38 protein-coding genes and 7 pseudogenes (1 of these 45 running past the window's edge) are annotated in these 40,623 nt (G+C 58.9%); 12 read left to right on the forward strand and 33 right to left on the reverse strand.

Annotated elements, in window-relative coordinates; all coding sequences use genetic code 11:
• A protein-coding gene (locus shn_RS30650; RefSeq protein ID WP_064334308.1) for an arginine deiminase crosses the window boundary here: on the reverse strand, nucleotides 1–508 show its start. The gene continues 725 nt to the left of window position 1, outside the view; the window shows 508 of its 1,233 coding nt (coding positions 1–508); its start codon is at nucleotides 506–508; the stop codon falls past the left edge of the window.
• A gap of 25 nt (nucleotides 509–533) precedes the next feature.
• Nucleotides 534–2,003, reverse strand: coding sequence for an arginine-ornithine antiporter (arcD, locus tag shn_RS30655; protein ID WP_064334309.1), 1,470 nt, complete (start codon nucleotides 2,001–2,003; stop codon nucleotides 534–536).
• Between the two features lie 161 nt (nucleotides 2,004–2,164).
• Between arcD and shn_RS36085 the strand changes: the two genes are divergently transcribed.
• Nucleotides 2,165–2,467 (forward strand): hypothetical protein, encoded by a 303-nt coding sequence (locus tag shn_RS36085; protein WP_145926114.1) that lies wholly within the window; start codon nucleotides 2,165–2,167, stop codon nucleotides 2,465–2,467.
• 760 nt (nucleotides 2,468–3,227) lie between these two features.
• On the opposite strand, the gene shn_RS30665 is transcribed toward shn_RS36085, so the two are convergent.
• The 4 genes from shn_RS30665 to shn_RS30680 all read right to left on the reverse strand — a co-directional run bounded on the left by shn_RS30665 (nucleotide 3,228) and on the right by shn_RS30680 (nucleotide 6,862).
• On the reverse strand, nucleotides 3,228–3,479 hold the full coding sequence (locus shn_RS30665) for a hypothetical protein (RefSeq protein ID WP_064334311.1): 252 nt from the start codon (nucleotides 3,477–3,479) through the stop codon (nucleotides 3,228–3,230).
• A gap of 97 nt (nucleotides 3,480–3,576) precedes the next feature.
• Nucleotides 3,577–3,774 carry a hypothetical protein gene (locus tag shn_RS36665; protein WP_064334312.1) on the reverse strand — a complete coding sequence of 66 codons (198 nt, stop codon included), beginning with the start codon at nucleotides 3,772–3,774 and terminating at the stop codon, nucleotides 3,577–3,579.
• A gap of 459 nt (nucleotides 3,775–4,233) precedes the next feature.
• The gene (locus shn_RS30675) at nucleotides 4,234–5,256 is read right to left on the reverse strand and encodes an RcgR family putative quorum lactone hydrolase (RefSeq protein ID WP_064334313.1); all 1,023 of its coding nucleotides are present in this window, start codon (nucleotides 5,254–5,256) and stop codon (nucleotides 4,234–4,236) included.
• On the reverse strand, nucleotides 5,246–6,862 hold the full coding sequence (locus shn_RS30680) for an RcgA family putative transporter (RefSeq protein ID WP_064334314.1): 1,617 nt from the start codon (nucleotides 6,860–6,862) through the stop codon (nucleotides 5,246–5,248). The genes shn_RS30675 and shn_RS30680 overlap by 11 nt, the downstream gene beginning before the upstream one ends.
• Nucleotides 6,863–7,063: 201 nt before the next feature.
• On the opposite strand from shn_RS30680, the gene shn_RS36090 reads away from it, so the two are divergent.
• Complete coding sequence (locus shn_RS36090) at nucleotides 7,064–7,327, forward strand: hypothetical protein (protein WP_145926115.1); 264 nt, start codon at nucleotides 7,064–7,066, stop codon at nucleotides 7,325–7,327.
• 180 nt (nucleotides 7,328–7,507) lie between these two features.
• On the opposite strand, the gene shn_RS30685 is transcribed toward shn_RS36090, so the two are convergent.
• From shn_RS30685 to shn_RS30705, 5 genes are read right to left on the reverse strand one after another with little or no spacing between them, the layout of a single operon-like run.
• Nucleotides 7,508–7,735, reverse strand: a complete 228-nt coding sequence (locus tag shn_RS30685) for a hypothetical protein (protein WP_064334315.1) — start codon at nucleotides 7,733–7,735, stop codon at nucleotides 7,508–7,510.
• 45 nt (nucleotides 7,736–7,780) lie between these two features.
• Nucleotides 7,781–8,017, reverse strand: a complete 237-nt coding sequence (locus tag shn_RS30690) for a hypothetical protein (RefSeq protein ID WP_064334316.1) — start codon at nucleotides 8,015–8,017, stop codon at nucleotides 7,781–7,783.
• 10 nt (nucleotides 8,018–8,027) lie between these two features.
• The gene (locus shn_RS30695; RefSeq protein WP_064334317.1) at nucleotides 8,028–8,474 is read right to left on the reverse strand and encodes a hypothetical protein; all 447 of its coding nucleotides are present in this window, start codon (nucleotides 8,472–8,474) and stop codon (nucleotides 8,028–8,030) included.
• A gap of 28 nt (nucleotides 8,475–8,502) precedes the next feature.
• Nucleotides 8,503–9,501, reverse strand: coding sequence for a hypothetical protein (locus shn_RS30700; protein WP_064334318.1), 999 nt, complete (start codon nucleotides 9,499–9,501; stop codon nucleotides 8,503–8,505).
• Nucleotides 9,498–9,953: a DUF3846 domain-containing protein gene (locus shn_RS30705; RefSeq protein ID WP_064334319.1), complete on the reverse strand. Its 456-nt coding sequence runs from the start codon at nucleotides 9,951–9,953 to the stop codon at nucleotides 9,498–9,500. Before shn_RS30705 ends, shn_RS30700 begins: the two co-directional genes overlap by 4 nt.
• A gap of 726 nt (nucleotides 9,954–10,679) precedes the next feature.
• Here shn_RS30705 and shn_RS30710 point away from each other — a divergent pair.
• Together shn_RS30710 and shn_RS30715 are read left to right on the forward strand one after the other, a co-directional pair.
• Nucleotides 10,680–11,198, forward strand: coding sequence for a helix-turn-helix domain-containing protein (locus shn_RS30710; RefSeq protein ID WP_064334320.1), 519 nt, complete (start codon nucleotides 10,680–10,682; stop codon nucleotides 11,196–11,198).
• Between the two features lie 342 nt (nucleotides 11,199–11,540).
• Entirely contained in the window at nucleotides 11,541–11,882 is a 342-nt protein-coding gene (locus shn_RS30715) for a hypothetical protein (RefSeq protein WP_064334321.1), read from the forward strand.
• Here shn_RS30715 and shn_RS30720 read toward each other — a convergent pair.
• Nucleotides 11,876–12,223, reverse strand: coding sequence for a hypothetical protein (locus shn_RS30720; protein WP_064334341.1), 348 nt, complete (start codon nucleotides 12,221–12,223; stop codon nucleotides 11,876–11,878). The genes shn_RS30715 and shn_RS30720 overlap by 7 nt on opposite strands.
• Before the next feature lie 177 nt (nucleotides 12,224–12,400).
• On the opposite strand from shn_RS30720, the gene shn_RS30725 reads away from it, so the two are divergent.
• Both shn_RS30725 and shn_RS30730 read left to right on the forward strand, forming a co-directional pair.
• Nucleotides 12,401–12,832: a LexA family transcriptional regulator gene (locus shn_RS30725; RefSeq protein WP_064334322.1), complete on the forward strand. Its 432-nt coding sequence runs from the start codon at nucleotides 12,401–12,403 to the stop codon at nucleotides 12,830–12,832.
• On the forward strand, nucleotides 12,829–14,100 hold the full coding sequence (locus shn_RS30730) for a Y-family DNA polymerase (RefSeq protein ID WP_064334323.1): 1,272 nt from the start codon (nucleotides 12,829–12,831) through the stop codon (nucleotides 14,098–14,100). The genes shn_RS30725 and shn_RS30730 overlap by 4 nt, the downstream gene beginning before the upstream one ends.
• Before the next feature lie 27 nt (nucleotides 14,101–14,127).
• Here shn_RS30730 and shn_RS36670 read toward each other — a convergent pair whose 3' ends face one another.
• On the reverse strand, nucleotides 14,128–14,292 hold the full coding sequence (locus tag shn_RS36670) for a hypothetical protein (protein WP_168169003.1): 165 nt from the start codon (nucleotides 14,290–14,292) through the stop codon (nucleotides 14,128–14,130).
• A 289-nt stretch (nucleotides 14,293–14,581) separates the two neighbouring features.
• Between shn_RS36670 and shn_RS30735 the strand changes: the two genes are divergently transcribed.
• Nucleotides 14,582–15,382: an NYN domain-containing protein gene (locus shn_RS30735; RefSeq protein WP_064334324.1), complete on the forward strand. Its 801-nt coding sequence runs from the start codon at nucleotides 14,582–14,584 to the stop codon at nucleotides 15,380–15,382.
• Between the two features lie 370 nt (nucleotides 15,383–15,752).
• Here the strand turns inward: shn_RS30735 and shn_RS30740 are convergent, their stop codons facing one another.
• The 4 genes and pseudogenes from shn_RS30740 to shn_RS36100 form a co-directional block, all read right to left on the reverse strand.
• Nucleotides 15,753–16,154 (reverse strand): hypothetical protein, encoded by a 402-nt coding sequence (locus shn_RS30740; RefSeq protein WP_064334325.1) that lies wholly within the window; start codon nucleotides 16,152–16,154, stop codon nucleotides 15,753–15,755.
• Between the two features lie 719 nt (nucleotides 16,155–16,873).
• Entirely contained in the window at nucleotides 16,874–17,557 is a 684-nt protein-coding gene (locus shn_RS30745) for a LysR substrate-binding domain-containing protein (protein ID WP_245337522.1), read from the reverse strand.
• Between the two features lie 18 nt (nucleotides 17,558–17,575).
• A pseudogene (locus tag shn_RS37670) lies at nucleotides 17,576–17,764 on the reverse strand (LysR family transcriptional regulator); the annotation flags it as partial.
• Between the two features lie 192 nt (nucleotides 17,765–17,956).
• Complete coding sequence (locus shn_RS36100) at nucleotides 17,957–18,283, reverse strand: hypothetical protein (RefSeq protein ID WP_064334327.1); 327 nt, start codon at nucleotides 18,281–18,283, stop codon at nucleotides 17,957–17,959.
• Nucleotides 18,284–19,458: 1,175 nt separating this feature from the next.
• Here shn_RS36100 and shn_RS36105 point away from each other — a divergent pair.
• Complete coding sequence (locus shn_RS36105; protein ID WP_145926117.1) at nucleotides 19,459–19,785, forward strand: hypothetical protein; 327 nt, start codon at nucleotides 19,459–19,461, stop codon at nucleotides 19,783–19,785.
• Between the two features lie 450 nt (nucleotides 19,786–20,235).
• The gene (locus shn_RS30760; RefSeq protein WP_256388541.1) at nucleotides 20,236–21,486 is read left to right on the forward strand and encodes an MgtC/SapB family protein; all 1,251 of its coding nucleotides are present in this window, start codon (nucleotides 20,236–20,238) and stop codon (nucleotides 21,484–21,486) included.
• Nucleotides 21,487–21,644: 158 nt separating this feature from the next.
• Here the strand turns inward: shn_RS30760 and shn_RS30765 are convergent, their stop codons facing one another.
• The 7 genes and pseudogenes from shn_RS30765 to shn_RS35380 all read right to left on the reverse strand — a co-directional run.
• The gene (locus tag shn_RS30765; protein ID WP_023513018.1) at nucleotides 21,645–21,884 is read right to left on the reverse strand and encodes a YdcH family protein; all 240 of its coding nucleotides are present in this window, start codon (nucleotides 21,882–21,884) and stop codon (nucleotides 21,645–21,647) included.
• Nucleotides 21,885–21,919: 35 nt separating this feature from the next.
• Nucleotides 21,920–22,321, reverse strand: a complete 402-nt coding sequence (locus shn_RS30770; RefSeq protein WP_023513019.1) for a hypothetical protein — start codon at nucleotides 22,319–22,321, stop codon at nucleotides 21,920–21,922.
• A gap of 316 nt (nucleotides 22,322–22,637) precedes the next feature.
• On the reverse strand, nucleotides 22,638–24,617 hold the full coding sequence (locus shn_RS30775) for a cation-translocating P-type ATPase (protein WP_023513020.1): 1,980 nt from the start codon (nucleotides 24,615–24,617) through the stop codon (nucleotides 22,638–22,640).
• Between the two features lie 2 nt (nucleotides 24,618–24,619).
• Entirely contained in the window at nucleotides 24,620–25,315 is a 696-nt protein-coding gene (locus shn_RS30780; RefSeq protein WP_023513021.1) for a VIT family protein, read from the reverse strand.
• A gap of 306 nt (nucleotides 25,316–25,621) precedes the next feature.
• Entirely contained in the window at nucleotides 25,622–25,939 is a 318-nt protein-coding gene (locus shn_RS30785) for a PepSY domain-containing protein (RefSeq protein ID WP_023513022.1), read from the reverse strand.
• A gap of 139 nt (nucleotides 25,940–26,078) precedes the next feature.
• Entirely contained in the window at nucleotides 26,079–26,795 is a 717-nt protein-coding gene (locus shn_RS30790) for an ABC transporter ATP-binding protein (RefSeq protein ID WP_024271190.1), read from the reverse strand.
• A 1-nt stretch (nucleotide 26,796) separates the two neighbouring features.
• Nucleotides 26,797–27,015 (reverse strand): annotated as a pseudogene (locus shn_RS35380) (FtsX-like permease family protein); the annotation flags it as partial.
• Between shn_RS35380 and shn_RS35385 the strand changes: the two are divergent.
• Nucleotides 27,016–27,237 (forward strand): annotated as a pseudogene (locus shn_RS35385) (transposase); the annotation flags it as partial.
• Here the strand turns inward: shn_RS35385 and shn_RS30800 are convergent.
• Entirely contained in the window at nucleotides 27,180–28,367 is a 1,188-nt protein-coding gene (locus shn_RS30800; protein WP_084438688.1) for an IS110 family transposase, read from the reverse strand. The pseudogene shn_RS35385 and the gene shn_RS30800 sit on opposite strands and share 58 nt — an antisense overlap.
• Before the next feature lie 256 nt (nucleotides 28,368–28,623).
• Between shn_RS30800 and shn_RS30805 the strand changes: the two are divergent.
• Nucleotides 28,624–28,861: pseudogene (locus shn_RS30805) on the forward strand (transposase domain-containing protein); the annotation flags it as partial.
• Between the two features lie 205 nt (nucleotides 28,862–29,066).
• On the opposite strand, the gene shn_RS30810 reads toward shn_RS30805, so the two are convergent.
• The 5 genes and pseudogenes from shn_RS30810 to shn_RS30830 form a co-directional block, all read right to left on the reverse strand.
• Entirely contained in the window at nucleotides 29,067–29,780 is a 714-nt protein-coding gene (locus shn_RS30810) for an IS6 family transposase (protein ID WP_037095196.1), read from the reverse strand.
• A gap of 157 nt (nucleotides 29,781–29,937) precedes the next feature.
• Nucleotides 29,938–31,014, reverse strand: a complete 1,077-nt coding sequence (locus shn_RS30815) for an NAD(P)-dependent alcohol dehydrogenase (protein ID WP_037093318.1) — start codon at nucleotides 31,012–31,014, stop codon at nucleotides 29,938–29,940.
• Between the two features lie 32 nt (nucleotides 31,015–31,046).
• Nucleotides 31,047–32,159 carry an ABC transporter permease gene (locus shn_RS30820; RefSeq protein WP_037093317.1) on the reverse strand — a complete coding sequence of 371 codons (1,113 nt, stop codon included), beginning with the start codon at nucleotides 32,157–32,159 and terminating at the stop codon, nucleotides 31,047–31,049.
• A 2-nt stretch (nucleotides 32,160–32,161) separates the two neighbouring features.
• A pseudogene (rbbA, locus tag shn_RS30825) lies at nucleotides 32,162–34,929 on the reverse strand (ribosome-associated ATPase/putative transporter RbbA).
• Nucleotides 34,926–35,996: an HlyD family efflux transporter periplasmic adaptor subunit gene (locus shn_RS30830; protein ID WP_081950720.1), complete on the reverse strand. Its 1,071-nt coding sequence runs from the start codon at nucleotides 35,994–35,996 to the stop codon at nucleotides 34,926–34,928. The pseudogene rbbA and the gene shn_RS30830 overlap by 4 nt, the downstream one beginning before the upstream one ends.
• Nucleotides 35,997–36,168: 172 nt before the next feature.
• On the opposite strand from shn_RS30830, the gene shn_RS30835 reads away from it, so the two are divergent.
• Nucleotides 36,169–36,723: a TetR/AcrR family transcriptional regulator gene (locus tag shn_RS30835; protein ID WP_245337523.1), complete on the forward strand. Its 555-nt coding sequence runs from the start codon at nucleotides 36,169–36,171 to the stop codon at nucleotides 36,721–36,723.
• 549 nt (nucleotides 36,724–37,272) lie between these two features.
• Here the strand turns inward: shn_RS30835 and shn_RS30840 are convergent.
• From shn_RS30840 to shn_RS30850, 3 genes and pseudogenes are all read right to left on the reverse strand, one after another.
• Nucleotides 37,273–38,001, reverse strand: coding sequence for an FUSC family protein (locus tag shn_RS30840; RefSeq protein ID WP_145926118.1), 729 nt, complete (start codon nucleotides 37,999–38,001; stop codon nucleotides 37,273–37,275).
• Nucleotides 37,943–38,696, reverse strand: a pseudogene (locus shn_RS30845) (IS6 family transposase). The gene shn_RS30840 and the pseudogene shn_RS30845 overlap by 59 nt, the downstream one beginning before the upstream one ends.
• Before the next feature lie 548 nt (nucleotides 38,697–39,244).
• Nucleotides 39,245–40,551 (reverse strand): annotated as a pseudogene (locus shn_RS30850) (IS701 family transposase).
• Nucleotides 40,552–40,623 lie beyond the last annotated feature (72 nt).

The raw sequence follows: 40,623 nt of genomic DNA on the forward strand, positions 1-40,623 counted from the left end.
CGCCGCCGTAGATCCAGCACGAGTTGTCGCGGGTGAAGAGCGCGTTGGGCAAGGGCGGCAGGATCAGGCCGTGATGGCCGAGATAGCTACCGAACAGGCCGGTCGGCTTGAACGGAAGATCATCCGCCGCCAGCCCGCCGATTAGATATTCGGCCAGTTTGGCGCTGGGCAACTCGTCCATCCAGGCCCGCAGTTCCTCCATCATGCCCACGCCGACCTGATCCGCGTTGACGCGTTGGTCCAGTACCCAGGCCCGGCCGTCTTTCAGATCCAGCGTTTCAGCCAAGAGCACGTTGACGTCGAGCACCTCGACGCCATCGTCGCGCATCAGGCCGGAAAAGACGTCGTGGTCCTTCTGGGCCTGCTTGACCCAGAACACGTCGTCGAACAGCAGTTCCTGGCAATTGGAGGGCGTGAGGCGTCGATGGGCGAGCCCGGGGCGGCAGACGATCACCTGCCGCAGCTTGCCGGTTTCGGAATGGACGCCAAGTTGGGGAGTAGCGTTCATCTTAGTGTTCCTGTGCTCGAGACGGTTACAGGGCGCTGATCGCGCCGGTCCACATCAGATAGCCGGCAATGGCCGCCGCAACCACGATGCCGAGGCCGATGAGGGCTTCGATACCGGAGAAGGCCTTCTCGCCGCGCGCATGCCGCGCCCACCAATAGACAGGAATGCCCACGACATAGAGCAGCGCGCACATGAACAGGTAATTGGGACCGGCCGCATAGATCAGCCAGACGCCGTAGACGGTCGCCAGTGCACCGGTGAACATGTCGCGGCCACGACGCTCGCCTTCCCTGTAGCCTTCACCGCTGAGGGCCAGCTTGAAGGCATAGGCGCCGGAGAGCACATAAGGCACCAGAATGGCGGTCGAGGCGATATAGAACAAAGCGAGATAGGTCGAGTTTGCGTAAAGCGTGACAATCAGGAAGATCTGCACGAAGATATTCGTGATCCACAGCGAGCCGGCGGGCGACCCATTCTTGTTCTCGGTTGCAAACACAGCCGGCAACATGCCTTCTTTAGCCGCGCGATAAGGGATTTCGGCCGCAAACACGGTCCAGCTCAGGAATGCGCCGGCGACCGAGATGACAAGCCCGATGCGCACGACGACCGAGCCCCAAGGACCGACGGCCTGTTCAAGCACATTGGCCATGGACGCCGCAGCCGGCAGGGCAGCCAGTTCCGGCTGGTTCATGACGCCGAAGGAAAGAAGCGAGACAAGCAGGTAGGCAGCCAAGGCAATGATAAAGCCGAGGATCGTGGCGCGGCCGATGTCGGAGCGCTTGGCCGCGCGGCCCGAGACGACACTGGCGCCTTCAATACCGATGAAGACCCAAAGCGTCACCAGCATGGTGCTTTTGACCTGCGCCATGACGCTGCCCAGATCCGGTGTTTGCACGCCCCAGAAGTCGACGCTGAATTTCGGGAGATTAAACGCGACCGCGACCAGCAGGATGAAGAGCAGGATCGGTAGCAGCTTGGCGGTCGTGGTGACCACGTTAATGATCGCAGCTTCCCGGATACCCATCAGGACAAGCGCATGGGTGCCCCAAAGAACAATCGATGCCCCGATGATCGCCTGGGTCGTATTCCCCTCGGCACCGAAGGCAGGATAGAAATAGCTGAGGGCACCGAAGATCAAGACGACATAGGAGACGTTTCCGATCCAGGCGCTAAGCCAGTATCCCCAGGCGCTATTGAAGCCGATGAAGTCGCCGAAACCTGCGCGGGCATAGGAATAGGGGCCGGCATCGAGCGCCGGCTTGCGCGTCGACAAGCCCTGGTAGACGAAAGCCAAGGCAAGCATGCCTATGCCCGTGATCAGCCAGCCGATGATGACTGCCCCCGGAGAAGCGCCCTTGGCCATGTTCTGCGGCAGGCTGAATACGCCACCGCCAATCATCGAGCCAACGACAAGAGCCACAAGCGGCACGAGGCCAAGCTTGCCGGATGCTTTCTCGCTGGCGGTGGAGGGAGCTGCAACGTTGGCAGTAACCATGTTCGTGTTCCTTCGCGTGAAGAATTTGATGGTAGTATGCGACACATTCCACGGTAGGTTCAACCGCGTCAATAAGACAGAGCGTCCAGCGCTTCCAGCTTCGCCCCGTGATCTCACTTTAGCCGATATATTCTCAATTGCTACGTCACCCGAGCGGTTTGATGCACATCGAGAAACGGGAACAATTCGCCGCAAGCGTTCCAATACTTAAAGGCTCCTGCATCAGGCGATCCCGGATTGAACTTCATCAAGCATTGGGATCTGGAAGAGCCCGTGCGGAACTGCATCCGCGTGGCCTGTTCTCCACGGGCATACTTGACCGCGTATCGGAGAAGGTGATCACCCGCGAGATCGCGTTCCTGAAGAACGCATCGTCGCGGCCCCTGAAACTGGGAACAGAACGAGAGAAGGTCGAGCAGCGGCGGAGCAGCATCATCCAGAAGATCAAAGACCGTGTCGCTTAAAGGCGCCCCCGCCTCACCGCTCTCGATGAGACACTCGATGACGTCGAGGAGCGTCGCAACGGCCTTGAATCGGTGACCTGTCGTAATCACCGGCGCAAGAGGATCTTGCGGAGAAGGCCAGCAAGCAGAAGGCGGAGGTAGTCCGGCGCCGTGGAGTGATCCTCAACTCCGTATGCTAATACATTCGCGAGCACGCGGACAGCGAGACGACGCAGCCCTTCATCAATATCTTGCGTCAGTTCATCCAGACCGTGGCGATAGGCAAGACGCCGGGTCACGAGCCGGCGACGCGGCAGGTGTGCACAGCGGATAAAGACCTCGTCGATGGGGAGCCAACGATCCGAACTGTCAGGGAATCGCAATGGTGGCTGCCATGGTTATTGAGCTGACATCCGACCTCCCAAGCACCGACCGCCGCGTTGAAATGATAGACGCGAGTCTGCGCACGCCATATGCCCTGCTCAACCTCAGATGCCGGAAGCGTATGGAGTAGCCCATCTGCAAAGGGCGCATCGAAAAGCGGACCGGCAGCTTCCAGGAAATTGCCGAGGCGACTTGAATGACTGACATGAAGGCGCGTAGCCGCCTGGCAGCTATTTGTCCCGGAATGTCTCCTTCGGGGCGAAGGCTGACTTCGCTCGTTGTATTGTCATTCAGCCCTCAGCCTGAGGCGCCGCTGCGAAGCGAACGCCTGAGAACTCGCGCCCCTGAACAGCCGCGCCTCGTGTTGGATACCAAGCATGATCGCGTCGAACCCTGCCTAGCTGGCAAGATTGGGCGGGGGCATTTTTCTTCGCAGAGCAGCGAGAAGCAGGTCTAGATCCCGATTTGCAGCCACCGCCAGCATGAGGTTGTCAGCAACCTCTGTAATAGCGGAGAGGACTTCCGTATACTCCCAACCACGGCGCATGGCATCCTCTACCAGGTCCTGCAAAACGGTCTCCACCGCCATCTGACACGCGATGTAGCGGCTTTCGTCCTTTTCGGGTGGCGCTTTTGGAAAATCTGTCATCTTGCGGCAAATATGCTTCCTGCGGGCGCGTGCAAGGCCGCGGGTTTCGGTATCACGACGGGTAGGCCGCACCTGCAGGGCAGGGTGCGGCCGTACCTCACTGAGGCTTGTTGTTGTTTCCGGCCTTGCTGTTGAGCTCGACTTGATAGCTGAACTCGACCTTGGCGATGAGCGGAAGCATCACGGCGATGGAGAACCGAAGTTGGCCTTTGTAGGACAACTTCGCGATTTGCCGGTTGATGAACTGGCGAAGGCGACGGCCGGTTTTCTGGCAGAAGGTTACGAGCGTTTTCATCAGAGGTCCCTCCTTAGTGGTTGTGCGTAATCGCGAAGCTCGAATACGGCTGGAACCGCCGAGTGCATCGCGCAGCGATCGCAACGGAGCGAAGCGGAGAGGAGAACCCTTTAGGGTTGCACGCCAAGGCAGGGCCTGACGTATCGTGCGCAGCATTAGATTCCGTACGGCCGCTAAGGAGCGGCCTGAAAACGCGGCCTTCGTAGCCCCGGCCGTCGCCTTTGCCTTCAACCGGCAAATCGTTATCCGGCCGCCAGGTCGGATCTCCATCGCCGTGATGCTGCAGCGGTGGTTGAGCTCATGTCGGCGCTCCTAGCCGGAAACGACCACAGGCCTCAGTGAGCCTTCCCGCTTGCGGGGCGCGCCCGTCGTGAAGGGGAAGGGGAGTTTGGGGGGAGGGGCCGAAGGGGGCTCCCCTCATTGCGGTTGGGTGCCGCTCGATGCGGCGCTCAAGCGCTCCTAAGCCTGGGCGGCCTCGCGCTTGCGCAACAGAAACCGCATCAGGCTCCATCCGGCTCCCAAGATGTAGGGTGGCCGCCCAAGAGAGTAGTGCCCGCAATTCAGCCGCATCACGCTCAATCTGACACGGGCACTTTCCAGCCGTTGTAGCAAGCGCTCTGACAGGTCCGGCAGAACAACCGTGTCCCTCGATGCCAGTATGACATGAAGTTCGAGGCCTGGCCGCGCCAGCCTGTCTGAATGGTTTTCGAGATTGAGCGGCGCCCACGCTCTTTGCAGCTGGGCAAGCGTAAGATGCGGCTCGAGGCTCTTCCGGATCGATCGGGTTGCGCGCCCGGTCCATACCATTTCCGCAAGACTTCCTGCCGTGAGGAAGAGAGACGCCCGCGCAACAGCGGGCTCATGCGCCGCTACCAGTCCGGCAACCCACGATCCAAGGCTCATGCCGAGAACGGAAACATCCTGATAGCCCTCACACTTCAGCCAGCGGATAAGCTTCCGCCCATCCCATACCGCCTGCCTGAGGGCCTGGACTGTTCGGCCGAGATTGGCGCTGAGCATGTAGTCGGCGTAGAGCGAGCCGGGCCGGCTCCGCTCGAAGTGATAGGGCATCGCTATCTCGATGACCGTAATCCCTCTGCTCGAAAGGAAACCAGCGATTTGGCGGTTCCGTCTCTTGGCGTTCCAGTGATGGAAGATCACCAATGCCCGATCGCGTTTTCCGCTCTCGGTGATCTTGGCCCACACGATGTTGTTTTCAGCAACATCGGTTGCAACGTCTGAAGGGAATGTCAGCCAGCCATCCCGCAGCTCGAAGCTATGATCGCTCGCATCAGGCGGCTCAAAAAAGTCCGGATCAGCGGCGGCCGTTTCCGCGAGAACGCAAAACTCCTCTACCGTTCCAGCCGCCCCCATGCCGGGAAATGCACGATCGGAGTCCAGAATGAAATCTGTAACCTTCTTGGCCTCTTCGCCGCGCTGTGCGCGACCCTCGTCCCAACGATCCAGCCAATTATGAAACATGGCTGTCGCCTCTTATCTCGCGGGCACGCCAAGCTGACTCAAACGCCGGATCGAATAGACCATAGGTCGCAATGAGCGCGGTAACGATCAGCAAAACAGAGAAGCCATCGAACGCGTCGATCAACATGTATGAGACGAAAAGCAAACCGATCACCGCAGACATTTTCCACAGGGGGGAACGAAGCTGCCGATCATCCCCCAGGCGAATTACTCCATACACAAAGACGCTGCAGGTCGAAAGCACGACGAGCAAGCTGCTGTAGTGAGTGGGCATGATGTAATCGAAGGTCCTATCTCCATCGTCGTAATCTGCCAGCGCAGCCCAGACATCGCGGACCAGCCATGTCACGAAATCCGGGCCCTGCGATGCAAGATAGGCACTTTGTGCCTTCATGCAGATGGCAGCAAGGACGACGAGCACGGAACATCTGAAGACCCCGCGCATGATCCGCAGACCGATTTCACTGGTGTCCGGCCAGGCTCTCTGCTCGCCAAGGAGTTCAGCTACGCGTTTAAGCTTCCATAGATCATGGATGATCGTATGCAGCAGGATCAGGCCAGCGAACAGCAGGTAGAAGCTTGTGGACATGTAGAGATAGGCAAGGGCGGTAAATACGATTGCCGCCGGCGTCGATAGGATATCCGGCCTGATGATACCGATCGTCCCCCAGCTTGGGGCAAAATCCTGCGCTTGCTCAAGCAGAGGGATAAGCTGCACGCCGATCCATTGCACCACGCCCGCGAATAATATGCAGATCAGGAAAACTGCCCAATAGGTCTGTGAGTTGGCCTGCAAATGTAGCGTCCAGGCGTCGCTGCTTCTTACACGATCAGCCTCCGCCAGTAGCCTGAGGCGGCCATCATGCTTCCAGAAACCCAGAAGCTCGATGACGACGGCGAAAAACAGTGGCAACAGCACCATGAACAGGAAGGTCCAGTTCGGTGCCCAGAGAAAGCCAACCTGCTTCTCGATACCATCCGAGCGCACATAGGTGATGCTGTGGATCCCCAAAATGTAAGAGAGGAACCCGAGGGCGGACGAACCGGCGAAGATCCAGGCCGGCAAGTTCAGATGTGATCCATGCGAGAAAATCGCCTCGGTCTTGATTGCCAAACCCCTTGGCCGCTCCGCTGGCATGGTTTGAAGGTCCACCGAGACGACGGGCGTTAGAGGAACCTGGTTTTTTTCTGGCGCTGACGTGTCAGGCACACGCAGGGCAGTCGCAGTCGAGCCACCGGTCTTCTTTTGATCTCGCCGCCTGGCGGTCAGGCGCGCTTGGGCCGAGCTGAGCTCATTCAGCCAATCATTCGTCGCCTCGCGATCGTCGCAACCGAAGATGCGTGCCAGCCAGCGAATGTTGGCCGGGCTGATGCCTTTGTCATTCTCCTGAAACCAGAGCTGGACGGTGCGAAGATCCACTCCGACACGGTTGGCGTCGATCTTTGAGATGGCATCCGCCAGTAGCTCCGGCGTCCACGGGCCTTGGGGAAAACCGTCTTCACCCAAGGGGCGTCCGGCACCCGCAGCAGCCATTTTCTTGAACAGTTCCTTGAAATCGCTTCCATCCGCCGGCGGTGGAACAAAAATCTTACCGTTTTTTTCCAATGACTTACAGCCCAAGATTTCGTCTTGTTTCGTATCCTATCGTGCGTTGTGGACGATTTGATGGTCTGAGACGATCCCCAATGCAACTAGATCAGTGAGGCATCCGCCATGCTACTGTCGTCATCCAGTTCGCGTTCGTCCCGTGAAGCAATTGCCGCTCGATGCACCAAAACGGCTCCGGCATTGTCCACGTCCAGGAGAGTGGTAACGGAGATCGCAGCTGGTGCGACAGGAGAAAAACCCTCGCTTCGTGAGCTGATCGATCAGCATTCAGCGGCAGTTCAAGGGGGGAAAAAGGCGAAGGCGAGCCGCCTGGCAATCATCAATTATGAGCCAAAAGGCGACGGTGAAGCATATCTGAAGCTGACCTATCTGGCCGGTTATGTGATCGCGACCAGGAGCTCATTATCTATCCAAGAGCTGAAGTCGATTTCTGAGAACTCTGGCGCTCGTGGACGCCCCTGACGTTCCGATCCCGGCCTCGCTTCAGCGGCAGCAATCGGGCGGGAGGGGAGCCGAGGGGAGGGGCATGGGCTCCCTTCGGGCGGACCGCAGCCCGCTCGATGCGGCCAGGTTCGCAACTGCCAAAATGGCTACGGGGCCAGTTCTTCCGAACCAGCCCCGCAAAAATGCATCCAACAATTGTCAGCGTACCAGCCCTAACCGCTCGCCAAGGCTTGGCGGCGGCGTTCCTGCTTCCTTTGTCATGGCGACGATGGCATCCTGTGACAGCCCTTCGATCTCATAGCCAAACCGGCGCGCGCTCTCGATGATCGATTCAAGGCTTGGGTGCTGCTCAAGAAGCGTCCCGAACCACAGTGCATATTCGTCGGTCTCTTCGTCGGTTTTCACGGTCACGGTGTAGCGGCTCAATGGTGTCCTCCTGATGTCGGGCCGCATCGAAATGCGGCCCAGGTCCTATTTGAACAGCGGCATTGACCGCTTGTTGGTGAGGCTGGCGCGGTCGGTCTCAAAGCTGTAGCCGTCCCAATCCTTCCACGCTTCCCAACCTGTCGCGATGGCGCGTCCATACCAGACGCGCACCCTGACCTTATTGTTTCCAAGGTCCTCGACAACCTCAACCGTGTGGCTCCCTCCTAAACCGGAGGGCGTGTCAAAGACCTCAACGCTTCGGCGCTGGCCGTTGCTTTTCATGCTTCGCCTCCTACAGCCGGAAATGGGCAACCAAGCCCTGATTGGCTCGGTGGCTTGCCAGTGCATAGGCGCACGCCTGCGCCAGAAGGTCGGGATTCTCTGTCATGCCCGACTTCGCGCGTCCCTTGATGTCGGCTTTCAAGTCGTCATCGCTGGTCCCAACGTGCATGTTTCCGACAATCCAGCGCAATTGCGCATAGGGGATCTCGTCAACGCGCCGAACAGGCAAGGCCGAAATCAGGCCCTTGCGCTGACTGGCTGCCTCTCCGGCCTCACTTGCCTCCTTCTTGGTCGGGAAATAGGCTTTCACCAGCTGGCGGCGCTGCGCGTCGGCTGTACTCATGAAAGCGTTTGAGCCGTCTTCTTGGGTATATAGGCTCCAGTCGGCGGCACTGCCGCCGAACATGGCGTCGCCTCGGCCGGAAAACTCCATGACTGTAAAAATCTCCTCATTCACGTGGGGATCCTCTGTTTTCCGGGGCTGATCAAGCGGCGCTGTCGCCGCTGATCGATTTCAAGACGCACTTGGCCGCATAGCGTCCGGCCGCGTTCAAGTTGCGCTGCCACGCTCCTTGCGATGGGGACCAGCGGAACCCGTGAGATTTCAGGGTACGCCGCGTCTGTTCGTCCGGCTTGCCGGGAAACAGCAACTGAATGCGGGCCAAGTCGGTATTTTCCTTGACCGTGACGGCTCCTGCCTCCGTCTCAACGTCCTCGGCGCGGTCGCCGCGCTTCTTCATTGCAGCAAGCGAAGCGAGGCGGGTTTGCATGCGACGCAGTTCGGCGCGGCTGTTGGTGGTGGAAAAGCCGCGTCGGTTCTGCCACGGGGCAAGGGTAACGCCACGCGATGCCCTCTCCTCGTCCATGCCGGTTTCTGCCACCACACGGGCCAGAATGTCGGCTTCGCTCGCCTGATCCTTCTCCATCCGACAAATGATGACATTCGCCCGTTTCATCCGGTCGATGGACAGTGCCAGATCTTCGATCCGCGACGCGATGCGCTGCATGGCGGCCGGATCACTGGCTCGGATCGGCTCGTCATCGGTCCCGTGGGGAAACGCCTTGCGCTTCACTGCCTTTTTCGCAGTCGCGATATGGGCTGAGATGTCAGCACGGCGGGCGTCTGAAACTCGCATCCGCTTTTCATTGCGGGCGACGGGAAAACGCGCAGGTCCGGTGATGAACCAGTTCATGCAACGACCTTCCGCTGCCCAATACTTGGCGGTGATCTCGACATGACGGCGGGCAAAGGCCTCTAGTTCAGCATCCGGCAGGGGCAGTTTTGCTTGCTCCCACAGCTCCCCCATGTAGGCGGCAAAGCCGTTCAGGCGCTCTGCCAGCCCCTCCAGTTCGGACAGGGTGCGCCGCTCCGGAAAATGTGTGAGGGCATGGAAGCTATATTCGATGTCCTTCGCCGCGATGGTCGCGGCAAAGGTTCCGGCGAGAATGGACAGGGTGCGGTCCTCGACAACAGCGATGATCATCGGACCACTCCCGCCATAACGGTCGGGTGGGTGCGGGTGATGCGGGTCTGGAACCCGATCAAAGCGCCGCCTAGAATAACCCCATGGGAAGAATGCTCGTCCGCCTTGGCAAATACCGGATCAAGAACGGGCTTGCAGACGCTCAGGCGGGTCGTCGCCTCCTCGATGCTGATCTGCGGCGGCAGCACATGCGAGCCGTCCAGACCGGCAAGAACGATCTTTCCGGCCAAGGGCTGCGGGTAGCCGTCAAAGACAGTGAAGGCGGTCAAGCCATCGCGCAAACCCTCCTCATCGACGATAAGAACGTGGTTCGTGTCGAATGGCACCACCTCGACAAGCTGGCATCCAATCAGCCCGTAGGTCTGAGAGAACGCGCTCGGTGCTGCGACCTCAGCGGCTTGAATGGTCCCGGCTTCCGGGTCCAGCAGGTAAACGGTTGCGGTTGTGGTCATAGTTCTCACCCTTTCTCCAATTCCGCGAAGCGGTCTTCTCATGCCCTCGTGGGCAGGAGCCCCGCTCCTGTTCCCGAGTTCGCGCGGAGCAGCGGGGGAGAGGGTGGCAAGGGGATAAAAACGGAGGGGTTTCGCCCGCCCGAGGCAAAGCCGAAGGGGCGTCGCGTCAGTGGCGATCCTGCACGAAAGCGCGGCCTCAAGGCTGCGCGAAGGAAGGACGGGGAGACCGTTTTTCCCCTTGTGAGGGAGAGGGGGCGGCGCTCCTCTTTCCCTCATCAAAGAGACAGACAGGACGCCTCCGGCGTCACTGCTTCATCGTGACTTAGACCGGACAAATCATCCTGATGCTGATTATTGTGAAGAGCAGTAGGGGAGGGGAAAGGCCGCCCCAATACGAGGCAGGGCGGCCTCCGTAGGCACATGACAGAAAAGGGCTAGAGATCTGCCACGACCTGACCTGATAAGCGGGCAATATGGGTCGATTGCGGAAAGCTGTAAATGTTCCGAACCGATTTTTGCCCAAGATGCATGTGATTGAAGGCGAAGCCGCAGCGCAACCGATCGTTACCAGAATGGGCGGAGACAGCGCCTGCTGGCTCCGTGCCGAAGGCATAGAACGGGGTCGCCAAGCGATGCGCCAAAGCAGCCATCCAGGGTAGACTTTCGAGGCACCATCTTTAATTGTCCCGGAGGAACAACGATGAAATTCCAGTGTGGTTGGTGGCAATGGCAGGTTTCGGACTCGAGCAGTGGGTAAGCTATCTCGGACTTGAATGCGTTGACGACCCGGACAAAGACTGTCCCGTTTATCGCAAGCGGCTCGACGGAAAGATCATCGATCTCAGGCAACTGGACCTGCTTGTCGCTCAGAGGCTGCGTGACCTGCGAACCGACAGACAAATTGCGCAAGCCAAAGTCGCTATGCTGCTAGGGGTTAAGGAGGCTACCTACGCCCGCTACGAAAACGCCTCCTCCTTGATGACAGTCGGACGCCTGCTCCACGTGTTCGAAGTCCTGGATATCACCCCGGAAGAGTTCTTCGATTCTTTCGTCAAAGAACGGCCCCCTCAATCCGAAGGCAACTCACAGGAAGCAGAGAGAAACAAGCTGATGGAAGAAACGGTCGGCCACCTGCAGAAGCTCGACGAAACGGCCTTGAAGATGGTGCATGACCTTGTGCTTGCCATGGAGCCCCGGACGATCAGGAAGCAGAAAGGGAATGGCGCGGCGAAAGCCGCGCCATAACTTGCACTCAGTGGGTTGGCTCTGGTTTCCGCCGCGCGCCGGCTGCCTTTGGCGAACAGCCGGCGCTCATGCGGCGTCCTTTCCGGCCCGTCTGGCGAAGACATCGCTCGGATCAATCGGCGCCAGTCCGAGATCCGAGGAAGACAATGAAGAACATCGGAGCTTTCAGCATAGCGCCGCCCCTCCTTAAAGGGCGGGAAAGCGGGAATTCTCGACACGGTTTTGACGGATAAAGGGAAGCCGCAGGAGGCTTAGCATAGCGCCGCGAAGCGGAAGCCGGGACCGACTTCCCCCGCCAAATCCGTTCCGCTAGATTCGACAGTGACAGAAAAGGTGATCCCTATGACCAATGCTTTTGACCAGGCACTGCAAAAGGCAACCGGCGGCTACGCAGTCGATACACTGATCGTAACCAAAAACGAGGATGGCGAACCAGAAGTGTCCATGTTCGTCCTCGATGCGGACAATCAGCTGCTCAAAGTCTCATATGACCCGGAGGGCGGCATCATATTCAAAATCGACCAACTGGACGACTTGCTTTTCTCGCGCCATCTCCTGGAGCTGATCGCAAAAATGCGGGTTCTGGCCGACCACAAATGGAAAGAGCTTCAACGTCATTGGGTGGACGACAAGGCCACCTGGGAGGGCTTTGAACATCTTCTCGATACACCAAATATTCAGTGAAGCGAGCGCGTCGGCTCCGGCAGCAGCTTTACCATCTGCTTCACGACTATTCGCAATTTCCTCCAGTCTCGTAGATCGCCTTCGTTCACGCGCTCCTGGATCGCCGTTAGGATCCATCCCACGCAGGCGATATCGTCTGCAGCGCGATACTCGTCCGACCGATGGAAGCATGCGACGATGCGAGGCCGTGCGCCTTCCTCGGTCTTTGGAATCTGTGAAACCAGATCCTGCGCTTCTCGATAGGCCTTTGCCACACGTTTGAGGTCATCTGGCCCAGCTTGAGTGATCATGCCGACGGTCCACATCAGCGTATTTGACAGGTGTTCCACTTCGTCAGTCATGGCGATCCTCATTCCTCTTCATTGTGACAACGCCTCAAAAAGCTAACACCACGCAGACACTCGCGTTAGGTGCAAATCTGCAGATTAGGCTCGCGTCATGTTCCATCTTGACTTTTAGCGGCCCATGCGTTCCCTGTTTGTTCCTTTCATCCCGTATCACGAAAGGACCAGTTTGAAATGCTCGCCGGCCTGAAAATCGAGGCAGAAGTCTATGTGCCTCTCATGCTCCACGGGTTATGCGCCGGCTTTCCGTCACCCGCGGATGACTACATCGAAGAATCGATTGACCTCACAAAGCTCCTGATCCGGAACCCGCCGGCGACATTCTTGTGGAAGGTCGACGGAAATTCGATGCGAGACGCAGGAATCTTCCACGGAGATTTAATCGTGGTCGACCGCAGCCTGCGCCCGGTCGACGGCGATATTGTCGTAGCGACCGTTCATGGCGAGCGGTCGTTGAAGCGGCTGCGCATGACGGGTAGTCGCCCGCGGCTGATGTTCGAGAATTCGGACATGCCGCTGTTCGACCTTCCGGAGATTGCAGAAGTCGAGATCTGGGGCGTGGCACTCTGCAACGTTCATTGGCTGCGGCCGAGGAGAAAGGGATGACCTCCTTCGCACTGATTGACGGCAACTCGTTCTATTGCTCGTGCGAGCGCGTTTTTGACCCTTCCATTGCAAAGCGTCCGGTGATTGTCCTGTCCAACAATGACGGTTGTGCAGTTGCCAGAACGGCGGAGGCCAAGGCGCTCGGCATTGGCATGGGAGAACCCTATTTCAAGATCCGTGACCTCTGTCGCGACAACGGCGTGGCGGTCTACTCCAGCAATTACACACTGTATGGCGACATGAGCGCCAGGCTGAACGCGATCTATCGGCAATGGTCTCCGGATGTTGAGGTTTATTCGATCGACGAGAGCTTTCTGGATATGACCGATATCCGGCCAGCAGATCGCGCCACCTTCGGCCGCGATCTGCGCTCCACAGTCCAACAATGGACGGGGATCCCGACCTGTGTCGGCATCGGCCCGACAAAGACGCTGGCGAAGTTCGCAAACCACATTGCCAAGAAGAACCCTGAGCTTGGCGGCGTCTGCGATCTGACGGACGCAGCCATTCGGCAAAGCTGGCTCGATCGCATCGAGGTTGGGGAGGTTTGGGGCGTCGGTTTGGCATCAGAGCGAAAACTATTCGGCCTGGGTATTGAGACAGCCGGCGACCTAGCGCGTGTTGATGCGCGGCTTGCCCGCAATCTCCTGAGCGTGGTGGGCGAGAGGACGGTTCTGGAGCTGCAGGGCATTTCATGCCTGCCGCTTGAAGACGTGCCGCCACAACGGAAGGGCTGCGCCGTAACCCGATCCTTTGGAGCGCCAGTCACGGATCTTGCCGGAATGCTCGAGGCAGTGGCGGCCTATGCGATGAGGGCAGGGGAGAAGCTGCGTCGGCATGGCCTTGAGGCGACACATATGGCGGTTTTCATGCACACATCGCGCTTCAACCAAAAGGACAAACCGCACTCGGCTCAAACGACAGTCCATTTTCCCGAGGCTTCGAACGATACTTTTGACCTGATCCGGGCTGCTCAGTGCGGAGCGCGCAAGATCTTCAGGGACGGCCATCGCTACGCAAAGGCCGGCATCATCATGAATGATCTGGTGCGGGCGGCGTCACAGCCGCGGCCTCTGTTCGATGCGCGGGACCGTGACCAGTCGGAACGGCTGATGACAGCGCTGGATGCGGTCAACGGCAAGTTCGGGCGAGGATCGCTCATCCCTGCCTCGGCCGGAATCAAGCGTGACTGGCAAGCGAAGTTTGACCGCCGATCGCCGCGTTACACGACCAATATAAAGGAGCTGCCAGTCGCGCTGGCAAGGTGAGGTCTAGACCATGAGTGATAAGCCGCCCTAATGGAGCGGCTCGTCGCTGATCAGCGCTTCGAAAGCAGCATCCTCTTCGGCAAGCTTCGCTTCGGCTGACGCCAGCTCGGCTGCGATCTGCTGGCGCTCGGCCTTGTCGATGGACGCTGCAAGTTCAGAGCGCAGTTCGTTGATGTGGTCGTAAGTGGTCATCGTCAGCTCCTTTGAATGAAAACAAAGGTGCCGGACCGACAATGGAGAGTTTGGGTCAATGACCGCCGAAGGCGGCCTACGGGGCGTGGGGGCGCCGATTTCGTTGCGCAGCGGCGAAATTGGGGGGACCACGTATCGTTGACGCACCCCCTCCGTTGTCGATGTAATTGCCTAATGTTGAGAGAGAATATACCTTTCGGTGACCCCGAAAGGACCGTGTTTCCAAGATCCAAGTGGCGGAACCTGCTTGTCTAGGGCAAAAGGGAGCCTGCAACAAAGGGTTTGACAGATGACCGGCACATCAGACACGTTGGCTCTCCTCATCGACGGCGACAATGCCTCCCCGAAAATCGTCAGTGGGCTGTTGGCGGAGATCGCCACCTATGGCACCGCCAGCGTCAAGCGCATCTATGGGGACTGGACCAAGCCCAACCTCAACGGCTGGAAAGAGTGCCTGCTGGAGCATTCCATCCAACCGGTCCAACAATTTGCCTACACGACGGGAAAAAACGCCACGGACGGCGCAATGATCATCGACGCGATGGACCTGCTCTATACCGGCCGGTTTTCCGCATTTTGCATCGTTTCCAGCGATAGCGATTTCGCCAGGCTCGCGTCACGCATCCGCGAACAGGGCGTCACCGTCTACGGTTTCGGCGAACGCAAAACCCCGCGCCCTTTCATCACGGCTTGCGACAAGTTTGTCTATTTCGATGTCCTCAACGCCAACTCGGTCGAACCCGAGGCTCCGCGCCGCGATCCGCAACCGTCTGCTGTAGCGAAAACCAAGGACACCAAGGCATCCCCAATCAAGGCGCCGGCAAAACCGAAGCTCGACGCTGCCGCATTGAAGATGCTTGAGAATGCCGTAACGGCGTCGGCCGATGAAGACGGCCGTGCCAACCTGGCGCGCGTTGGCGCCCATTTGGCGAAACAATCGCCGGACTTTGATGCGCGCAACTATGGTTTTGCCCGTCTCACCGACCTGGTCGAGGCTTCCGGCATCGTGGACGTGGAACGAAGCGGCGACAGCCCGAAGATCGTCACTGTGCGTATGAAGGGGAAGGCAAGGCCGAAGCCCAACGGCTAGGCTCGGCCGCCAAATGGGATCAAAATATTCTGCTCCAAACCGCAGGTGCCGCCTTTGGTAAAGGCACGTGAAGAAGAAGATTTGAAATGGGCACAACGGAGCCGCGAACTGTCCTGTTCGCCGTCCTCAAACTGGCGTCTATCCGCCTAATGCTGCGAAGCCTCTGTTCAAAATGAATAACTTTTCGGACCGACTCTAAGTGCTTTGCACGCGTCTGCTTAGAATAAGTCCGGCGGCGTGCGGGGGCATCGACACGATTCGAACAGACGCTGAGAAATTGAAGCGATTTGATCGGGATTCCTGGGTCGCTGGTCGAGTGCAGGACCGAGGGTGAGCATGAATGCCCACCCTCCAATCGCAAATGGAGAACTCACTTGCAAATGCAGTAGACTGCAACCGCCTGGTCGTTGGTGTCAGTAAAGTTGGGGAGGTCTTGTCTGGTTTCTTTAAACCGGTATTGGCCGTCAACCGGCCTCGCCCAACCAGCCAAGCAGCCGGCGCCAACTTTCACCGAAGAAAGAACGCCAGCGAGCTCCGGACTGTTGAACATTTTATAGCTGGAAAGCGTGTTGGACTTTGCCAACGCCTCCGGCACATCCGACTGCTGCATCAGGTAGCTCCCCTGGCCGCTTGGATATTGCCCGCCTTGACCTCCGTAATTGGGGTCTGAGAAGAACTGGCAGGTCCCCGCCGGCGCGGACTGCGCTACAGCAAGCGAAGGCACCGTTGCCAAGATCATTGAAATTGCCACTGCTCGAAACTTGATATGCACTTTAATTTTCCTCTCAATCTTGAAGCAATTGTCCCTTCGATGACAAGAATTAAGCATGGGCATCTGGGTGTCAAATGAGTTGTGGAGCCGCCTCATGACTAAAACTCATGCGAGCTTACATCAGAGGGTAGGCAATTCTTCCCATCCTGCTTTCTCTTTGCATTCCAGTCATATGCCTTCCCGACAGGGGCGAGGCGCACCGTAGGTGAAATCCGAGAGCCCGAGCATGGAAGACCGGATTCACATGGACTCGTTGATATAGCGCAGTCTTGTCCTGCACCGTGGTGCGGATCGGCTTGCCGCCAATAACGCCCTGACGGCCGCGGTCGGCCAACCGCCCTCAATCGGAAGAACGCGTTCTTCGCCCGTTCTGACCGCGGTGGAGAGAAATTGGCGACGATCGCCCCGCTCATAGAAACCGCGAAACTGAACGACATCGCCCCGTACACCTACCTCTCAGATGTCATCGCCCCGCATCGTCGCCGGCTATCCGCAAATCCGGCTCGACGAACTGCTCACCCGGGCCTATGCCCCCGCACCACTCAAGGCTGTGCCCTGGGAACCGAGATTACTTCGTAGAACCGGGTCAGTGAGTGCAGGGTCATCTCAGAAGACGACCGAAATTTTGGAGGTGGCATCAGCGATGCCTTTGGCGTCACCTTGTGGCTCGATACGCATAGCGAGATTGGACCGTCATAAAATAGTTGTGATCGCCGCGGCTATGCAAGCCGAGTGAAAGGCGCGTGACGAAGTTCCGCCCGAAGCCAAGAAACGAAGCGGCTGATACTGGGGTCTTGACGGCGATCCTGCTTCACTTGAACCTGATAAGACTGCCCTGTCGGCAAGGGCTTGCCGGGCAGTCTCCTTAATTCGCCGCGATCGATCATCGGCTGGATCAGATAATCGGGCAGAAGGCCGATGCCCAAGCTTTGGCGAACCATCTCCAGCGCCAAGACATAGTGGGAGCAACAAATCATCGGTTGGCGTTCGGTGGGCGCCCAATCATTGAGGGCCCAGAATGCCTCCCAGTCCCGGCCAGCGAGAGCCGGTGCCACTTCGTTGGTAATAAGCGGATGATGTGTCTGGAATTCGCCTTCACACGTCATAGCGGCGACGGGAACAAGCTTCTCTGCGAAAAGGCGAACAGCACTGTACCCGATGGCAGTGGGTTCCGATGTAATGAACACGTCCGCGATACGGCTCGATACCTCGTGCGGATCGTAAAGCATGACGAGACGAAGTTCCAATTCTGGGTGCGAGGCGAGAAACGGGCTCAGGGCGGGGATCAACCAGCCGTTGGCGAATGATGAGTAGGTGCCAACTCGCACCACTTGTCGATTGCCATCGCCCGCAGCACCTGTTTCCTCGATGATACTGAATGCTTGATCGAGGGATGCGGCCAAGCGACTTCCGGCCGGCGTGAGTTCGAAGCCTCGTCCCTGACGCTTCAACAAGTCCTCACCCACTCGGTCGCTGAGGCGACGCAGTTGGTGACTTGCTGCGCTTTGAGTGATGCCGAGTTCAATTGCTGCCAGAGTAACCGACCGGTGGCGCGCTACTGCCTCGAAAACCTGTAATCCCCGGAGGTTGAGCCTGCCTCGCGCCAACATTCATTATCCCTTCAATCCGAGTGCTAGAGCCGCCTGCCCGTTGAGGAACACTCTTCGTACAGCGAGAGCGCCAGCGAACCGAGCAAGTAGCCGACAGCGGCGACGAACGATTAGCCTCCAACCGTGAGACCGGTCGATCAATCGTTGCGTTTTGCCGCCAAGGCCTTCGCCAACAAGCCGACCCCAGCTTGCTCACTTATCAAAATAGCCGCTCACTTCGGCTGATTTCGACTGTTTGTCGTAGGCACAGGCGACAAGACGCTCATTCGCCGTTCCTGGCTCGATGCCGATCATGATGGCGAAACCATAGGATTCGGAGCCGTAGGGATCCACTTGGATGTTTCTGACCAGCAGGTCGTCTTTAAGCAAATTGACACACGCTTCTTTGACTTCCTGTCGAAATTCCTCCCACGCGTCATCGCTTGACGCTTGAACTTGATCTACCGCTGACACACAGGCGATAAGGGAACAGGCGAGAACGGCTGTCCGGCCGGCTAACAATTTTAAAGAAACTTCCATGGCTTTTTCCTTTGGATACTCGCAAGCCGGTCTTCCTACTGGTCCGATCTTGCACAAAAGAGTGTATGGATTGTTTGTGCGCATTTGGCGATAAGACCGCCGTACAAAGACGAATAATCGCTAGTTCTGGCGATTAGGATCGAACGCGAACGTGGAGACGGCGTAGAGTGGCGGGGTAGCTAATAAAAAAACTCCTAATGAAAAAGTGCGCCCCAATTCTGGTCAGAGAAGATCGCCGCCAATGCGGATATGACTAAAGGCCATGATGTGAACCTAGAATGAACACTATTCGGGCAAACTCCTAGCTGGCCTTAACAGTTCGGTGGCAGTTTTTCCGCCATCGATTCCAATAGTCGCATTTCGGTTCAGGGCCCGCCTCTGTACAGAACAGTTTGCAATATTATGCGACTTTGCGTGAACAGAAATGATCATCGAGTGTGAGCCTCAGCCTCCGCCCTCACCTCTTAAACCTATTTCTCTGGCCCCACGCCCGGCGTGCCCCGGACGAGATAGTCATCCCCTCGACGTTGATCGAAAAGAGCAACGTCGCCGCGTGGTCAATCCCGCTCGACCAGCGAACCTGCCCTACATGGGATGAAGTCAGCAAATAAATGCATTTGGTCCGCGCAAATTCTTCAATCTAGTGGGTTCGCGCGGCGACCTGGATTTTGGAGCTCGGATCCATGGTCGGTGTTGTGGGCATCACGCTCACCCAAGTTCAGCTTTTCGCCTTGAAGGGACATGGACCGAGGACCCGCCATATCTTCGGATCCAAGCCGGCAGAAAAGCGAGCCAGATCGTGCATCCGGTCCATTTGGAATGTCCGCATGGGGGCCGGTGGCGGACTGTCCGGACTTGGAACTGGCGGAACAAACACCTGCAACATAGCACGGGCGACCTTCATGACCGCATCCGCCCCCATATCAAAGGTCAAATGGCCTTTTGCGATCTTAGAGCTTCTTATTTCCCGCAGCAGTTCCGTCAGGCTGACTGAAATGTGATGAGAACAGGGAGTTGTGTTCATTGCCGGTTCACAAGTCGACTGGTAGTGTCGGCGTGTGAGGCGAAGGGGGGAACCTTTTCTCATTTGTAGAACCAGCTTTTTTCAAGACGCCTTTTGCGTGAACGTCACGCAAGAGTCTTCCGGCTTTCGCAATTTTCGGGGGGAGTACACTATGTCATTCTTTTTCAGACGGCCTCACGGCCGTATGGCCATTTTTGCCTGCTCATTACTAGCGTCTCTGTCCACCGCCCCTTATGCGCAGGCTTCGAGCGGCGATGCGTGGGCGGAATTCCAGCAGGACGTTGAGAATGCGTGCCTCGCCGCGGCAGGCGGGGTGATGAAGGTGAAGAGCATCCAGGTGGATCCTTACGGTTCCGAATCCTACGGTTTTGCGCTGCTCTCCGGCGTCGAAAACGGAGCCACGACAGAGCGTCTTATGACCTGCGTCTACGGCAAGCGGTCACAAGTCGCCGAGATCAGCAGTTTTTTCAATCGCTAGGCAATCAAAGCATTCGATTGCGATCGATGCGCTGCCCAGTCGCAGCGCAAGCGAATAAGCTCGAAATCACGTCATCCGACCGCGATCCACTTGTCGTTTGGCAGTTAACCGCAAGAATCTGCCTCAACATTTTCAATTAGATAGCGCGGCACCTAATTTGATACACGGCAGTTAATCTGAGAATGTCGCATGGAATATGGCATCTAACTTGAGAAACAGCGGGCCACGACGTCGAGATGAACTTTGATGATTTCGCAATCGCTGCGGCGGAAATAGAGGTTTGGAATACCTCGTTTCTTCAACAACTTGGCAGCTCGTCCAGGCCAACTCGGGATAGCCCATACCTGCAACTGATTTGCAACGGCACTTGACGAAGTTCTCAGATTAAATGCCAAACGAGATCCAAACATCCGCATTCTTACGATTAAGTGCCACGCGACAACTGACGCCCTGCTCAGCCGCCTTGCGGTATCGCTTTCGATCGGTCTGCTGATCGGCCTGGAGCGTGGATGGCGTACCCGCAACGAGGAAGACCATCTGCGCGCGGCAGGTCTACGAACGTTCGCGCTGACCGGTCTCACCGGCGGCATTACCGGCGCCCTGGCCCGGCAGTTCGACTCTGGCCTCGTGATCGGTCTTGTTTTCCTCGGGTTCACCGCGGCATTCGCCTCCTACCACTGGCTCGAAGCGCGGGCCGAGCGAAATTACAGCGCGACATCCGTCGTCGCCGGCATAGCCACGTTCCTGCTGGGAACGCTTGCCGTCGTCGGCGACCTTGCAGCCGCCATCGCCGGGGCTGTTGCCACGGCTGTGCTGCTTGCCCTGCGCGAGCCGTTGCATCGTTGGGTCGCGTCGCTGAGCTGGAATGAGATCCGGTCGGGCCTGACGCTTCTGGCAATGACCTTTCTCATGCTGCCGATCCTGCCGAACAGGCCGGTCGATCCCTGGGGCACCGTCAATCCATATGAGATCTGGTTGCTGACCATCCTGATCGCCGCGGTCTCCTTCGCCGGCTACGTCGCCGTCCGCGTGTTCGGGGACCGGCTTGGCGTCCTGATGACGGCGATCGCGGGCGGGCTCGCCTCTTCGACAGCGACGACCTTGACGCTGGCAAGGCTTGCCCGCCGGCACCCCGAGTCCAGCACGCTGCTTTCCTGTGGCGTGCTTCTTTCCGGCTTGACCATGATCATCCGCGTTGCAGTCGTGGCGACGGCCTTGAACCCAAGCTTGCTTCCGCATCTCAAATGGCCATTGCTCATCGGCGGTGGCGTGCTCGCCATCGGCGCCGGGCTCCTGCTGCTACAAAGTCGCGGCTCCTCCGAACAGCCGGAACTTACGATCACCAACCCGCTGGAATTGGCGCCTGCCCTGAAAATGGGGACACTCATCACCGTGGTCATGGTGGTGTCGCATCTGCTTCAGCAGTCGTTCGGGAATGCGGGCGTTCTGGTGACCGCCGCCGCTTCGGGCATCGCCGATGTGGATGCGATTTCGATCTCCATGGCCCGCCTGGCGTCGCATTCGATCGAGCCCGGTCTTGCGGCAGATGCGATCCTGATCGCCGTGGCCATGAATACACTTGTCAAAGCCGTGATGGCGGCATGGGTCGGAGGCTCAAGGATCGGCGGGCCCGTCAGCGCCCTTAGCGTGCTCGGCCTTGCGGCCGGCATGGCAGCGTCTCTGTATCTTGGCCGTTCGTGAATTGAGGGGGAGATTGCGGCCGGGCATGCGGCCACACTCGGGCCTTGATGGGTCGGTCTGGTCGGCTGTAAGCGATGGTTTCGGGGAGAGTGGTGTCGCTGATCTCCCCGAAATCGGGTAATGCAAGCGGGGCAGCAAAACGCGGCCTCGCAGTCCCCTCACGCGTTGCGGAGCGATGCCACGATCTTGTCTTTTAACATCAGCCGCTGGCGGCGCAGATCGGCCTCGGCTGCTTCGGAAATGGCGTCGAGACGTGTCTCGGACCGATGAATCTTGTCGTTCACCGCGTCATATTCCGTCAAAACATGCGCAAACTCCGGGCTTTTCGCCTTCAGGGCATGAATGGCGTCCATCTGGTCTGGGAATTCGTCGCCAAGAGTGTGAGGTGTATTCGACAAGGTTCTTTCTCCTTTTCTGCAATTTCGCCCCGGCGTCAGGGCTTTTCGACGCGCGCGACCTGATAGGTGACAAACGCGCCTTCCCGCCCGACCGAGATGTATTCGCCAAGACGGAAGCACTCCTCGCCCAGGCGGAAACCGATCTCGTCGTCCCGATCACCCGGCTCGTAATCGAAATACCACTGCCCGCCGGGCTTGCGCCGCAACAGCCCGATGCGGGCCGTCTTACCGTCCCGAAAATATCGGACGCGACAGGCGTCGCGAGATTTCTTCCATTCCAGCGGATCAAGGAATCCTTCGTGGTTGAGCGGAACCAGAAGATCATAGCCTTCTTCCCGATCTCCCTCCGGATGGTCTTTGCCGCGAGCGAGAACCAACCGCACGTGGTGGAAACTTGAGGGTAGTTCTTGTGCCTTGACCACGATCCGATCCTTCATTTCCCCCCCTGATACACCATTGGCAAAGGAACGTTCTTGATCTGGCGCAAGTGAGACGAGGCATGTGTTATCCGATGCCGGCGACTATCCGGAACGGTCGAGATGGGCCTGCGTCAGGATGACCGCGCCGATCGCCGCAGGCTGAACCGGAAGCTTCTCCCAGTTAAGCTCGCGCAGGTTCTTGAGCCCCTGGAACAGCCCGCAGTCGATAAGGATGCGGTGGCGCGCCGAGCGATGTCAAAGTCAGCATCGGTGTCCCTTTGCGGTTTTTAGGACAGGGAAGGTCCGGCTGCCGCCCAATCAGCACTGGGTCCAATCATGGTGTGGTGGGCGAGGTCGCCCGCGATCCGGACGTGCTGCCCGTTTGATCCTGGAACTCATATTGACGAGAATGGTGGAGATAGCCGTCGGTGGCGCGGATTCGGTCCGACAGGAGGCGTAGGCCATTCAGCACGACCAGAACGGTGCCGCCTTCGTGTCCGATCACCGCGAGCGGAAGCGGCAGGTCGAAGAACAGGCCGCCGGTCACAAGTACCAGCATGGCGCCGATCGCGAGGACGAGATTCTGTCGGATGATGACGGCCGTCCGCCGTGCAAGCCGGTGCGCATCGGCCAGCTTCTTCATGTCTTCCGACAGCAGGGCGACGTCGGCGGCCTGCAGTGCGACGTCCGACCCCGCCGCGCCCATGGCGATGCCGACGTCGGCGCGAGCCAATGCGGCGGCATCGTTGACGCCATCGCCGACGAAAGCGACCTTGCCATCACGCGCGAGGTCGCCGACCTGGAGCACCTTGTCCTGCGGCAGCATCTCGGCATGAACCTCGCCGGGCGCAAGGCCAAGTTCCGTACCGATGCGCAAGGCCACCGGCCTGCGGTCGCCGGTCATCATCACGATGCGGTTGACGCCACCGGCGCGAAGCGCGGCCAGCGCCGGGGCTGAGCTGGCTCTTGCTTCGTCCGCAACACTGACCGCCCCCAGAACGGTCGCACCGCGCCCAAGATAGACCACGGTCTGAGAACTGTCGGCGAGTTCACGGAACGCCGGATCATCGACGGAGGCGCCCATGTCCTCGACGAGGTGAGCGTTGCCGGCCCATATCGGGCCGAAGGAATCGTAGCCGACGATGCCGGCGCTCGGATGCGACGTAACGTCCACGACCGCCACCGGCTCAACGCCATGAACCAGGGCCTCACGACGGATGGCGGCAGCGATGTGATGCTCGGAATGCGCTTCCAGCCCGGCAAGGAGCGAAAGGAAACGGCGATCCTCACCATCCAGGGCGACAATGCGCGTAACCTCTGCACGTCCATTGGTCAGGGTCCCGGTCTTGTCGAACGCGAAGGTATCGACAGCGGCGAGCGTTTCGAGCGCACCGCCCCCCTTGAACAGCACGCCGCCTCGCGCCGCGGCGGAGAGCGCCGACAGGATCGCTGCCGGGACTGAGATGACGATCGCGCAGGGACTGGCGGCGACCAGGAGTGTCGCGGCCTTGTAGAGGGCCTGTTCCCAGTCGCGGCCAAGCCAATAGAAGACCGCAAGGGCCAGAGCGGAGCCCAGCAGGACACCGACCGTATAACGCTGGCCGAACCACGCGCTGAAGCGCTCGGACGGCGCCTTCGCTTCCTGCGCCTCGGTGACGAGCTGGATCATGCGCGCGATCGTGCTGTCGCCGACCGTCCTGGTGACGGTCACGTCAAGGACCCCGTCAAGATTGACGGTCGCCTCGAAAACCTGCTCGCCCGGTTCCTTGGAGACCGGCATCGACTCACCGGTGATATTGGCTTCGTCGATTCCGCCACGGCCATGCAGGATCACACCGTCGGTCGGCACGCGTGCGCCCGGACGCAGCACCACCACATCGCCGACGGCAAGCTCCGCAGCAGGAACCTCCACCGTGGTCCCGTCCTCTCCTTTGCGGAAAGCCGTCTCCGGCCGGAGCGCCATGAGCGCCTCAACAGCCCTGCGCGCGCGTCCCAATGCCTGGTGCTCAAGCGTGGTCGACACGCTGAACAACGTCAGCAACACCGCGCCTTCGAACGGCGCCCCGACGATCGCCGCCGCCACGGCCGCGACGACCATCAGAAGATCGATGTCGAGGATATGATCGCGCCACAACGCCGTCAGGGCGCTCCAGGTGGCGGGAAGCCCTCCGGCCAAATAGACCATCGCCAGACCTGGAGATCTTAGAATGGAAAGGCCTTCCGCCGGCGGCCAGGTCCCGGCGACGGCCAGCATCATCCCGAGGACCGCAATTGCCGACATGACGGTCTGGAAATCGAGCGACAGACGTTTCATCGTCACACCGCCCGGCCGATCACGGAGCCGATCAATGCGGTCGAGGCCATCGCGACAGCGCCCCAGAACACCACCCGGATAGTCGGTTTCCAGATGCTGGCGCCGCCCGCCCGTGCCCCGATTGCGCCGAGGATGGCAAGACCGATGAGGCAAGCAAGGGACACGGTCCATGCAGCCGTTCCGGCCGGCGCAAGCAGGGCGACGATCAACGGCAAAGCCGCACCCGCCGCAAACGTGACCGCCGAGGTCAGCGCAGCTTGAACCGGTCTTGCCATCACATGGCTCGCCAATCCGAGTTCATCCCGCGCATGGGCTTCGAAGGCATCCTTCGCCATCATCTGTTCGGCGACCTGCCGGGCCAGCTCTGGGGCCACGCCGCGCTGCTCGTAGATTGCCGCGAGTTCGGCCAACTCGGCCTCCGGCTGCGTCGCCAGCTCGTGCCGTTCCCGCGCCATGTCGGCTTCCTCGGTATCGGCCTGCGAACTGACCGACACATATTCGCCCGCCGCCATCGACATCGCCCCGGCCACCAGACCGGCAACACCGGCAACAAGGATCTCATGCGAGGCGTTGGTCGCCGCGGCGACACCGACGATCAGGCTCGACGTCGAGATCAACCCGTCATTGGCACCCAGTACAGCCGCCCGAAGCCAGCCTATCCGTTCGATGAGATGATTTTCCTTGTGAAGGGCGCGCATGAATGGTGCTCCGAGCAGTGATTGTGTGTGCAGCGGGATGATGCTGCGTCGACGCAACCTCATTCCGTGATGGAAGGAAAACGCAGAAAAATGTTCAGTTTAGAATTATTCTAACTAAAGGACTAATTCAAGATACAACCGGCCTTTGGAACCTCACTCGCCAACCACACGGTCTACGGCCATTGGGCGATCACCGGATCCCGGCAGGTCTGCGATCAAGACCAAGATCGCTCGCCCGCCGGACGACCCGGTGTCACCCACAGATAGACAGCTTCGAGGCTAAGCCTACTCGCAAGGCAACCATCGCTAGTCCAATTCCGTCTCCGGCGACGTACCGATGGTACTGCCATCGCCGAAGCGCTTGACGCTGCCATCGACGACCTCGAGCGTTGCGGGATCGATCTTCACCTTGAGGACGTTCCCGCTGGTGTCAGTGACCCGAAGTTCGTAGCAGCCATCGTCGATCTTCATCTTGTCGATGGTCCATCCGAAGTCGCCCGCAAGCTTCCCGAGAGCTTCGAAGGATTGCCTCTTCTGAGGCGGAACGTCGCACGCCTCTCCAGCAAACGCAGCCGTTGCCGGAAGCACCGCGAGCAATGCAAGCACTGCCAATGTCTTTCTCATGATTTCTTCTCCTGGGCTGTGTTGTCGATGGAGGAAATCATGCACAGAGGGACTGACGGGCTACTGAAGATCGGCAGAAATTGCCGTCAGCTTCCGGTCAGCAAACACCGCCATCGTTGCAGCGGAAAGATAATCGTTCTCACGGGCCCGTTTCGAAGCCGCGCCCTTCGCCTGCTTCTTCGTGGGTGACCCCGTCGCGGATGTGGTAGATGCGCCTGAAGGTGGGGATGATCTTTTCGTCGTGCGTGACGACGATGATCGCCGTTCCGAATTTCACGGCCATGTCGTTGAGGATCCGGATCACGGTCAACGCGCGCACACTGTCGAGCGGGGCGGTCGGCTCGTCGGCAAGAATGACAGGCGGCCGGTTGACCAATCCGCGCGCGATGGCAACGCGCTGTTGCTCGCCGCCGGAGAGCTGCGATGGCATCGCATCGGCTCGGTGCTCGACATCGAGTGCTTTTAGAAGCTCTCGCGCGCGTTGGCGTGATTCATGATTTGGGATGCCGGCAAGCATGGGAAGCAGGGCGACATTGTCGGTCACGTCCAAAAAGGGAATGAGGTAAGGCGCCTGGAAGACAAAACCGATCTTGTCGCGCCTCAACGCACGCAGATCGCGGATCTTCCATCCATCGTCATAGATCAGCTCGTCACCAAGGGTCATCCGCCCACCGCTCGGGTCGATGACCGCCCCCAGAGCTTTGAGTAATGTACTCTTCCCAGAACCCGACGGTCCAATCAAACCGACGACCTCGCCGGGCGCGACCCGCATATTGACGTCTTTGAGGGCATCGACGGCGGTGGAGCCGCTGCCATATCGCTTGCGGATTTTCTCGATCAGTATCCCGCCGCCCATCTCAGCCACCGATCGCCTCGGCGGGGTCGACCTTCAACGCCATCCGGATCGCGACGATGCTGGCGAGCGCGCATATGGCGATGACAACGATAACGCCGATGATCGTATCGGCGGAAAGAAGAAGGACGAATTTCGGAAACAACGGCGCTGCAAAGGTCGCCGTGATCTTGCCAACGACGAAGCCGATCAGCCCGAGCACGATTGCCTGCTGCAGGATCATGCAGACACGCGGGACTGGCTCACGCATCATCGTGCCCGCGTCGCTGGCAAATCGCCGCTTGGCGAAGCGCTTTCCTACATCGCCAAATACTGGGATGGCCTTTGCATCTTCCTGACCGACGGTCGGATCGAGATCGACACGGATGTTGTTGAACAGCCCCTTTCTCAACCTTTTTGTGGTTTAGGTGGCCTATCTCTCCAAGCTTCGACCATGGCCGCGTAGGCTGCCTCCGCCTGTGCAACTAGCTCCATCTCTCGATGTCGGATTTCCTTGATCCAGTAATCGCGGGCGGGACCAGCGGGCCCATGTGCTTTGGGAGCGCCGGCACGAAGTTCAAGCTTGCGCATCTTCATGGCGACAAAAGCGGGCCGAGCCCATCTGTAGGGAGCCTCCTTGGTCAGCAACTGCCAGATCAGATTCGCGATCTTGCGCGCCGTGGCGACCGCCGCGACGTTGAGGCCTTTGCGGTCCTTGATCCGGAGAAAGAAGGCACGCAGCGGCCCCGGAACCGACGCGGCCGACCAGGCAGCTTCGATCAGCATCGTTCTGGCAGTCGCATTTCCCTGTTTCGAGATGCGGCCATGGATTGCGCCGCGATCCCCGGACTGGCGCACCCGCGGGGTCAAGCCGAAGTAGCTCGCAAGCTGGTCGGGCGTCGGGAACCGAGAGATGTCGCCAATGGCGGCTATCACCGCCGTGGCGACCACAGAATTTATTCCGGCGATCGTCATCAGCTTGCGTGTCCGACTGTCGTCAAGCGCAATTCGAGCCATGGAACCATCCAGCTTTTCAAGCTTGCCCTTCAGCCAGTCCAGTTCATCGAGATGGCGGGCGAGGAGGTCGCGCTCTGCCTTGGGCAATGGGGCCGTCGAAAGCCAGTCTCTGCCATCTTTTCCGAACAGATGTCCCGAGTATTTCGGCACGAGATTGGCGTGGAGAATGGCCTGAACCCGGCTCTTCACTCGTCGCACTGATCGCACGAGCGCCGCGCGCTCCGACACGAGACGGCGCAGGTTCAGGGTATCATCATCCGCCGCCCAAACCTCTGGCAAGAAGCCGGCGGCATGAAGCTGCGCCAGAATCCGCGCGTCGACTTTGTCGGTCTTCACGCGCGCGTGGGCGATGGCCTTCACCTGAAGCGGGTTCGCGATCACGACCTTGGCCACGAACGGCGTCAGCAACCTTACGATGGCCGAGGTGTTCCCGGTTGCTTCCAGTATGACTTCGTCATCCTTTCGAAGCTTTTGCCCAAAGGCCACCACAGCGTCGTAATCCAGTTCCACCCGGAATTCTTCGGTGACCTTGCCCCGGTCAAGAACCGCGACCTGCGCAAAACTTCGATGCACATCCATTCCGATCGACCGCATTCCAAATCCTCCATGTTGTTGATGGGGGAGTGCGCGGGCTGTGCGACATCTACGGATACGCGCTCGCAGCGCAGACGGGATAGTCGCAGGGGCGGCCAGATAACAACGCGAGCTCGCAGCTCAAAGTCAATTCGGCCTGCCCGCTTCTTCGCACTCCGACGCCCCTGTCCCGACACGACAATTCTAACATGACAGGATAGAATCTGCCGAGCGTTCGTGGGACGCCGATGACAACATGCCCGATAACAATACCGTTGAGCGGACCATTCGGCCGATAACATTAAATCGGAAGAATGCTCTTTGCGGGACACGATGCAGGAGCGGAGAACTGGGCGACAATCGCCTCGTTGATCGAGACGTGCAAGCTCAACGCTGTCGATCCGTTCGCCTATATGACCGCCACGCTCACCGCCATTGTCAATGGTCACAAGCAGGGCCGGGTTGACGAACTCCTGCCGTGGAGTTTCACCGCAAGGTGAGATTTGCCGAAGAAGTCATCCCTCGGCAAAGGCCGATGAACTCAGCTTGAGATCACCCTACCATGGCGTCGTGTTCTCCGGTTCGACGAACGTCCCCGATGTCGTTGCAGTCAGCGCATACTGCACTGGCAGCCTTGCTCCTTCCTCGGGAGGGTGGCGTCGCCTTAACCGATTTTGGGATGCGGTAGTCTCTTCGACCTGAACTTCACGCATCAATCGACAAAGCGATTTCCCGCCAGGTCGAGATGGCGTGAGTGCGAAGCTGGCGATGGTCTGCGGCGGTCAAGTCTTTGCGGTGAAGAAGGAAGAGATTGGCGATCTGGCCGTGAGTGGAGACGAAACGCTGACATTGCCGCGCGGACTTGAAGCGCATCATGCGCCGCTCTCGTCGTCGCACAGCAAGATGGGAATTTTCAGCCTGGTTGTTCAATCCCTTGTGCGAGCGATGTTCGACCTTCGGCATCAAATCCGCCTTCGCAGCCGAATAGGAACGCAGCTTGTCGGTCAGCATCACGCGCGGGGCGATACCTTGACCCTTGAGCAGTTTGCGCATCAGACGCAAGGCTGCTGCCTTGTTCCTTCGGCTTTGCAAGAGGGCGTCGAGAACGTAGCCGTTGGCATCGACGGCGCGCCACAGCCAGTATTTCTTTCCCTTGATCGTCACCACCATCTCATCGAGCTGCCACTTGTCGGCAAACTGGCCTCGTGAGCGGCGTCGGAGCTGATTGGCGAACTTCAAGCCAAATTTCGCCGCCCATTCCGAGACGGTCTGGAATGAGACGTTGATGCCGCGCTCGGCCAACAGATCTTCGACGTCGCGTAAACTGAGCGGAAATCGGAAATACAGCCAGACCGCATGGGTGATGATCTCGGCAGGAAAGCGGTGGCGTCTGAAGTGGGCGGCAGGGAATTCGGTCATGACAATCCGAATATCAAGTCGGCTAAAACAGGCGGTTAAGGCGACGCCACCGACGCGGGTCATCAACCTGAGCATTTCGCCGAAATGCCGTATCGCTGCGACAGACACAGAACTTAGGTCCTAGAAATGGTCGGTACGCGCAAAGCCGGCCATATCTCTACGGCTCGATGGCGACCTTCAGCACGCCGTCGCGTTGGTTTGCGAAGAGGTCGTAGGCGGCTTCGATGTCGTCGAGCTTGTAGCGATGGGTGACCAACGGCTTGAGGTCGACGCGGCCCGACGCGCAGACTTCCATCAGCCGGCGCATGCGCTCCTTGCCACCTGGGCAAAGGGTCGTCACGATCTTGTTGTCGCCGAGGCCGGCCGAAAAGGCGCCGAGCGGTATCGTCAGGTCGCTTGAATAGACGCCGAGGCTCGACAGTGTGCCGCCGGGGCGCAAGGATTCGAGCGCCGAGCGGAAGGTGCCCTGGGTGCCGAGCGCCTCGATCGCGACATCGACACCGCGGCCGTCGGTCAGCGCCATGATCTGTTCCACCGGATCGCCGGCCTTGAAATCGATCACGTGGTCGGCGCCGAGCTTCTTCGCCACTTCCATGCGCGAGGCCAACGTGTCGACGCCGATGATCGTCGTCGCGCCCATCAGTTTCGCGCCCGCGACCGCACAAAGGCCGATCGGTCCGAGCGCGAAGACCACAACCGTGTCGCCGATCCGGACGCCGCCGCTTTCCGCGCCGGAGAAGCCAGTCGACATGATGTCGGGGCACATCAGCACCTGCTCGTCGCTCAGATGGTCGGGGATGGGGCTCAAATTGGCCATCGCATCCTTGACCAGCACGTATTCCGCCTGGCAGCCGTCGATCGTGTTGCCGAATTTCCAGCCACCCATCGCCTTGAAGCCGTGCCTGGTACCGGCACCGTCCTGCGAGCCGCAACCGCACAGGCAGGCATAGCTGTGACCGGAAGGCGTGATCGCGCCGGCGATGACACGCTGGCCTTCGGTGTAGCCCTCGACGGCGGAGCCCAATTTTTCGATGACGCCCACCGGCTCGTGGCCGATCGTCAGCCCCTTTGCAACCGGATACTCGCCTCTCAGGATGTGGACGTCGGTGCCGCAGATCGTCGTCGTCGTTATGCGGATCAGTGCATCGAGCGGTCCGACATCAGGAACGGGCTTCTCATCGAGAACGATGCGGCCCTTCTCGACAAAGATCGCGGCTTTCATTTTCTGCGCCATTGGTAAATCCTCCAGGGATAATGGACCGGTTGCTATCTTAGAAATGCGCGGAATCGCCTGAGAGCGAAAACGAACAGTATGGAGCCGATGACTGCCAGAGCAAGGAGTTGGGGCCAGACGATGTCGATACTCGCACCGCGAAACAGGACGGATTGCGCCAGCATGATGAAGTGGGTGTTCGGCGCCGCCAGCATGATGTTCTGTATGATGTCCGGCATGCTTTCCCGAGGGGTGACACCGCCGGAAAGAGCCTGGAGCGGCAACAGGGTCAGCATGAGGAGAAGTCCGAACTGGGGCATCGACCCAGCAACAGTGGCAAGAAAGATGCCCAGGGACGTTGTGGCGAACAGATGCAGAGTTGCACCAAACAGGAAGAGAACGATCGACCCCTGGATCGGCACGGATAAGATCTCCTGCACCATCACGATCAACGAAAAGGCGGATGCCACCAGGACGACGAAACCCATTGACCAGATCTTGCTGACCATGATTTCGAATGGCGTCACCGGCATGACGAGCAGATGTTCGATCGTCCCGTGTTCGCGCTCGCGGATCAGCGCCGCTCCTGTCAGGATGATGGAGAGCATCGTGATGCTGCTGATGACGTTAGTAACGGCTCCAAACCAGCCTTTATTCAATTCAGCATTGAAACGGGCCCTCAGCGTCAGATCGACGGGAAGATCATTGGCCGACCGGTAGCGGTTGAGATACTCGTTGACTTCACTGTTGACGATGCTCTGGACGTAGCCGTTGCCACTGAAAGCCTGGCTCATCCGGGTGGCGTCGATGTTGAGCTGAATCGTCGGTGTCTTTCCAGCCAACAGATCGCGTTGAAAGTTAGGTGGAATATCGAGCGCAAACGTATCCAGCCCGGCATCCATGCGCTGGTCCATTTCGGCGATCGTGATCATCTGCGGTTTTCCGAAATACGGAGGATAGAACGCCGTGCTAATGCGCCCCGAAATCGGCGACTGGTCCTCGTCGACGATGGCGATGGCGGCATTGTTCAATGTCTCGGGCATCGCTGTAGAGGCGGTGTAGACCGACAGGCTGAATGCATACACGACAAGGATCAGCAACATAGGATCACGCAGGAGCCCTCGTAGTTCCTTCAGACCGAGCTGGACGATGTTAGAGGACAACATGATCAGGTCGCCTGTTTCTTGAGAAGGGTCACACTGAGACCGAGGAGAACCGGAACGGCTATGATGAGCGGTACGAACGACCCGGCGAGGCCGGCGAAATCGAGGCCTTTCGAAAATGTCCCACGGGAGATGGCGACGAAATAAGTTGTGGGATAGATCTGGCCGATCAATGCCCCGCCTCCCTTCAACGATGAAACCGGGTCGATCAGGCCGGAGTATTGCACGGCGGGAATGAGAGTAATAAGCGCTGTGGCGAATAGCGCCGCGATCTGGCTGTTCGTGAACGTGGAAACAACCAGGCCCATCGCGGTGGCCGCGCTCACGTAAAGCAAGGCGGCAACGGCGAAGGTTAGAAAACTCCCCGTGAACGGCACCTGGAAAATCAGCGTCGCAAATGCCGTCAGCAATAGGAAGCTGACCATAGCAAGAACGACATACGGTATCTGTTTGCCGATCAGGAATTCGAGCCGCGTCACGGGCGTGACATAGAGGTTTACGATCGATCCCAGCTCTTTTTCGCGCACGACGCTGAGGGCGGAAAGCATCGCCGGAATAAGCATCAGCAGCAGGGGGATGACGGCCGGCACCATGGCCACGAGGCTCTTTACATCGGGATTATAGCGATAGCGGGTCTCTATCTTGAAATTCCCGGTCGTCGCGGCGTCACCATAAAGTTCTCGTGCCTTGCGGATCAGCCACGTACTGTGCATGCCCTGCACGTAACCGCTGACAGTTTCCGCACGAGCCGGCATCGCCCCGTCGATCCAGGCGCCGATCTCGACATCGGCTCCACGCAGGACATCGCGCCCGAAGCCCGGCGGTATCTCGATGGCGAGGCTCAACTCGCCATTCTGCATTCGCTGATCGAGGTCGGCGTAATCCGTAATCGCCGGTCTTTCTACGAAATACCGTGAGCCGGCGATATCAAGGATATAGTCGCGGCTGATCGTCGAATCGTCCCGGTCGAGAACGGCAAACGTCAGGTCCTCGACGTCCAGGTTGATGCCGTAGCCGATCACGAACATCAGGATTACACTGCCTAGAACCGCAAGCGTCGCGCGGACAGGGTCGCGCTTAAGTTCGAGCGCCTCGCGTTGCGTGTAGCTGAACATGCGGCGCGGATCGAAAAGACGGCGAACGGACGGAACGGAATGGGGGCGTCGGTTCCGTCCGTCGCCTGAGCCTGCCCTGGCGGCGGAGCAGGCTTTTTCTCTTGAGGGCCGCTCGCCTCCTCAAGATAGGCGATGAAGGCTTCCTCAAGACTTTTTGCGGACCGGCTGCGGATAATGCCGGTTGGCGTGTCGCTGACCAGGACCTTGCCCGCATGCATGAGCGAGATGCGGTCGCAACGCTCCGCCTCGTTCATGAAATGGGTGGAGACGAAGATCGTCACATGGTCTTTGCGCGACAGATCCGCAAGAATCTGCCAGAAATGGTCGCGCGCCACCGGATCGACGCCGGAGGTTGGCTCGTCGAGGATCAGGATGTCCGGTGAATGGATCATCGCAACCGCCAGCGAAAGTCGCTGGCGAATACCGAGCGGCAAGGCGTCGGGCAGCGCGTCCATAATATCGGCAAGATCGAAACGCCCGGCCATTTCTGTGACACGCGCGGGAATTTTCCCCGCATCCATCTTGAACAGTCGCGCATGTAGGTCGAGGTTCTGTCGAACCGTCAGCTCGGAATAGAGCGAGAAAGCCTGACTCATATAGCCGACCCGGCGCCGCACATCCATGTCCTTGGGATCGACTTTATCGCCGAAGAGCTTTGCCGTTCCCTCGCTGGCCGCCAGAAGGCCCGTCAACATTTTCATCGTCGTCGTCTTGCCGCAGCCGTTGGAGCCGAGAAAGCCGAAGATCTCTCCGCGCGGGATCTCGAAACTGACATCATCGACGGCAGTGAAGTCACCAAAGCGCATTGTCAGGTGTTCGGCCTCGATGGCCAGATCGCCATCCCGTCCGTCTTCGCGCGGCGGAATAACGACCGAGTGATATCCTTTGCGGTCCTCTTCCGGCAGAAGTGCGATGAAGGCGGAATCGAGATTGGCGGCACCGGTCTGTTCCAGAAGTTCCTGCGGCGTGCCGGTGGCGAGAATTTTGCCGGCATTCATTGCGACAAGCCAGTCGAAGGCGGCGGCCTCCTCCATATAAGCCGTCGCGACGACCACGCTCATGCTCGGTCGTCCGGCGCGTATTGCGTCGATCAATTCCCAAAACTGCCGGCGCGACAGCGGATCGACGCCAGTGGTAGGTTCGTCGAGAATCAAAAGGTCGGGGTCGTGGATCAGCGCGCAGCAGAGACTGAGCTTCTGCTTCATGCCGCCCGAAAGCTTGGCCGCCGGCCTTTCCGCAAAGGGTGCAAGACCCGTGCGCTCGAGAAGCTCGGCTATCCGGCGTGCGCGCTCCTTGCGGTCGTGGCCGAATAGCCGTCCGAAGAAATCGACGTTCTCAAAGACTGAGAGGGTGGGGTAGAGGTTCTTGCCGAGGCCCTGCGGCATATAGGCGATGCGGGGACAGGTCGCATTCCTGTGTTTCCTGTCGCCCATATCGCCACCAAGAACTTCGACCTGGCCTTGTTGTATGGCGCGCGCACCCGACACGAGCGAAAGAAGGCTGGACTTGCCCACGCCATCCGGTCCGATCAATCCCACCATGCATCCGGCAGGCACACCGAGATGGATATCGTCAAGCGCGACATTCTTGCCGTAAGCAAGGCGGACATCCGTCAAACGCGCGACGATGTCCCGATTGACAGTCGTTTTTCCGTTCATTTGACGAGGCTTTTCTCAAGAATGTCCGGCCATGCGGCGTTCGGATCGAGCTTCACATAGGCCATTCCCGGCAATCCCGTCTTGACCTGCTGTATATACTTCTGAAGAAGCGCAGGTTCGATCTGCGCGCGGACTCGGAATGTTAGTTTTTGACGTTCTTCCTCGGTCTCGACGGTCTTGGGCGTGAACTGAGCGACATCAGCAACGAAGGAGACTTTCGCTGGGATGACATATTGCTGCGCGGCATCGAGAACCAGACGAACATCGCTTCCGATCGAAGTCCGACCCACCTCAGCCGTCGGGAGGAAGAACGTCATGTAGACGTCGCCAAGGTCAACGAGATTAAGAACGCGACCACCAGCCGACAAAACCTCTCCCGGCTGCGCAACACGATATTGCACTCGGCCATCCCTCGACGCCTTCAAGGTGCTGTCGGCAATATCCGTCTCGATGCTTTCGATCGCCGCCTTCGCGGCATCGACTGCAGCTTCCGCATCCACGACCTGCGCCTTTGCTGCGCTGATCGCCGCATCTGACGCGGCAAGCGAAGCTTCTGCGGCGCCGAGGGTAGCTTTCGCGCCTTCTTTTGCCGCCCTGTCATCATCCAGCACCTGTTGCGAAACGGTGCTGCTGCGGATCAACTGTTCCGTTCGAGCAAACCTTCTTTCCGCCGCATCGAGTTGAGCTTGACGCTGGGCGATCACGGCAACTGCGGAGACACGCTCTGCTTCACGCTGAGTTACCAGGCTTTTCGCTGTATCGATTGAAATAACCGCTCTGCGCAGCTCAGCCTCGGCTTGCCGCTTCCGGGCCAGAAGTTGGTCAGTCTCCATCTGCGCCAACACTTGCCCAGCTTTGACGAAATCACCCTCGCGCACCAGGATTTCCCGCAGTCGCCCGGCCGTTTTCGTCGAGATGTCGATTTCCGTCGCCTCAATACGGCCGTTGCCGCCCACGATCCCTTCGGGCAGACTGTCATCTGCGAGATGACGCCAGAAATAGTAGACCCCGCCTGCTGCAATAACGATAGCGGCGACAAGCAGCCAACCCTTGCCCGACATCTTCATATGACCCCCTCAACTACCCAATTCCAGAACCGAAACGGATTTGCCCTTTGTCATTCACACATGCTTCATGCCGTGACATTGACCTAAATCAACCGCTGTTGACCTGGTCGCACTGTAAGTTATCGTGCTTTGAGCGCAACAGGATTTTTTGACCTCTATGAAAACTCAGTCGATGGCCGTCCCGAAGATTTCGACACGCGAGCGCATACTCGATGCCGCGGTCTTACGCTTTTCCCGTTATTCCTACGAAGAGACAGGTTTGCGCGACATCGCTGCCGACGTCGGTGTCGACGTGGCTTATGTGCATCGTTGCTTCGGATCGAAGGCAGAACTCTTCGCCGAGGCCGTTGCGGTCACGATACGGGCGGAAGAATTATTGTCAGGGGAACCGGCTCGGTTGGCTCATACGCTGGCAAAACAACTGTTCACCTCTGATGGATCCCAACCGGAAGATGGGCCGGGAAAATTGGATATCATCATCCACTCCCTGACAAGCCCGGCGGCGACATCCATCCTGCGTGAATTCATCATGAACGATTTCATCAAGCCTCTCAGTGCGAAACTGGATCAGCCTACGGTGCAGAAGGCCGCCTTCGTCACTGCTCTTGTTACCGGCCTAGGCATAATGAGAAATGTTCTGCAGATGGATCCCTTGCTTGACGACGAAGGCGGCGAGCTCGAAAGCTATCTGACCACATTGTTAAAAACGATCATGGCAAGCGCGTGAGTGGTGGAGTGCGACCTGGCAGAGGGGACGACAGGTCCAAAACTGCTCTCCCCGTCAACCGTTACAAAATCTGCGCAAAGAGCAAAGCCGGCAGACAGGACAAATGCCCCGACCAGCCTCTGGAAAGCGGCACTATTTCTACTCGTTTTAGCTTCGACGACGATCGCCCCTGCCATAAGCTGGTCTCGCGCATAGAGGTTGCGAAAAACTTGGCGCCGATTATGTGTTCGAATTGAATGTGGCTATCCAAGGAACAGATCATGACGCTGACGGACGGCCGGGGCGTCGATGTCGAACCTCTTCTCGGCAAAGCGCGGAGACAACAGGATCGTGACCATGCTTTACCCAGGTGGCACGGAACGGATGGGCCGGCTGATGGAAGTCTGTGCGTCGGCTGTGTTGACCTGAAGCCGCTTGTCACCCATCGCATCAAACTGCACGGCATGCTGAAAGTCCGGATCGAGCCACTGGTCCTGACTTACCCGGCTACAGCTGCACCGCCTGGTCTATCAGGCGACTGGGCGTTGAGCAGACTTTCCAGCGTAGCGGTCAGCAAGGCCGCAACGATCGTTCCCCGAACGTCAGGACGACGCGCGTCAATGCCGCGTAGGATGGCTCCTGTGTCGTCAAGGCGCCAACGATCAGAGAAAGCGAGACCGACAGGCTGAACTGATACACCATGGGCGGATGTCTCCCGGACATCATTTTGCTCGCAAAATAAAGCGCCACCAGGAAAACGAGACCGACCACAACAACGAAATGGGCGGTGATGGTGAGGATGAACAAGGCAGTGCCGGCGGCGACTGCGCCAAACAGGGTGGCCATGACCCGCTCTTTCGCTTCGGCAAACAGTCTCTCGCGTGTCGGAAAGCATAGAACGAAGATGGCAGCGATGGCCATCATCATGTTGGACATGTCGAGAAAGCTGTACAGCCAGAAACTCAAACCCAGGAGGACGGTGGCACGGATTCCCGCCGATCGCAAATGATGGCCGTCCGCCGGCGTGTATTCCTCGATCATCTCTTCTCCGGTCGCAGGCGGCAGTACGAGGTAGAGGACAGGAATAGCGATCAGCGCGACGATGCCGGCTTCCGTAAAAGTATCGCGCAACGCCTCCAGCGATGCTGTCGAGTTCATCCCCATGATGGACACGAGACTGACCGAGGGCTTGTCGCAAACATTTTCGGAGCGCGCAATTATCCACTGAGCGTCCTCGTTTTCATGCTTTGTTAACCTTTTGTAGTCCGAAGAGGTGCGCGAGCAGATCGTTCTGATCATTTACGGTCCACACGCCGGAAAAGCCGAAGCCCTTCTTCAGCCAGAGCATGGCTTCGAAGCCTGCGATTGTCCGACGCGCCGTTTTGAAGGATTGGAAGCCGCCGATCTTGGGCATGTTCTTCTTAACCCGAAAGTGGTCACTCTCGATGCGTTGTTGGAGATGCTTTTGTGACGTAGTGCACGGGGTTGGGCTGAAGCAGACCATCATCTACCGATGCTTTAATCGCGGATGGGAAGGTATTCGCTCCATCCGTGCCGATCTTCTTAGGCGATAACAGGGGCTCGTCTTTGAGCATTTTGCGGAAGAACCTCTTTGCAGCATCCAGGTCGCGCCTGGCCGCCAGCAGGAAATCCATCGGGTTTCCATGCTTATCGATCGCCCGGTACAGATAGCGCCACTTGCCGCGGATCTTCACGTACGTTTCGTCGATCCGGATCGAACCACAATGCGGGCGTCGGAACTGGCGAAGCCGCTTCTCGATCATCGGCGCATAAGCCAAAACCCAGCGGTTGACAGTGCTGTGATCGACCTCGAAACCACGTTCCCGAAACATCTCCTCAAGGTCTCGATAGCTGAGCGGATAGCGCAGATACCAGGCCACCGCCTGCATGATGAGCCATGCCTCGAAATGCCGACCTTTGAAGTCGTCCTTTGATTGGCGCTTCAGCTTGTCGGCAATGGCATTCAGAATCATGGCTACGCTCCGCTACATTGGGAGCGGCAATTTCTCCGCTGGTGGTCAACAGCCGTTAACCAAGAAAATTTGCGACAGGCCCAGCCCTACTCACCGATTTTCGTCCTTACCGTTCGCTGACCTCCTCACACGCCGACGATCCGTCCTGACTTTAGCTCATCACCTGCTACGCTGCAGCCAGAGCGGAATCCTTGTAATCTTCGTTCTTGGTCGTCATTGAAGTCACCATGGTGGGCGCGAAAGCCTCGACTGCATAGCGGTCCCACGCCGGGCACGGACATGAGGCGGGCGGTGCTCTGCGCAGTGGATGATCACGACGAACTCGATCCTCCAGATCGACATAGCTGAAGAGTTCACCCGCCCTCACATCGCGGCCGCGCATGCATGACTCCAAAACTCGACGTGAGTGAAATCACGGCGAAAGCCTCCAGGCCAGTTTCTTTTTAAACAGCCTGCTAGTCTTACTGCGTCACAAGTTTGTAAGGTTCTAGCGGCATTGATCCTGGTGCAGCATGGAAATCTCTGAAGGTTGGGACTGAGTGCGACGGTCAAGTGCCTACGGACGGTTGCGATCGAATTTGGCGTGTGTCGTGTCGGGTCGGATCGGGGGATCCGCGGAGTCGGTAACCTTCGGGAACGTTAGGTTCCGGGCGGTTTTTGGTTTTTGATCGGCGCTGAGGGGGAATCTCTCTCCTTTGGAGATGAGGAATCCGTTAGCGGCAATTGCAAAGGCTTGCATGATGATGGAAGCCGCGCCAGCCGCGCCCCCTCGTAATGGCCGAGCCCGAGTTCCTGCTTGAGGTCCTGATAGTCGCGCTCGATACGCCAGCGTAGCTTGGCGGTGCTGACGAGCGTTGCGAGCGAAGCGTCGGCGGCGAAGAGTGGAGAGCCAGTATTGAGCGGCTCGGTGTCGCCCTCGGGCCATGTCGATCAGCAGCCATTCCTCGGCACGGGGCAGTCAAATTGTAACCCCTGGAGGCGGGCCTGACGCGCACGGCGGCAAGCGGGAACTGAGATCGGTGTTCGTTCCTTCCGCCAGCCAATGGTCTGCCAGACTTCGTGCGGCAGCTCCTGTGCCATCGCTTTCATCGATATCGGGTCTGTGTTCAGGACTGCGACGCATCAGCGGGGTTGGCCAACCCTTTCACGCCAGGGCTTGGGCTGCAATGGTTCCTCGCTGGGTCGCCAGACACTAATAAGTGTCGGTTGCCACGACATAGTCCGAGGCGAGCGCCGACAGGCCGGTGCGGAATGCGCCGTCCGCGCCATAGCCGGCGTCGGCCAAAACCACGCCGGGCGCAACTCCGTCCGCTTGAGCGGCGCGGATCTGGTCGAGCGCGATTGCGGGCTTCGTCTGGAGCGCGACGCTGTCAGGAATCTTCGCCTTGCGCCGCCGCGCGGGATCATCGGCCCAGATCTCGGACAAATACAGCCGATAGGCAATCGGCGAGCTCGCCGCGACGTTGGCGATCGAGAGGCTGCCCGCGACCTGGCAGTTGTCCTGCTTGCCGAGCTGGCCGCAATATTGCCGCGCAACCCCGACCGAATGCTTGCCCTTCTTGGGGAACCCGGTGTCATCCACGATCTAAGCCTCAATACGCCCATTCTGCTCGATCAGCGGCAGCACCAAGTCACGAACCCGCGCCAGGAGAGCCTCGTCAGACACGGTTGGCCGATGCCCGCGCTGGCGCCGTCACCGCCGCAGAGCCTCGACACTCTTGCGGTCCACCGGCAGCATTAGTCCGAGGCAATAATCGTTGAGCGGCTCCGCCCGATCGGCGTGCCCGATCACATCGACCGGCTTATGGACATAAGCCGCAAAGGCTGCTTCACTTCCCATGCTCAGGCCATTCATCTCAGCGTTCTCCTGCTGACTACGAATCGCTTACGCTAGCACAGCATTGCTCAGCGAGAATCCCAGGATTTG

Origin of the sequence: Shinella sp. HZN7 (genome assembly GCF_001652565.1) — a bacterium.
Lineage (GTDB): Bacteria > Pseudomonadota > Alphaproteobacteria > Rhizobiales > Rhizobiaceae > Shinella > Shinella granuli.

What these genes read in the sequence shown, in the direction of transcription:
- arcD (WP_064334309.1), bottom strand. Translation starts at nt 2,003, where the DNA reads ATGGTTACTGCCAACGTTGCAGCTCCCTCCACCGCCAGCGAGAAAGCA.
- shn_RS36085 (WP_145926114.1), top strand. Translation starts at nt 2,165, where the DNA reads ATGCACATCGAGAAACGGGAACAATTCGCCGCAAGCGTTCCAATACTT.
- shn_RS30665 (WP_064334311.1), bottom strand. Translation starts at nt 3,479, where the DNA reads ATGACAGATTTTCCAAAAGCGCCACCCGAAAAGGACGAAAGCCGCTAC.
- shn_RS36665 (WP_064334312.1), bottom strand. Translation starts at nt 3,774, where the DNA reads ATGAAAACGCTCGTAACCTTCTGCCAGAAAACCGGCCGTCGCCTTCGC.
- shn_RS30675 (WP_064334313.1), bottom strand. Translation starts at nt 5,256, where the DNA reads ATGTTTCATAATTGGCTGGATCGTTGGGACGAGGGTCGCGCACAGCGC.
- shn_RS30690 (WP_064334316.1), bottom strand. Translation starts at nt 8,017, where the DNA reads ATGAAAAGCAACGGCCAGCGCCGAAGCGTTGAGGTCTTTGACACGCCC.
- shn_RS30700 (WP_064334318.1), bottom strand. Translation starts at nt 9,501, where the DNA reads ATGATCATCGCTGTTGTCGAGGACCGCACCCTGTCCATTCTCGCCGGA.
- shn_RS30705 (WP_064334319.1), bottom strand. Translation starts at nt 9,953, where the DNA reads ATGACCACAACCGCAACCGTTTACCTGCTGGACCCGGAAGCCGGGACC.
- shn_RS30710 (WP_064334320.1), top strand. Translation starts at nt 10,680, where the DNA reads ATGGCAGGTTTCGGACTCGAGCAGTGGGTAAGCTATCTCGGACTTGAA.
- shn_RS30715 (WP_064334321.1), top strand. Translation starts at nt 11,541, where the DNA reads ATGACCAATGCTTTTGACCAGGCACTGCAAAAGGCAACCGGCGGCTAC.
- shn_RS30720 (WP_064334341.1), bottom strand. Translation starts at nt 12,223, where the DNA reads ATGACTGACGAAGTGGAACACCTGTCAAATACGCTGATGTGGACCGTC.
- shn_RS30725 (WP_064334322.1), top strand. Translation starts at nt 12,401, where the DNA reads ATGCTCGCCGGCCTGAAAATCGAGGCAGAAGTCTATGTGCCTCTCATG.
- shn_RS30730 (WP_064334323.1), top strand. Translation starts at nt 12,829, where the DNA reads ATGACCTCCTTCGCACTGATTGACGGCAACTCGTTCTATTGCTCGTGC.
- shn_RS36670 (WP_168169003.1), bottom strand. Translation starts at nt 14,292, where the DNA reads ATGACCACTTACGACCACATCAACGAACTGCGCTCTGAACTTGCAGCG.
- shn_RS30735 (WP_064334324.1), top strand. Translation starts at nt 14,582, where the DNA reads ATGACCGGCACATCAGACACGTTGGCTCTCCTCATCGACGGCGACAAT.
- shn_RS36100 (WP_064334327.1), bottom strand. Translation starts at nt 18,283, where the DNA reads ATGGAAGTTTCTTTAAAATTGTTAGCCGGCCGGACAGCCGTTCTCGCC.
- shn_RS36105 (WP_145926117.1), top strand. Translation starts at nt 19,459, where the DNA reads ATGTCATTCTTTTTCAGACGGCCTCACGGCCGTATGGCCATTTTTGCC.
- shn_RS30770 (WP_023513019.1), bottom strand. Translation starts at nt 22,321, where the DNA reads ATGAAGGATCGGATCGTGGTCAAGGCACAAGAACTACCCTCAAGTTTC.
- shn_RS30775 (WP_023513020.1), bottom strand. Translation starts at nt 24,617, where the DNA reads ATGAAACGTCTGTCGCTCGATTTCCAGACCGTCATGTCGGCAATTGCG.
- shn_RS30780 (WP_023513021.1), bottom strand. Translation starts at nt 25,315, where the DNA reads ATGCGCGCCCTTCACAAGGAAAATCATCTCATCGAACGGATAGGCTGG.
- shn_RS30785 (WP_023513022.1), bottom strand. Translation starts at nt 25,939, where the DNA reads ATGAGAAAGACATTGGCAGTGCTTGCATTGCTCGCGGTGCTTCCGGCA.
- shn_RS30790 (WP_024271190.1), bottom strand. Translation starts at nt 26,795, where the DNA reads ATGGGCGGCGGGATACTGATCGAGAAAATCCGCAAGCGATATGGCAGC.
- shn_RS30800 (WP_084438688.1), bottom strand. Translation starts at nt 28,367, where the DNA reads ATGGATGTGCATCGAAGTTTTGCGCAGGTCGCGGTTCTTGACCGGGGC.
- shn_RS30810 (WP_037095196.1), bottom strand. Translation starts at nt 29,780, where the DNA reads ATGACCGAATTCCCTGCCGCCCACTTCAGACGCCACCGCTTTCCTGCC.
- shn_RS30815 (WP_037093318.1), bottom strand. Translation starts at nt 31,014, where the DNA reads ATGGCGCAGAAAATGAAAGCCGCGATCTTTGTCGAGAAGGGCCGCATC.
- shn_RS30820 (WP_037093317.1), bottom strand. Translation starts at nt 32,159, where the DNA reads ATGTTGTCCTCTAACATCGTCCAGCTCGGTCTGAAGGAACTACGAGGG.
- shn_RS30830 (WP_081950720.1), bottom strand. Translation starts at nt 35,996, where the DNA reads ATGAAGATGTCGGGCAAGGGTTGGCTGCTTGTCGCCGCTATCGTTATT.
- shn_RS30835 (WP_245337523.1), top strand. Translation starts at nt 36,169, where the DNA reads ATGGCCGTCCCGAAGATTTCGACACGCGAGCGCATACTCGATGCCGCG.
- shn_RS30840 (WP_145926118.1), bottom strand. Translation starts at nt 38,001, where the DNA reads ATGATCAGAACGATCTGCTCGCGCACCTCTTCGGACTACAAAAGGTTA.